Source organism: Streptomyces sp. NPDC014864 (genome assembly GCF_043081525.1).
GTDB lineage: Bacteria > Actinomycetota > Actinomycetes > Streptomycetales > Streptomycetaceae > Streptomyces.
Genome location: NZ_JBIBWT010000025.1, coordinates 1 through 57,671, shown reverse-complemented (window position 1 = coordinate 57,671; position 57,671 = coordinate 1). Strand labels below are relative to the sequence as shown.

Here is a 57,671-nt window from a genome sequence, read left to right as displayed (position 1 = left end):
CTCTAGGCGAATCCTCCGCCGGAAACATTACATGACCGAGAGGAGTGCTCGCGAACTCGTTCCGCCCCCTCCGCATCGGGTAGTCTGTGCGCAGCCCCTCACGCGGCGCTAACTGACTGAACTCCCCCAGGGCCGGAAGGCAGCAAGGGTAGGTCGGCTCTGGCGGGTGCGTGGGGGGCGCTTGCGTTCCGCGGGCCGGGACCATTGTCGGTGGGCGCCTATAACCTCGTAAGCGTGTCGTCTCTCGCGCTCTACCGCCGCTACCGCCCGGAGTCCTTTGCCGAGGTCATCGGGCAGGAGCATGTCACCGACCCGCTGCAGCAGGCGCTGCGGAACAACCGGGTCAATCACGCGTACCTGTTCAGCGGTCCGCGCGGCTGCGGCAAGACGACCAGCGCCCGCATCCTGGCCCGCTGTCTGAACTGCGAGCAGGGGCCGACCCCGACACCGTGCGGTGAGTGCCAGTCCTGCCGGGACCTGGCCAGGAACGGCCCGGGCTCCATCGACGTCATCGAGATCGACGCCGCTTCGCACGGTGGTGTGGACGACGCCCGTGAGCTGCGCGAGAAGGCGTTCTTCGGACCCGCGAGCAGCCGGTACAAGATCTACATCATCGACGAGGCCCACATGGTCACGTCGGCCGGTTTCAACGCCCTGCTGAAGGTCGTCGAGGAGCCGCCGGAGCATCTGAAGTTCATCTTCGCCACCACCGAGCCGGAAAAGGTCATCGGCACCATCCGCTCGCGGACCCATCACTACCCGTTCCGGCTCGTGCCCCCGGGGACCCTGCGGGACTACCTCGGCGAGGTGTGCGGCAAGGAGCGGATCCCGGTCGAGGACGGCGTCCTGCCGCTCGTCGTGCGCGCGGGCGCGGGTTCCGTGCGTGACTCCATGTCCGTCATGGACCAGTTGCTCGCCGGCGCGGGCGACGAGGGTGTGACGTACGCCATGGCCACCGCTCTGCTCGGCTACACGGAGGGCTCGCTGCTCGACTCCGTCGTCGAGTCGTTCGCCACCGGGGACGGCGCCGCGGCCTTCGAGGTCGTGGACCGGGTGATCGAGGGCGGCAACGATCCGCGGCGGTTCGTCGCCGACCTGCTGGAGCGGCTGCGGGACCTCGTGATCCTCGCCGCCGTCCCGGACGCGGCGGAGAAGGGGCTCATCGACGCGCCGGTTGACGTCATCGAGCGGATGCAGGCCCAGGCCGGGGTCTTCGGCGCGGCCGAGCTGAGCCGTGCCGCCGACCTCGTCAACGAGGGGCTGACCGAGATGCGCGGCGCCACCTCGCCGCGCCTCCAGCTCGAACTGATCTGCGCGCGCGTGCTGCTGCCGGCCGCGTACGGCGACGAGCGGTCGGTGATGGCCCGGATCGACCGGCTGGAGCGGGGTGTGAGCTTCGCCACGGGCCCGGGCGCGGGTATGGGCGCGCCCGCCATGGGTTACGTACCGGGACCGGAGGCGCACGGCGGCGCCGGTGGCCCCCAGGGCGCGCCCGTGCCCCCGGGCGGCGGTCCGGCGGCGGCACGCGCGGCCGTACGGGGTCCGGGTGCGCCGGGGGCTCCCGCGGCGGCGCCGGGCGCTCCGGCGGCTTCTCGCGCTCCTGGTGCTCCTGGTACTCCTGGTGCTCAGGGTGGCCCAGGCGCCTTTGCCGGTCCTGCGGGGGCCGCACCGAGCCACACCGGCCCCGTGGGCGGCCCCGGCGCGGGCTCCGGTGGACCGGCGCCCACCGGACCCTGCGGACCGGCGCACTCCGTGCCCGCCGGTGACCGTCAGGAGGAGCCACACGCGCCCGCCGCGGCGGCCGCCCCTGCCCCCGCCTCCCCGGCGGCTCCGCCCTCGGGTCCCGCCGCGCCCGGCGCCTGGCCCACCGCGGCCCCCGCGGGCGGCGGTCGGCGGCCCGGCGGCTGGCCCACGGCGACGACCCCGGGCGGCGGCGGACGGCCCCCGGCCGGTCCGGGCGCGCCGTCCCAGGGACAGCAGGCGCCGGTCCACCCCGCACCCGCGCAACCGGCGCCCCAGCACCAGGCGCCGCCCGCCTCCGCACCCGCCTCGCCCCCGCCGGGCGGCGGGATCGACCCCCGCTCGCTCTGGCCGAACATCCTCGAGGCGGTGAAGAACCGCCGCCGCTTCACCTGGATCCTGCTCAGCCAGAACGCCCAGGTCACCGGCTTCGACGGCACCACCCTCCAGATCGGCTTCGTCAACGCCGGAGCCCGGGACAATTTCGCCGGCAGCGGCAGCGAGGACGTTCTCCGGCAGGCCCTGGCCGAGCAGTTCAACGTCCATTGGAAGATCGAGGCGATCGTCGACCCGACGGGCGGCGGCTCCGCGCCCCCCGCGCCCGGCGGCTTCGGTGGTGGCGGCGGCTCCGGCTTCGGGGGCACCGGACCGGGCTTCGGCGGTTCCGGTCCCGGTGGCGGCAACGGCGGCGGTGGTGTGGCCGCGGCGCCGCGCACGGCGGCTCCCCAGGCCCACGCACAGGCTCCCGCGCCCGGCGCGGCGCCCGGCCGGCCGTCCGCCTCGGCGGGCGCGTCCACGAGGCTGGCGGAGCGGTCGCCCGCGTCCCCGTCGGCCCCGGCCGCCCCCCGGCCCTCCGCCCCCGAGCCCACCCCCGTCGCCCCCGAGGACGACATCCCCGAGGACGACGACCCCGACCTCGACGAGTCCGCCCTCTCCGGGCACGAGCTGATCGTGCGCGAGCTGGGCGCGACCGTGGTCGAGGAGTACACCACGGAGTGACGCGGCGACGGAGCGGCGGCACACGGCAGTGAGACGAGCTCCGGCACAGGCAGTGGCACGAGCGGCGGCACAAAACAGCGGTACGAACAGCGGCGCCGGGCAGCGGCTGTGAGCAGCGAACACCGGGCGCCTCCGTAGGAACGTACGAACGCCCGGTCGTCCGTTCCTCGGTGGCCCGCACAACCGGTGCCCGTCCCCTCCCGTTAGGCTGACCCCGTGAAGGTCCTTGTCATCGGTGGCGGTGCCCGCGAGCACGCCCTGTGCCGTTCCCTGTCCCTCGACCCCGACGTCACGGCGCTGCACTGCGCCCCCGGCAACGCCGGCATCGCCGAGGTCGCCGAGCTGCACAAGGTCGACGCCCTGGACGGCGCCGCCGTCGCCGCGCTGGCCACGGAGCTGGGCGCCGACCTCGTGGTCGTCGGCCCGGAGGCCCCGCTGGTCGCCGGAGTCGCCGACGCCGTGCGCGCGGCCGGCATCCCGGTCTTCGGCCCCTCCAAGGAGGCCGCGCAGCTCGAGGGCTCCAAGGCCTTCGCCAAGGACGTGATGGCCGCGGCGGGAGTCCCCACGGCCCGTTCGTACGTCTGCACCACGCCGGAGGAGGCCGCCGCGGCCCTGAACGCCTTCGGCGCCCCGTACGTCGTCAAGGACGACGGGCTCGCCGCGGGCAAGGGCGTCGTCGTCACCGGTGACCTCGACGACGCCGAGGCGCACGCGGCGGCCTGCATGGGAACGGCCTCCGCGCCGGCCGGGCGGCGGGGCAGCGTGGTCGTCGAGGAGTACCTCGACGGCCCGGAGGTGTCCCTGTTCGCCGTCACCGACGGCGAGACGGTGGTGCCGCTCCAGCCCGCGCAGGACTTCAAGCGCGCCCTGAACGGCGACGAGGGCCCGAACACCGGCGGCATGGGCGCGTACTCCCCGCTGCCCTGGGCCGACCCCAAGCTCGTGGACGACGTGCTGCACAGCGTGCTGCAGCCCACCGTCGACGAGATGCGGCGCCGGGGCACGCCGTTCTCCGGCCTGCTCTACGCCGGACTGGCGATCACCGGCCGCGGGATCCGTGTGATCGAGTTCAACGCCCGTTTCGGCGACCCCGAGACCCAGGTCGTCCTGGCCCGTCTGCGGACCCCGCTCGCCGGTGTCCTGATGGCCGCCGCCACCGGCACCCTCGCGCACCTGGAGCCGCTGCGGTGGAGCGACGACGCGGCCGTCACCGTGGTCGTGGCCTCGCACAACTACCCCGGCACCCCGCGCACCGGCGACCCGATCACCGGGCTGGACGAGGTGGCCGCCCTGGACGCCCCGCACGCGTACGTCCTGCACGCCGGCACCCGGCGCGACGGCGACACCGTCGTGAGCGCGGGCGGCCGCGTGCTGTCCGTCACCGCGACCGGCGCGGACCTGACCGAGGCCCGCGACCGCGCGTACACCGCCGTGGCCCGCATCGGCCTCGACGGTTCCCAGCACCGTACGGACATCGCGGCGAAGGCGGCGGCGGGCGCGTAGCGCCACCGCACCCCGGCGCCCCACCCGCACCCGGAACCGGACCCGCGCCGCGCCCGACGTCACATACGCACACCGCACACCGCACACCGCACACCGCACACCGCACACCGCACACCGCACACCGCACGCGCCTCGGGCCCCGGACGAAATCCGGGGCCTGACCGTTGCTTTCGGTCGCCCAGCTCTGACCAAAGCCATTCCATCGAGTGACCGATGTTCTATCCGGCTGACGTGGGCCGCAGCCCCAACTAGGGTGCGGCGCAAGCGTTCCGGCACTTGGCCCACCGGCATTGCGATGTCGGTGGCGGGTGCCACAGTGGGGGAGTGAGCAACACCAGGACAGTCGGGAGGGGGTGACGTCCGGTCGTGACCGGTACGGGTGTGGAGATCGGCGCGCAGGCCGCACGCTCGCGTGCCCTGGCCGTGCTGCGGGTCCGCAGCCGGGCGCTGGCCGTCGCCCTGCTGCCCGCCGCGGTCGCCGTGGTGCTGCTCGCGGGCGACTCCACCGGCCATTTCGTGGGCCGGGGCTGGGACCTGGCCCGCTGGGTCGTGGGCGCGGTGGCGGTCGTCGTCCTGCTCGCCGCCGCCGGCGTCGGCCTGGTGGTCGCCCGGGCCCGCCCCGCCACGACTCCGACGGTCCCGATCCCCGAGGAGGCCGCCCCGGACCTGTACCGGCTGGTGCGCGACCTCGCCGACCGCCTCGACGTCCCGGCCCCCGCCGCCATAGCGCTCACGCCGGACTGCGACAGCTGGCTGGAGGACCGTACCCACCCGGCCCACGGCCCTCCCCCGCGCGAGGCCCACGAGGAGCCGGACGGCATACGCGACCTGCCCCTCGCCCGGCCGCGCCGTACCGGCGCCCCGGTCCTGGTGATCGGCTCCCCGTTCCTGTGGTGGATGCGGGTGGGCGAGCTGCGGGCCGTGCTCGCCCCGGTCGTCGCCGGTACGGGACCCTCGGCGCATCCGGACATAGCCGCCGCCCGGCGCTTCGTCCGCGGTCTGGACGCCGCGGTGGCCGTCGCCGCCACGCCCGGCCGCTGTCGGCTGTTCCGCGGAGTGTGCGCGGCGCTCGGCCGGGTCGCCCGGCTGCTGCTGCGCAGCTGCCGGGAGCACGCCACCGAGATGGAGCGCGGGGTGGCCTCCGCCGCCGCCGAGCGCGCCCAGGCCGTGGACTACGGGCTGCGGATCGTCGCGCAGGAGCAGGTGGGCCTGGCGTACGCGGGCTGGGACCGGCTGCTGACCCGGGTCGCGCTGCCCGCCTGGCGCATGGGCCGCTGGCCCGCGCGGCTGGACGCGGGCGTGGTCGCGGCCCTCACCGAGCTGTCCCGCCGGGACCGCCTGGCCGAGGGCTTCGCCTCCCGGCTCGGTGAGCGCCCCGCCTGCGACCTGCTCGAAGAGCCGGGCGCGGTGGACGAGGCGGCCTCGCTGCTGGCCGCCCGCCTCTTCCACGGCGGCCCGGCCGAGCGCGGGCCGGACTGGTCACCGGTCGACTGGGAGGCGTATCCGGAGGAGGTCGTCGACCGCAAGTGGCGCGCCGACGCCGCCCGGCTGCACCGGGTGCTGGACAGCCTGGGAGTACGCCGTTCCCCGGTGCCCGCGGCCGCGAATCCGCACGGCCCGACCCTGGCCCGCGTCCTGGACCACCTGGCGGCCGCCCCGCACGGCCCTTACCACCCCGGGCTCGGTCCCGACGCCGACGGACTCGGCCCGGACGTTCACGGGCCCGGCCCCCGCAACCACGGCTTCGCGCACGAGGCCCACGCTCACGGCCCCGGCACCGGCCCCGACGCCCGCGGTCTCGCGGCCGGCGCTCACCGGCTCGGGCCCGCCGCCCCGTCCGACGCGGAGGCGCACCGATCCGGCGCCGGTGCCCCGGGACCCGTCGCTCCCTCCGTTGCCACGCCGGGCGCCACCCCGGCCGTCCCCTCGGGCGGCGCGTCGGGCGGCGCGTCGGGCGGCGCGTCGGGCGTCGCGCCCCCGGCGGGAACGCGCGGGACCGACGAGGAGGAGGCGGCCGAGTTCGGCAGCGAGCGGAGCGCGGCGCTCGCGGCGGGGCTCAGCGCCGAACTGGCCCGCGAGGAGGCGGACGCTCCGGCCCGGGGGGCGGCCTCGTCGGGAGCCGCAGGGCAGGGCCAGGCCCCCGACCTCACGCCCTGGGACGACGGAGCCCTGCCGCTGTTCCCGCTCCAGCCCCCACGCACCGGCCGCGACCTGCTCGCCGATCACGTCACCGCGATGGTGTGCTGCGCCGCGATGGACACCGCCGGCGCGACTCCGGGCCTCGACTGGCTGGACGGCCCCGCCCTGATGCTGGGCGGGGAGCGGGCCGCCGACCTCGGCTCCAAGGTCCTCGCCCTGGTCGAGGACGGCGATCCGGGCCCGTTGCGGACCTGGCTGAGCGATCTCGGCATACGACCGGAGAAGCCCGTCCGGCTCGGCTGAGCTGGGACGACGCGGGAGCCGACGCCCGGCCTACCGGACTCCCCGCTTCCACTTTCGGCCAATACGCAACGAATAGTGACAACGTGCGTGCGTTATGTGATGTGCTGGAACCGAACACGCGCCTGGCAAACGCGCGCGACATACGACACGCGGCATCCGCCGACAGACAGACAGTGGCAGACGCCGACACGAACCGACAGACGACGTCCGGTGCCGTCGGACGACGACCACCGACGGCCACGGACGTCGGACGACGGACGAGGGCGGGTGCGCCGCCGGGCGCCGACAGAACCGCAGGCAAGAGCCGACAGAACCGCAGGGCACGGACGGACACCGGCAGGCACCGGCAGGTACCCACCGGTACACGACGACTGACCACGGGGGCACGAGGGAGGGGACGCCATGGGGTCGGAGCACATCCGCCGCTGGGAGTCGGGAGCACTCGCGCACGCCGTGACGGACCCCTTCGGCCAGGGACCGGTCCCCTGGCTGCGCGGCAGCGAGACCTACTTCGACGACACCGGCCACGTCGTCCCCTGGTACGTCGACCCGGCCCCGCAGGCCGCGGCCGGCGCTGCGCGCGTCCCGGCGCCCCGTTCCTCCGGCGACCCCCGCTCGGCCGACGACGTGCACCGCCAGATCAAAGGTTTCACCTCCACCGGCGCCGTCGCCCCCGGCGAGGCGATCGACTTCCACGTCACGGTCGACCCGCCCCAGCAGTTCGGCGTGGACGTCTACCGCATCGGCCACTACGGCGGCGACGGCGCGGCCAAGATCACCACCAGCCCGCGTCTGTCCGGCATCGTCCAGCCTCCACCGCTGGCCGCCGACCGCACGGTCTCCTGCCACCACTGGTGGCTGTCCTGGCGCCTGCAGGTTCCGTCGTACTGGAGCGTCGGCGCGTACGTCGCCGTCCTGACCACGGCCGACGGTTACCGCTCGCACGTGCCGTTCACCGTCCGGGACGAGCGCCCGGCGGACCTGCTCCTGCTTCTGCCCGACATCACCTGGCAGGCCTACAACCTCTACCCGGAGGACGGCCGCACCGGCGCCAGCCTCTACCACGCCTGGGACGGGGACGGCCGGCTGCTCGGCGAGGCCGACGCCGCGACCACGGTCTCCTTCGACCGCCCGTACGCGGGTGCGGGCCTGCCGCTGCACGTCGGGCACGCCTACGACTTCATCCGCTGGGCCGAGCGCTACGGCTACGACCTCGCCTACGCCGACGCCCGCGACCTGCACTCCGGCCGGATCGACCCCGCCCGCTACCGCGGCCTGGTCTTCCCCGGGCACGACGAATACTGGTCGGTCGCCATGCGCCGTACCGTCGAGCGGGCCCGCGACCACGGCACGTCCCTGGTGTTCCTGTCCGCCAACACCATGTACTGGCAGGTGGAGCTGGGCCCCTCTCCGTCCGGGGTGCCGGACCGCCTGCTCACCTGCCGCAAGCGCAAGGGCCCCGGCCGGCCCGTGCTGTGGCGGGAGATCGACCGGCCCGAGCAGCAACTCGTCGGCATCCAGTACGCCGGCCGCGTCCCCGAGCCGCACCCGCTGATCGTGCGGAACGCGGACCACTGGCTGTGGGAGTCGACCGGAGCGCACGAGGGCGACGGCATCGAGGGCCTGGTCGCGGGCGAGGCCGACCGCTACTTCCCGCGCACCCCGCTTCCCGCGCACCAGGACCGCATCCTGCTCGCCCACTCCCCGTACACCGACGGCGAGGGCGTCCTGCGCCACCAGGAGACGTCCCTCTACCGGGCCCCCTCCGGCGCCCTGGTGTTCGCCTCCGGGACGTTCGCCTGGTCCCCGTCGCTGGACCGCCCCGGCCACGTCGACGCGCGGATCCAGCGGGCCACCGCCAACCTGCTGGACCGCATCTGCAAACGGGGCTGAGCGCGGCCGCCGGGTCCCGTCCGCCTCCGTCCGACCCACCCCAGCCCGAGTCCGATCCTCCCCATACGGGAGAATCGAGCCACTTGGACAGAACCACGGGGAGGAACCGTGTCCGGATTCGTCGAAAAGCCCGAGCCGATCCAGGTTCCGGGTCTGGTGCATCTGCACACCGGCAAGGTGCGCGAGCTGTACCGGAACGAGGCGGGCGACCTCGTGATGGTCGCCAGCGACCGCATGTCCGCCTACGACTGGGTGCTGCCCACCGAGATCCCCGACAAGGGCCGCATCCTCACGCAGCTCTCCCTGTGGTGGTTCGAACGGCTCACCGACCTGGTCCCGCACCACGTCCTGAGCTCGGAGCTGCCCGAGGGCGCCCCGGCCGACTGGGCGGGCCGCACCCTGGTCTGCAAGTCACTGCGGATGGTCCCCGTGGAGTGCGTGGCCCGCGGCTACCTCACCGGCTCGGGCCTGGCCGAGTACGCCGAGTCCCGCACGGTCTGCGGCCTCGCCCTGCCCGAGGGCCTGGAGGACGGCTCCGAGCTTCCCGCGCCGATCTTCACCCCGGCCACCAAGGCCGAGGTCGGCGAGCACGACGAGAACGTCTCCTACGAGGAGGTGGCCCGCCGGGTGGGCGCGGAGACCGCCGCCCAACTGCGCCAGACGACCCTCGCCGTCTACAGCCGTGCCCGGGACATCGCCCGCGACCGCGGGATCATCCTCGCGGACACCAAGTTCGAGTTCGGCTTCGACGGGGACACCCTCGTCCTCGCCGACGAGGTGCTCACCCCGGACTCCTCCCGCTTCTGGTCGGCCGACCAGTGGCAGCCGGGCCGCGCGCAGCCGTCGTACGACAAGCAGTTCGTCCGCGACTGGCTCACCTCGTCCGAGTCCGGCTGGGACCGCGCCAGCGAGCAGCCCCCGCCGCCGCTCCCGCGGCACGTCGTCGAGGCGACCCGGGCGAAGTACGTGGAGGCGTACGAGCGGCTGACCGGAATGAGCTGGTCCTAGCCGGAGCGGCGGACCGGGAACGCCGAAGGCCCCGGTCGGGATGACCGGGGCCTTCGCTGTGGAGCGGACGACGAGGCTCGAACTCGCGACCTCAACCTTGGCAAGGTTGCGCTCTACCAACTGAGCTACGTCCGCATTGCGCCGTGGCGCGAGGCCAACTATACCCAACCTCACGCACCTGCGAGCCGCATCGCCGTGTGCCGCTTCCGGGTCCTCAGTCCGGTCGGGGCCGGGGGCCCCGGTCGTCCCGCGCGGTCCGCGGTGGCAGCGTGGTCGGCGCGGCGGGTCCCGATGACGGGCGCCCGGCCGGCCAACTCCCGGACGGGGCGACGATTTTCCCGGGGAACCGCGCGCATGTTCCTGGCGAGCTGACGGACCTTGAGGGGCGCCGACGGGTGCCTCGGCCCGTCGTCCCCGCGCGCGCGAATGTGGCGACCTTCACATCGCCCTCGTCACGCTCGTGGGTACACGTGGTCTCTTGCCCGAGGGCAGCGAAATCTTCGCCGGGTCCGAATACGAAAAAGACCCCGATCTGATGGACCGGGGTCTTCTTACCGAGCGGACGACGAGGCTCGAACTCGCGACCTCAACCTTGGCAAGGTTGCGCTCTACCAACTGAGCTACGTCCGCATTGCCTCCGACCGGCTCCCACCGATCGGCGCGAGCACCAGCCTACCTGATCCACATCAGTGGTCGGGACCGGCGGTGCAGAGCGGGTGACAGGAATCGCACACTGCGCCTTCCCCCTGGAAGGGGGATGTTCTACTACTGAACTACACCCGCATGTACCCCGTGGGTTCCGGCCTTTCGGCCTCGCCCCTCGGCGTGCTCCAGACATTAGCTGATCAGCAGGGGGGTAGCGCAAGTCGGTTGACGCCAGGGCCCGCTGACGGGCCCTGAGCACGTACCGGGCGGGCACCCGGCGCCCCCCGGAGGGCGGGCGCGAGGGGCGGCTCCGTCACTGGGCCGCGGAGAACGCCTCGTAGACCCGCTTGGGAATCCGGCCGCGCGCCGGCACCTCCATCTTGTTGGCCTGGGCCCAGGCCCGGACGGCCGCGGGGTCCGGTGCGACCTCGGTCTGCCGGTAGGCCTTACCCGACTTCGACCGCTTGCGGCCGGCCTCCACGTACGGCGCGAGCGCCTTACGCAGTTTCTTGGCATTGGTTTGGTTCAGGTCGATCTCGTAGAACTTGCCGTCGAGTCCGAAGGCGATCGTTTCCGCCGCTTCCGAGCCGTCGATGTCGTCAAAGAGAGTGACCACGACACGCTGCGCCACGAATATCGGTCCCTTCGTGCGACACCTCTGCTGCCACGCGCTCCGCGATGACATGCGAAGACGTTCGGAGATGTCGGCTGTCCGCCTGTTATCGGGAAAAGTATCGGCTGTTGCCAATTCATTTGTACAGTGCCGGGCATTGCAAAGTGAAGCCCGACGAAATCTGTCCGCGTGTCCCGGGGCAATACGGCGTCCCGCCCGAAGGCCGAACTTTCCCAGAACTTTTCACGAAGTCCGCGTTCCGATGCCGGATCGTGATGGCCGTCACGTAGATTCCTACGAATCTACCCGCGTAGAAATTTTGTGCGGGTAGTCTGAAGGGACCTGCTCAGCACCACACACCGGGAGTGCCAGTGGCACGCGTCGTAGTCGACGTCATGCTCAAGCCGGAGATCCTCGACCCCCAGGGCCAGGCGGTGCAGCGCGCACTGCCGCGCCTGGGTTTCGAAGGCATCTCCGACGTCCGCCAGGGAAAGCGATTCGAACTGGAAGTTGACGGGCCGGTCGACGAGGCCGCGCTCGCCCGCATTCACGATCTTGCCGAATCCTTCCTCGCCAACACCGTGATCGAGGACTTCACCGTCAAGGTGGAGGAAGTCGCGGAGGCCGCGAAGTGACCGCTCGTATCGGCGTCGTCACTTTCCCGGGCAGCCTCGACGACCGGGACACCCAGCGCGCTATCCGTCTCGCGGGAGCCGAACCGGTCGCTCTCTGGCACAAGGACAAGGACCTCAAGCAGGTCGACGCCGTGGTCCTGCCCGGCGGTTTCTCCTACGGCGACTATCTGCGGGCCGGCGCCATCTCCCGCTTCTCGCCGGTGATGGAGACGGTCATCGAGCAGGCGAGGGCCGGGCTGCCGGTCCTCGGTATCTGCAACGGCTTCCAGGTCCTCACCGAGGCCCACCTCCTCCCGGGCGCGATGCTCGGCAACGACCACCTCCACTTCATCTGCCGCGACCAGAAGCTGCGGGTGGAGAACGCGGACACCGCCTGGACCAGCGACTACACCGTCGGCCAGGAGATCCGCATCCCGCTGAAGAACATGGACGGCCGGTACGTCGCCGACGCGTACACGCTGGACAAGCTGGAGGCCGAGGGGCTGGTGGCCTTCCGGTACGTGGTCCGCGGCGAGGCCGCCGACGGATACGGCAACCCCAACGGCAGCCTCCGGGACATCGCCGGCATCACCAACGAGGCCGGGAACGTCGTCGGCCTGATGCCGCACCCCGAGCACGCCGTCGAGCCGCTGGTCGGTACGGGCCGTACCGACGGCCTCCCGTTCTTCACCTCGATCCTCAAGAAGCTGGTCAACGCATGAGCCGGACGCCTCTGGACACGGTCGAGCACGCGGCCGCGACCCCCGACGTCGAGCTGCCCTGGGCCGAACTCGGCCTGAAGAAGGACGAGTACGAGCGGGTCGTGGAGATCCTGGGCCGCCGTCCGACCGGCGCCGAGCTCGCCATGTACTCGGTGATGTGGTCCGAGCACTGCTCGTACAAGTCCTCCAAGGTCCACCTGCGCCAGTTCGGCGAGAAGGCCCCGGAGAACGACGCCCTCCTCGTCGGCATCGGCGAGAACGCCGGCGTCGTCGACGTCGGCCAGGGCTACGCGGTCACCTTCAAGGTGGAGTCGCACAACCACCCCTCCTACGTGGAGCCCTACCAGGGCGCGGCCACCGGAGTCGGCGGCATCGTTCGCGACATCATCGCGATGGGCGCCCGCCCGGTCGCGGTCGTGGACCCGCTGCGCTTCGGCGCCGCCGACCACCCCGACACCAAGCGCGTCCTGCCGGGCGTGGTCGCGGGCATCGGCGGCTACGGCAACTGCCTCGGCCTGCCGAACATCGGCGGCGAGGTCGTCTTCGACGCCTGCTACCAGGGCAACCCGCTGGTCAACGCGGGCTGCGTCGGGGTGATGCGGCACGAGGACATCCACCTCGCCAAGGCCTCCGGCGCGGGCAACAAGGTCATCCTGTACGGGGCCCGGACCGGCGGCGACGGCATCGGCGGCGCGTCGATCCTGGCGAGCGAGACCTTCGACGACGCCAAGCCCTCCAAGCGCCCGGCCGTCCAGGTCGGTGACCCCTTCCAGGAGAAGCTCCTCATCGAGTGCACCCTGGAGGCCTTCAAGGAGAAGCTGGTCGTCGGCATCCAGGACCTCGGCGCGGCCGGTCTGTCCTGCGCCACCTCGGAGCTGGCCTCCAACGGTTCCGGCGGCATGCGCGTCACCCTGGACGACGTACCGCTGCGCGACTCCACGCTCTCGCCGGAGGAGATCCTCATGAGCGAGTCGCAGGAACGCATGTGCGCGGTCGTCGAGCCGGGCAAGGTCGACCGCTTCCTGGAGATCTGTGAGAAGTGGGACGTCATCGCCACCGTCATCGGTGAGGTGACCGACGGCGACCGCCTGGAGATCTTCTGGCACGGCGGCAAGATCGTCGACGTCGACCCGCGGACGGTAGCGCACGAGGGCCCGGTCTACGAGCGCCCCTTCGCCCGCCCGTCCTGGCAGGACGCGCTGCAGGCCGACGACGCGAACAAGCTGCCCCGGCCGGCCTCGGGCGAGGAGCTCAAGGACCAGGTCCTGAAGCTGGTGGCCTCCCCCAACCAGGCCTCCAAGAAGTGGATCACCTCGCAGTACGACCACTTCGTGCAGGGCAACACCGTCCTCGCCCAGCCCGAGGACTCCGGCATGATCCGCATCGACGAGGAGACCGGTCTCGGAGTCGCCCTGGCCACCGACGGCAACGGCCGGTACGCCAAGCTCGACCCCTACACGGGCGCGCAGCTGGCCCTCGCCGAGGCCTACCGGAACGTGGCGACGACCGGCGCCAAGCCGCTCGCCGTCTCCGACTGCCTGAACTTCGGCTCGCCCGAGGACCCGGCGGTGATGTGGCAGTTCGCGGAGGCCGTGCGCGGTCTGGCGGACGGCTGTCTGCAGCTGGGCACCCCGGTGACCGGTGGCAACGTCTCGCTCTACAACCAGACGGGCGAGGCCGCCATCCACCCGACCCCCGTGGTCGCCGTCCTCGGCGTCATCGACGACGTGGCCCGGCGTACCCCGGTCGCCTTCCAGGAGGAGGGGCAGCTGCTCTACCTCCTCGGCGACACCCGCGAGGAATTCGGCGGCTCGGCCTGGTCGCAGGTGATCCACGATCACCTCGGCGGTCTGCCGCCGAAGGTCGACCTGGAGCGGGAGCGGCTGCTCGCCGAGATCCTGATCTCCGCTTCCCGCGACGGCATGATCGACTCCGCGCACGACCTCTCCGACGGCGGCCTCGTCCAGGCCGTGGTCGAGTCGGCGCTGCTCGGCGGCAAGGGTGCGCGTCTGGTCGTACCCGACGGGCTCGACGCCTTCACCTTCCTCTTCTCCGAGTCGGCGGGGCGCGCCGTCGTCGCCGTGCCGCGCTCCGAGGAGGTCCGCTTCAACGACATGTGCGGCGCGCGCGGTCTGCCCGCCACCCGTGTCGGTGTCGTGGACGGTGACGCGATCGAGGTCCAGGGCGAGTTCGCGCTCCCCCTGGCCGCGCTGCGCGAGGCCCACGAGAACACGATCCCGGCGCTGCTCAAGTAAGGCGGTCGTACGACGGGCAGGGCCCCACCCGGTGCGCCGGGCGGGGCCCTTTCCGCAGTGCCGCCCGCTTCACCGCCGTGCCCGGCCCGGCCCCGCGCCGGGCACGGAGCCGCCACCCTCTCCGCGCCGACTAGGCTCACCGCCATGCCCCCGGCCAAGAAGCGCACCAGGACGTACGACCCCGTCAGGACGCGGGACGCGGTGTGGGCCCAGTTCGCGCGGGTGCGGGAGGCGGTGGGCGGCCTGACGGACGAGCAGCTCGCCCTGCCCACCCGGCTCGGCGACTGGACCGTACGGGAGCTGGTCGCGCACATCGGGGCCGCGCTCTCGGCGGTCGACCGGGCCCTCGACCGTCCGGAACCCGCCCGGCAGGACGTGACGCTGCTGGACTGGCCCTCCACCACCGCCGCGGACTCCGCGGCCCTCGCCGAGTACGCCCACCGGCTCGCCGAGGAGAACCCCGACCTCGACGCCTACCTCGGCGCGGTCGAGGAACGGTTGCGGGCCCGGCTCGGCGAGCACCCCGGCACCCGGCTGCTCGCCACCTCCGCGGGTGCGCTGCCGCTCACGGACTGCCTGGTCACCCGGACCGTCGAGCTCGTCGTCCACACCGACGACCTGAACGCCGCCGTGCCGGGCCTCGCCGTGCCCCACGACCGCCAGGCCCTCGCCGCCTGCACCCGGCTGCTGGCCGACACGCTCGCCGCCCGGGCACCGGGCGGGTCGACGGAGGTGCGCATCCCGCCGTACGCCGTCGTCCAGTGCGTCGAGGGCCCCCGGCACACCCGCGGCACCCCGCCCAACGTCGTCGAGACCGACCCGCTGACCTGGGTCCGGCTGGCCACCGGGCGCACGGCGTGGCGGGACGCGGTGGAGGCGGCCGAGGTCAGCGCGAGCGGGGAGCGGTCCGACCTCGGGGGACTGCTGCCGCTGATGCGCTGAGCGGCTCGGGCGGAACCGGTCGCACGCCGGGAACGACGGGCCGGGCGCAACCGGCGCGAATCGGGAGGGCCGGGGTCGGCTACCTGCCGCACACCGGGCGGGACGGACCGGGCGGAACCGGTCGCCCGTCCCTCCCGTCCCATCCGCATGGACACTCAGCGATTGACCCTCGCCGTCCTGACCGTGCTGCCCCTCGCGGTGGCCTGCGGCAGCGGGACGGGCGCCGCCCGGCCCGGCTACGACTCCGCGGCCCCCGACGCGAAGGCCGTGACCGGCGTGCACGGGAGCGTCGACGACATCACCGGTGACCGGCTCACGCTCACCACCGGGGACGGCGACCGGGTGCGCCTCACCGGGAAGCAGGACGCCCCCCTCCAGGGCACCCGCTGGAACGTCACGGCACTCGGCACGGGCCACGCGGTGGTCTCCCCGCCCCAGGGCGCCCGGGCGCACCTCGTCTTCGGCCGCGCCTCCGGCAAGGTCACCGGCAGCCTCGGCTGCAACCGCGTCACCGCCGGAGCCACGGTCCACGACGGCCGTATCGCCCTGGGGCGCGCGTCCACCACCCGAATGATGTGCGACGCCTCACTCATGGACGTCGAGAAGCGGCTGCTGCGGCTCTTCGAGTCCACCGTGAGCTGGCGCATCGATCACCGCACCCTCCCGCTGACCAGCGAAAACGGGGAGCGCGTCACGGCCGTGGCGGCCCAGTGATCCACAACGGCCGCGCATCCCCAATTCGGACCAGTGGTCGACCTCGCCTACACTCGGTGCCGTGCCACGTGGTGACGGTCGACTCAATCACGATCTGCTCCCCGGCGAGAAAGGCCCCCAGGACGCGTGTGGCGTCTTCGGTGTCTGGGCTCCGGGCGAAGAGGTCGCAAAGCTCACGTACTTCGGGCTCTACGCCCTCCAGCATCGGGGCCAGGAATCCGCAGGAATCGCGGTCAGCAACGGCTCCCAGATCCTCGTCTTCAAGGACATGGGCCTCGTGTCCCAGGTCTTCGACGAGACCTCGCTCGGTTCGCTCCAGGGTCACATCGCGGTCGGTCACGCCCGCTACTCGACCACCGGCGCCTCCGTGTGGGAGAACGCCCAGCCGACGTTCCGCGCCACCGCGCACGGTTCGATCGCGCTCGGCCACAACGGCAACCTGGTCAACACCGCTCAGCTCTCCGAGATGGTCGCCGACCTGCCGAAGGACACCAACGGGCGTTCCACCCGCGTCGCGGCCACCAACGACACCGATCTGCTGACGGCGCTGCTCGCGGCCCAGGTGGACGAGGACGGCAAGCCGCTGACCATCGAGGACGCCGCGCACACCGTCCTCCCGCAGGTCAAGGGCGCCTTCAGCCTCGTCTTCATGGACGAGCACACCCTCTACGCCGCCCGTGACCCGCAGGGCATCCGCCCGCTGGTCCTCGGCCGCCTGGAGCGTGGCTGGGTCGTCGCCTCCGAGTCCGCCGCCCTCGACATCTGCGGCGCGAGCTACGTGCGCGAGATCGAGCCGGGCGAGTTCGTGGCGATCGACGAGAACGGTCTGCGCACCTCCCGGTTCGCGGAAGCGAAGCCCAAGGGCTGCGTCTTCGAGTACGTGTATCTGGCCCGCCCGGACACCGACATCGCCGGCCGCAACGTCTACCTCTCCCGCGTCGAGATGGGCCGCCGCCTCGCCAAGGAGGCCCCCGCCGAGGTCGACCTGGTGATAGCGACCCCGGAGTCCGGCACCCCGGCCGCCATCGGCTACGCGGAGGCCAGCGGCATCCCCTTCGGCTCCGGCCTGGTGAAGAACGCCTACGTCGGGCGGACCTTCATCCAGCCCTCGCAGACCATCCGCCAGCTCGGCATCCGCCTGAAGCTGAACCCGCTGCGGGAGGTCATCAAGGGCAAGCGCCTGGTGGTCGTGGACGACTCGATCGTCCGCGGCAACACCCAGCGCGCCCTGGTCCGGATGCTCCGCGAGGCGGGCGCCGCCGAGGTCCACATCCGGATCTCCTCGCCGCCGGTGAAGTGGCCCTGCTTCTTCGGCATCGACTTCGCCACCCGCGCCGAGCTCATCGCCAACGGCATGACCATCGACGAGATCGGCACCTCGCTGGGCGCCGACTCGCTGGCGTACATCTCCATCGACGGCATGATCGAGGCGACCACCATCGCCAGGCCGAACCTGTGCCGCGCCTGCTTCGACGGCGAGTACCCGATGGAGCTCCCGGACCCCGAACTGCTGGGCAAGCAGCTGCTGGAGACCGAGCTGGCCGCCGGGCCCGCCGCCACGGCCGCCTCCGACGCGATCCGTCGCCCGTAACACCTGCCGTACGACACGAAAGTTCTCATCGTCATGTCTGAGACAACCGGTGCCAGCTACGCAGCCGCGGGCGTCGACATCGAGGCGGGCGACCGCGCCGTCGAGCTGATGAAGGAGTGGGTGAAGAAGACGCAGCGCCCCGAGGTCCTCGGCGGCCTCGGCGGTTTCGCCGGCCTCTTCGACGCCTCCGCCCTCAAGCGCTACGAGCGTCCCCTGCTCGCCTCCGCCACGGACGGCGTCGGCACCAAGGTCGACATCGCGCGACAGTTGGGCGTCTACGACACCATCGGCCACGACCTGGTCGCCATGGTCATGGACGACATCGTGGTGTGCGGTGCCGAGCCGCTGTTCATGACCGACTACATCTGCGTCGGCAAGGTCCACCCCGAGCGGGTCGCCGCCATCGTCAAGGGCATCGCGGAGGGCTGTGTGCTGGCCGGCTGCGCCCTCGTGGGCGGTGAGACGGCCGAGCACCCCGGTCTGCTCGGTGCGGACGACTTCGACGTCGCCGGAGCCGGTACGGGTGTCGTGGAGGCCGACCGGCTGCTGGGCGCCGATCGCATCCGTACGGGGGACACGGTGATCGCCATGGCGGCCTCCGGTCTTCACTCCAACGGGTACTCCCTGGTCCGGCACGTCCTGCTGGACCGCGCCGGGCTGTCGCTCGACGCGCGGATCGAGGAGTTCGGCCGCACGCTCGGCGAGGAGCTCCTGGAGCCCACCAAGATCTACTCGCTGGACTGCCTGGCGCTGACCCGCACGACCGATGTGCACGCCTTCAGCCACATCACCGGCGGAGGACTCGCCGCCAACCTGGCCCGGGTGATCCCGGACGGGCTGCACGCCGTGGTCGACCGCTCCACCTGGACCCCGGCCCCCGTCTTCGATCTCGTCGGCAGGACCGGCGAGGTCGAGCGGCTGGAGCTGGAGAAGACCCTGAACATGGGCGTCGGCATGATCGCGATCGTGCCCGAGGAGTCGGTGGATGTGGCGCTCGTCACCCTGGCCGACCGCGGGGTCGACGCCTGGGTGGCCGGTGAGATCACGGAGCGGGGCGAGCACACCACCGGGGCGGACCTGGTCGGGGACTACGCCGGCTGACCGACCGCGGACAGCACAGAACCCGGTCCGTGGAATCCCACGGACCGGGCAGTGGTCAGTGCAAAGTCAAGCGCCGCGGCGACGCTGGTGCGGGGACTGCTCGTCCTCGTCCTCATCGTCGTCGTCGTACAGGTCGGCGTACCGGCTGTACAGCTCGTCGTCCTGCTCATCGTCCTCGAACGGTTCGCCGTTCGGCGATGCGTTCGATGTCGATGCGCCCAGCTCCTCGGCCAGGCGTGAGAGATCCGTCCCACCGCTGTTGTACTTCAGCTGGCGGGCGACCTTCGTCTGCTTGGCCTTGGCCCGGCCGCGCCCCATGGCTCGACCCCCTCAACGACGGGGCTCGACGGCCCCAGAGTCTTGACACGCGTTCATGATCCGGAACGGGCTCTCCGTGGAGAGACCGGTCCGTAGGGCTTCCACGGTACCTGAGCCCGCGGCCATACGGTACGTCGCCCGCAGGACGCGCGTGTGCGCAGAACCTTCGAGGCGCCCCGTCCTCGCTGGTCAGTGGCGAGTTTAACCACTTATCGGCGGGCGACCCGCCGGGGGAAGTGAGAGTTCTCTCCAACCGCCCACCGGCAGGTACCGCTCAAACGTAGGACGTCCGGGACTTCAGGGCGCGTGTCCCGGGTGTCAGCGGGCGCCCGCGGCCCGTGCCTCCGCCATCCGCTGCTCGGCGATCCGGTCGGCCGCGGCAGCCGGCGGAATCCCGTCGTCCTTCGCACGAGCGAATATGGCCAGCGTGGTGTCGAAGATCCGCGCGGCCTTCGCCCGACACCGCTCGAAGTCGAAGCCGTGCAGCTCGTCGGCGACCTGGATGACACCGCCGGCGTTCACCACGTAGTCCGGCGCGTAGAGGATCCCGCGGTCGGCGAGGTCCTTCTCGACGCCCGGGTGGGCCAGCTGGTTGTTGGCCGCGCCGCACACCACCCTCGCGGTCAGCACCGGCACGGTGTCGTCGTTCAGGGCGCCGCCCAACGCGCAGGGGGCGTAGATGTCGAGTCCCTCGGTCCGGATCAGCGCGTCGGTGTCCGCGACCACGCGGACGGACGGGTGCTCGGCCACGATGCGTGCGACGGCCTCCTCACGCACGTCCGTGACCACGACCTCGGCGCCCTCGTCCAGCAGGTGCCGCACGAGGTGGTGCCCGACCTTGCCGACGCCGGCGATGCCGACCGTGCGGCCGCGCAGCGAGGGGTCGCCCCACAGGTGCTGGGCGGACGCCCGCATGCCCTGGTAGACGCCGAAGGCGGTGAGCACGGAGGAGTCGCCCGCGCCGCCGTTCTCCGGGGAGCGCCCGGTGGTCCAGCGGCACTCGCGGGCCACCACGTCCATGTCGGCGACGTAGGTGCCGACGTCGCAGGCGGTGACGTAGCGCCCGCCGAGCGAGGCCACCATGCGCCCGTAGGCGAGCAGCAGTTCCTCGGTCTTGTCCCGCTCCGGGTCCCCGATGATCACGGCCTTGCCGCCGCCGTGATCGAGCCCGGCCATGGCGTTCTTGTACGACATGCCGCGGGCGAGGTTCAGCGCGTCGGCGACGGCCTCCGCCTCGGACGCGTAGGGGTAGAAGCGCGTACCGCCGAGCGCGGGGCCCAGGGCGGTGGAGTGGATGGCGATGACGGCCTTCAGACCGCTGGCACGGTCCTGGCAGAGCACGACTTGCTCATGACCCCCCTGCTCCGAGCGGAACAGGGTGTGCAGTACATCAGCAGGCGCGCCGGTTACGTCGGTCACGGTGGTGACTCCCGGGTACATAGCGGCGAGTGGGGAGGGCCTCCGTAAGGGTGGCGGGGGCCGTGGCATGAGCGTAGAGCCTGACCCCGCTCGCCATGGGCGCAGTGGTCCGGATCACCCTCCCTCGGAGTACGTTCCCGTCCGGACGTGGGACGATTTGCAGTGGTTTTCCGTGTGGTCCCGTGCCGGGCCGCGACGGGTTTCGGGTCTGGTCCGATGGGGAGGGAGCAGGCGTGCCCAAGGTGTCCTCGGTGGTCGTCCCCTACGCGACCTATCTGCGCGTCTACGAGCCGCTGGCCGCCTTTCCCGAGCCGGAGCGCAGCCACTGGGCCCGCTACGCGCGCCGCCCGGACCGCCCCTCCTACCAGGACGAACTGCGCCGCTCGCTGGCGGACCTGCTGCCCACCCCGCCGGTCCCGGTGCCAGTGCACGAGAGCCCGGACGCGTTCGTGCTCGACGTCGACGGCGTGGTCTGCGTCTGCCCCTGGCGCACCCGGCTGCGTGGCTGGCAGGCGCTGGACGAGCTCGCCGAGGAGCTCCCGGCGGTGGTCCAGGACGCGGTGCTGCCCCCGGTCGTCCGGCGCCAGGCCGCCCAGGACTACGAGCGCTGGCTGGCCGGCAACCCCGACGCCCGGCCCTGGATCCGCACGGCGACCTGGCAGGTGCCGCTGAACTGGTTCGTACTGGTCTCCGACGAGGAGCGGGAGTACGTCAAGGGCACAGGCGACTCCGGGGACGAGACGCCGGCGCTGCGCTACCGGACGCCGATGGTGCAGGCCCGGCGCCGGGTGGCGCGGTCGCTTCGGACGCTCAAGGAGACCGTCGACGAGGGACTGCTGATCGACGGCCTGGTGGACGTCGGGCGATGGCTGGAGGAATTCCATCCGCGCTCGCTGGTCGAGCTCGACTACGGCGGGCTGGTGCACGTGCTGCCGGCCGGCGAGCTGGAGGGTGATCACTCGGCGGCGGACGTGGCCGAGGGCATCGAGGCCCTGCGCCGGGGTGACGAGGCCGCCGCGGGAGAGGCGTACGCGCGGCTGGTGGAGCGGTGGCGGTCGGTGCGCGACCGGCGCTCCGCGAACTGACATCACTGTAGGTGTGACGTGGATCACGGACTAAACCGTTTCGAACAGCGTACGGTCATGGGCATTTCGGGGAACTGACGGGATGTAGACCCCGATCCGGGCTTTTGTCCCCAAGGGTGACGGACGGCACTTACCCGGCCCTTGCGCCGCTTGCCTCCCCTCATGCCAAAATAGGACAAGGAGTCCGGGGAGGACTCCTTCCGTCCCGATGTGCTCCACTATGGGGCGGAATCTCAGCATTGCACGCTTTGGGGGGTCTGGTGCCTCCTGATCGTCCTGTGACTGATCGTCACAGCGGCGTGACTGTCCGCTATGGCATGGTCCATCGGCTTCCGTCGGTGATGAACACCTGGGAGGGCAATTCCATCGGTTTGGCCGACGCGGCTGGACAGATGGTGTAGTTGTAGTGCCGAGGACAAGCCGTTCGTCCTATAACCGACTCGACTCGCGTCCGCCATTTCGGGCAACGCGGGTCAAGGTGCAGAATTTAGAGGAAAGAACCGAGAAGGTTCGGTTCTCCCGAGGAGGCCGCTCATGACCGCTCGCACCCCTGATGCCGAGCCGCTGCTGACCCCGGCTGAGGTCGCCACCATGTTCCGCGTCGACCCCAAGACGGTCACGCGCTGGGCGAAGGCCGGCAAGCTCACGTCGATCCGCACGCTCGGCGGGCACCGCCGCTACCGCGAAGCCGAGGTCCGCGCTCTGCTCGCGGGCATCCCGCAGCAGCGCAGCGAGGCCTGAACAACCGAATAACCCGGGTTGTCCGGCTGGCCCCCATCCCGCCGAACCGCCCGAACCCACAGCTCCAAGCGACGCGGGTCCTGCCCCAACAGGCCCCCCGCCCAAGCCGATCAGAGCTCCACAGGCATGTGAACAAGGGTGCGTCGTCGATCGCGCTGGACTCCGCCGGGTCCAGCGCGATCTTTTTTGTGCGCTGTCCGGCGGTCCGCGACCGCTCTGTGAGCGGGCTTGTCGGAGTCTGGGGAGCGGTGTGGGATCACCTCCGGAGCGGGTCGGCGGCCGGTGCAATTGCACATATTAAATTGACCCGTTGTAGGAGAGGGGTAAGTACCGCGGTTTCAGAAACTCATGCGGTGACTCCCGTCACACCCCGGGCGGCTTGTTGCTCCCGCCCTGCGTGCGCTAAAGGGGATCGTCGCGTCCATCGTCCCATCGTGCGGCGGGAGTTCAGGACCGGACGGGCTCACGCGGTGGACGGGGCCTCGTCCTGGACCGCCTCGGCCGGGACCTCGGCGGCCGGCGGGGCGCCGTCCCACGCCTGGCGCAACAGCAGGTGGCAGACCGGGCAGTGGCGGGTGAGATGGCGGTACGACGAGGCGGCTGCGAGGTGCGCACGGAGCAACGCCCGTGTCTTGTGCCTGGCCGATGCCGCCATACGCCACCTCCGGGGGGCCGTACGGGAACGGGCCCTGCCTTCTGGGTACCGGCGGAATGTGACGCCGTCAAGACGGCGTGGGGGCGCCAGGGGGCGGCCAGGGGGAGGCCAGGGAGAAGTCGGAAGGGCGCCGGGAGGGTGTCGCGGACACGAGGAAGGCCCGCGTCCCCCCGAGGGGCGCGGGCCTTCCTTACTGCGGTCCTGACGGGATTTGAACCCGCGGCCTCCACCTTGACAGGGTGGCGAGCACTCCAAACTGCTCCACAGGACCAGGTTTCGCTGCGCTTTCTTGCGGTGCGCTGCGAGAAGGACTGTACAGGACGGCGGCCTGCCTGGTCGAACTCACCCTCCGTGCGCTCGCGGTCACGGTGCGGCGGCGTCGATCGCCTTCACGATGCGCTTGTCGGAGACGGGGTACGCCGTGCCCAGCGCGTGGGCGAAGTAGCTGACCCGCAGCTCCTCGATCATCCACCGGATGTCCCGCACCGACGAGGGCACCGGGCGGCCCTGCGGCATCTGCTCCAGCAGCCAGGCGTACTCGTCCTGCATCTCCTGGACCTTCTCCATGCGCGTGGTGTCCCGCTGGACGTTCGTGGGCATCTGCTGGAGCCGGCGGTCCGCGGCGATCAGATAGCGCATCAGGTCCGGCAGCCGGCGCAGGCCCGTCCCCGTCACGAAACCCGGCCCGACGAGCCGGTCCAGCTGTGCCCGTACGTCCGCCAGGTTCGGCAGCAGCGCGGGGCTCCGTACGGCCTTCAGGCGGCGCTCACAGGCCTGCCAGGCGGCCAGCACCTGCTGCACCTGCCCGACCGTCCGCACGGTCGCGTCGACGATCTCGGCCCGCACCTTGTCGTACAGCTTCCGGTACGACTCCTCGTCCCACACCGGTCCCCCGAAGTCCGCGATCAGCCTGTCGGCCGCGGCCGTCGCGCAGTCGTCGAACAGGGCCTGGATGGAGCCGTGCGGGTTCGCCGACAGGGCGAGCTTCTGCTGGTTGGTGAGCTTTTCGGACGCGAACTTCGCGGGGTTCACCGGGATGTTGCGCAGGATCAGCCGCCGGGTGCCCTTCCACATGGCCTCGGCCTGTTCCGCCTCTGTGTCGAAGAGGCGTACGGAGACCGTGTCGCCGTCGTCGACGAGCGCGGGGTACGCCTTCACCGGCTGGCCGGCCCGGCGGGTCTCGAAGACGCGGGTGAGCGCGCCGATGCTCCAGTCGGTCAGGCCCGTGCGCTCCAGCGACTCGCCGCCCTGCCGGACGGCCGTCGCGGCGGCGGCCTGGGAGAGGGCCTGGCGCGCCTTCGGCTTCAGGCGGAGCTTGAGGGACTCCAGATCCTTGTCCTCGGCCAGCTTGCGCCGCCGCTCGTCGACGATCCTGAAGGTGATCTTCAGATGGTCGGGGACCTTCGCCCAGTCGAAGTCGTCGGCCTCGAAGGGGACGCCGACCATGCGCTTCAGCTCGCGGGCCATGGTCGTGACGAGCGGCTCCTGAAGCGGCTCCGCCTTCTCCAGGAACGCCTTCGCGTAGTTCGGCGCGGGCACGTAGTTGCGGCGGATCGGCTTGGGCAGGGAGCGGATCAGCTCGGTGACCACCTCCTCGCGCAGACCCGGGATCTGCCAGTCGAAGCCCTCGCCGGTGACCTGGTTGAGCACCTGGAGCGGGATGTGGACGGTGACGCCGTCGGCGTCCGCGCCCGGCTCGAACTGGTACGTGACCCGGAACTTCAGGCCGCCCTGGCGCCAGGAGTCCGGGTAGTCGGCCTTGGTGACCGCCTCCGCCGACTCCCGGATGAGCATCTCCCGCTCGAAGTCCAGGAAGTCGGGCTGCTCGTGCCGCTTGCGCTTCCACCAGGAGTCGAAGTGCGCGCCGGAGACGACGTGTTCGGGAACCCGCTGGTCGTAGAAGTCGAAGAGGGTCTCGTCGTCGACCAGGATGTTCCGGCGCCGGGCGCGGTGCTCCAGCTCCTCGACCTCGGTCAGCAGCCTGCGGTTGTCGGCGAAGAACTTGTGGTGCGTGCGCCAGTCGCCCTCGACCAGGGCGTTGCGGATGAACAGCTCCCGGCTGACCTCCGGGTCGATCCGCCCGTAGTTGATCTTGCGCTGGGCGACGATCGGGACGCCGTACAGCGTGACCTTCTCGTACGCCATCACCGCGGCCTGGTCCTTCTCCCAGTGCGGCTCGCTGTAGGTCCGCTTCAGCAGGTGGCCGGCGAGCGGCTCGACCCACTCGGGCTCGATCCTCGCGTTGACCCGGGCCCACAGGCGGGAGGTCTCGACGAGTTCGGCGGACATCACGAAGCGCGGGGGCTTCTTGAACAGGGCCGAGCCGGGGAAGATCGCGAACTTGGCGTTGCGGGCGCCCACGTACTCGTTGCGGCCGCCGTCCTTGCGGCCGCCCGGGCCGGAGTCCTTGGACTCCTTCACGTCCTTCATGCCGATGTGCGAGAGCAGTCCGGCGAGAAGAGAGATGTGGACGCGGTCGTCGGGGGCGTCCTCGTCGTTGAGGTGGATGCCCATCTGCTTGGCGACCGTGCGCAGCTGCGTGTAGATGTCCTGCCACTCGCGGATGCGCAGGAAGTTGAGGAACTCCTGCTTGCACATCCGGCGGAAGGAGGAGGAGCCGCGCTCCTTCTGCTGTTCGCGGACGTACCGCCAGAGGTTGAGGAAGGCGAGGAAGTCGCTGGTCTCGTCCCGGAAGCGGGCGTGCTGCTGGTCCGCCTGGGCCTGCTTGTCGGCCGGGCGTTCGCGCGGGTCCTGGATGGACAGTGCGGCGGCGATGACCATGACCTCGCGCACGCAGCCGTTCCGGTCCGCCTCCAGGACCATGCGGGCCAGGCGCGGGTCGACGGGCAGCTGGGCGAGCTTGCGGCCGGTCTGTGTGAGCCGCTTGCGCGGATCCTTCTGGGCCGGGTCGAGGGCGCCCAGTTCCTGGAGCAGCTGGACGCCGTCGCGGATGTTGCGGTGGTCCGGCGGGTCGATGAAGGGGAACTTCTCGATGTCGCCGAGGCCGGCCGCGGTCATCTGCAGGATGACGGAGGCGAGGTTGGTGCGCAGGATCTCGGCGTCGGTGAACTCCGGCCGCGCGACGAAGTCGTCCTCGCTGTACAGGCGGATGCAGATGCCGTCGGACGTGCGGCCGCAGCGGCCCTTGCGCTGGTTGGCGCTGGCCTGCGAGATCGGCTCGATGGGCAGCCGCTGGACCTTGGTGCGGTGACTGTAGCGGGAGATGCGGGCGAAGCCGGGGTCGACGACGTACTTGATGCCGGGGACCGTGAGGGAGGTCTCGGCGACGTTGGTGGCCAGCACGATCCTGCGTCCGGTGTGCGGCTGGAAGACGCGGTGCTGTTCGGCGTGCGAGAGCCGCGCGTACAGCGGCAGGACCTCGGTGAACCTGTACTTCTTCTTCAGCAGCGCGTCCGCCGTGTCCCGGATCTCGCGCTCACCGGAGAGGAAGACCAGGATGTCGCCCTGTCCCTCGGCCATCAGCTCCTCGACGGCATCGGTGATCGCGGTGATCTGATCGCGATCGGTGTCCTCGGAGTCCTCCTCGAGCAGCGGCCGGTAGCGGACCTCGACGGGGTACGTCCGCCCGCTGACCTCGATGACCGGGGCGTCGTCGAAGTGGCGGGAGAAGCGCTCGGGATCGATGGTGGCCGAGGTGATGACGACTTTGAGGTCGGGGCGCCGGGGCAGCAGCTGGGCGAGGTAGCCGAGCAGGAAGTCGATGTTGAGGGACCGCTCGTGGGCCTCGTCGATGATGATCGTGTCGTAGGCGCGCAGCTCGCGGTCGGTCTGGATCTCCGCGAGCAGGATGCCGTCCGTCATCAGCTTCACGAAGGTGCCGTCCGGGTCCACCTGGTCGGTGAAGCGGACCTTCCAGCCGACGGCCTCGCCGAGGGGAGTGGCCAGCTCCTCGGCCACTCGCTCGGCGACGGTGCGGGCGGCGATGCGGCGCGGCTGGGTGTGCCCGATCATGCCGCGGACGCCCCGGCCGAGTTCGAGGCAGATCTTGGGGATCTGGGTCGTCTTGCCGGAGCCGGTCTCGCCCGCCACGATCACCACCTGGTGGTCGCGGATGGCGTCGGCGATGACGTCCTTGCGCCGGCTGACCGGGAGCTGCTCGGGATAGGTGACGGCGGGCACGCGGGCCCGCCGCTTGTCCATCCGCGCCTCGGCCGTGGTGATCTCGGCGTCGATCTCGGCGAGGACGGCGGCGTGGGCGTCCGGCTTGCGGATCTTGCGCGCACCTTCGAGCCTGCGGCCGAGCCGGTGCGCGTCGCGCAGCGAAAGCTCGGTCAGGCGGGGGGCGAGAGTGCCGAGGGCGGGGGCGGGATGCGTAGACATACGCCCCCCAGGATCTCATCCCGGGGAAATCGCGCGCGAATGATTTGACGCGGGCCCGTGACCAGGGCGGTCACGGGCGCACCTGCCCCCGGGACCCGTCCGGGCCGGGCCCGCGTCCGCGAGGTGACCGAGCGAGCGGCCGGACAGCTCCTACGGAGCCGTCGGCGGCTGCTCGTGGCGTGCCGCCGGGCGGTCGCCCAGGGCGATGGAGCGCGCGGTGTTGGAGATGGCCTTGATGCCGAGGTAGGCGGTGGTCATGCTGCTCACCGCGGTGAAGGCGGCGGTCAGCACGCCGACGATCACGGCGCGGTCCCCGTCGAGGCGCCACACCCCGAAGATCGCGACGCCGGCGATGGCGAGATTGCTGAGGACCACGGCCAGCAGCCCGTACCTCGCCCGGTCCTTCTCCAGCTCGACGTCCCGAATGGCTCGTGCTTCGTCTCTGCTCATGGTGCCCCCCGGCTCTCTCGGCGCGACGCCGACCAGGCAGAACGTAGCGCCGTCCGGGAACACTGCCAAGCACACCGAAGGCTCCGTCCTGCCGGACGGAGCCTTCGGGCGTCGACCGCGATGCGAGGAGTCGGCGAGGGGGCTCAGCAGTGCCGCTGTCCCTGGCGCCACCCGGCCTTGAAGCCGTCCTTGAAGCCCCGCTGGTAGTCCCAGTTCGAGTACTTCTTGCCGTGGTGGAAGCCGGGTGCCTGCCGGTGGTCGTTCCAGTTCCACTGGTCGTTCCAGTCGCAGTGCCGCCGTGCCTGGCGCCACCCGGCCTTGAAGCCGTCCCTGAAGCCCCGCTGGTAGTCCTTCTTCGAATGGGGAGCCTTGACGGTGGCACCGACGTGCGTCGCGCTCGGTGCGGCAGCGGCGGCCTGCTCGAAGCCGACCGGGGCGAGGACGACCGCCGCGGCGATGAAGGCCGAACCCAGGACGCCTGCACGCTTCCTATGAGTCATGGGCATACTTGCCCCCTCTAGGTGATGTCGTGCTTTTCCTCACTTTTCACTCTAGTCACCCGGATGGCGCCCGCAACTCTGCCAGTCATGGGCCTGTTGCGCCCCCGCAGTACCCCTGGCGGATATCGGTGCGAGTGTCCCTCGCGTACCACGCGTCGCAGCGCTGGTGCTCGCCCTGGTCGTGGCCGTTGGCGCGGGCGTTGAGGTGGACCGGATCGGGGACTCGGGCGCGAAGGCGCTCTGGCAGGGCCGGTTCTCGAAAAGCGAATCCGGCGGCAAGGAGTGACGCGGCGGCGGCTGCGTCACCGGCAGCCCGCGCGGCACAGGTGCGGCTCGACCGGCCGGACGTTCCTGCCTGGTGTCCGGCCGGTCTCGCGGCTCGACCGGGGAGTCACCGCAACTTGTTGAGTGCCTGCTGGAAGGCAGCCGCGTGCTTGGCCTCGTCGGCGGCCGTGTCGCGGAAGTAGCCCGCGACGGCGGTGTCGCCCACGGCCCTGGTCCGGTTGGCGAACCCCGGGTACAGGGTGGTGGCTTCGTTGCGTTCCCCGGTCACGGCCTTGCCCAGGTTCTTCCTGGTCGTGCCGACCAGCCCCGCCAGCACCGCTTCACCGGCGAAGTGCTCGTGCAGCTCGACCCCGGCCGTGCCCTCGAACAGCCGGGCCAGTGCGGGGTTGCCGGTCTGCCGCGCCCTGGCGGCGTAGAGCGTGTACTTGGCGTGGGCGAGCGCCTCGCCGTGCATGGCGGTGTCGAGGTTGGTCCGGGTACGGGCTGCCTTGACCTTCGGAAGGCCCGCGGGGACGGAGACCGTGGTGGCGGTCGGCGGTGCCGGGATGGTGCCACGGCCGGTGGTCACCACCGTCAGCGCTGTGCGGTAGGCGTTGCGGTGGCGGCCCTCGTCCGCGGCGATCTCGGTGAACAGCTCGGCGGCCGCGAGGTCCCCGTCCGCGCGGGCCTGGGAGGCGAAGCCGCGGTACATGACCTGGTGCTCGTACGCCTCGCCGTGGATGGCCTGGCGCAGGTTGGCCGCGTTCGTGCCGACCGTACCCGCCAGGGCGGCCGCCTGGCGCAGGTGCTCGTTCAGCTCCGTCCGAGCGGTGGTCCGGAAGAGCCCGCCGACCTCCGGTAGGAGCCGGCGGTCTGCTTCGGCGCCGAAGAGGCTGTACGAGGCGTAGGCGAACGCCTCACCCTTCATGGCGGTGGTCAGGTCGGAGAGCGTCTGTGCACGAAGGGCGCGGGTGGGGGTGTGCGTGGTCCGGTGCCGATCGGCCGGCCCGGCAAGGGCCACGGCCGTAGCCGCCTGGGACGCAGCGGTCAGGGTGCACAAGCCGACCAGAAGCGCACGCATCGAGTGGCGGACCATGATGCCTCCTTCAGGGCGCGTCGGGGGTGTGAGCGCCCCTCCTCATGTCACCCGTACACGTGCGCACCTGCCCCTTCACGTAATCCTTTCGAGTGAGTACGTACAGTGATCGCGCCTTCTGCGTCCGCCGCTGGCTCAGGGAGAAGCGGAAAGCGTTGTCGCAGCTCAGCTAGCTCTTCGGGTGAGGCCACCGCCGTCGTACTGCCGTCATTGCGCCAACGCGAAACCCCCGCCGATGATCTCGACGGGGGTTTCTGCCCTGGTAGGGCGGTTGTGGCTGGGGCCGGGGTCGAACCGGCGACCTTCCGCTTTTCAGGCGGACGCTCGTACCAACTGAGCTACCCAGCCACGAGGTTTCACGTGAAACCTCAGCGGTCCTGACGGGATTTGAACCCGCGGCCTCCACCTTGACAGGGTGGCGAGCACTCCAAACTGCTCCACAGGACCAAGCTGTTGCGCGCGAACCAACGAACGTAAGTGTCGCACACCGAACTGCGTGCCCCCAACGGGATTCGAACCCGTGCTACCGCCTTGAAAGGGCGGCGTCCTAGGCCGCTAGACGATGAGGGCTATCGGCCCGCCTGGGCGCTTCTCAGCGCGTCGGGGACGTGAGAAGCATATGGGATGGCGGGGAGGATCGCCAAAACGGTTTACGGGCCCGAGGAGGAGGGTGCTGACGGGGCCGGTGCGGTGCCCGTCGGGCCGGGTGCGGCACCCGGCCGGTTCTCCTTCGGCAGGTGGCGGCTGACCTCGGCGGTGGTCTGGCCCAGGCCGCCCAGGCGGATCTCGTCCCAGGCCTGGAGGCGGTGGCTGTCCCGGTCGAAGTAGAGGACCGACGCCTGGATCGGGTCGGGGTACTTCCCCTCCACCGCGCGCAGACCGCTGCCGCCGGTCGAGCCCTCCAGGCGCAGGCGGGTGCCGTACTTCATGATCTCCATGTCCTCGTGGTGCAGATGCCCGGCCAGGACCATCGGGACGGTGCCGTCCGTCTCGCGCGCCGCCGCCGGCTCGTGGGCGACGGCGATGTCGACCGGGGTGCCCCCGGCCCGCTGGTCGCGCAGTGCCGACGCCAGCCGGACGCCCGCCATCCGCTCGGCCGCGTCGCCGCCGGGCACGGCGGAGCGGTCGGGGGTGAACTGGGGGTCGCCGATGCCCGCGAAGCGCAGCCCGGCGACCGTCTCGGCGCGGCCGCCGTCCAGGACGTGCACATTGCGCAGACGCTCCATGTACCGCTGGGTGGTCGTGGAGTCGTGGTTGCCGCGGACCCAGACGTAGGGGGCTCCCAGGTCCTCGATCGGGTCCAGGAAGCCGTTCTCCGCCGAGGTGCCGTGGTCCATCGTGTCGCCGGAGTCGACGATCACGTTCACCTTGTACTGCTCCACCAGCGAGGCGATGATCTTCCAGCTCGCCGGGTTGAGGTGGATGTCCGAGACGTGCAGCACCCGGATGGTCGTCGGATCCGGAGCGTAGGCGGGGAGCGTGGACGTGACGTCGTAGAGCTTCGTCACGTTCGTCACCAGGCGCGCCAACTCCTTCTGGTAGACGTCGAACTCGGTGACGATGCTGCGGGCGTTGCCGACGACCGAGGGCGCCGAGGACAGCAGCCCCGAGAACTTCGGCTCCAGGACCGACTTCGGGTTCCAGGTCGCGTACGCCGTCGCCCCGCACGCCCCGAGCAGCGCGAGCGCCAGGCCGCCGGCCGCCAGGGCGCGGCGGGGGCGGCGGTAGACCACCAGGCCGAGCGCCGTCGCGCCGGAGACCACGGCCACCAAGGACCGTACGGCCAGGTCGAGAGTGCCGTCCTCGACGTCGTGGACGACCTCGTCCTGCAGGCCCGAGAGGCGTTCGGGGTGGTCGACCAGGGCCTGGGAGCGGGCCGGGTCGAGCTGGTCGACGTTGACGTCCAGGCGGACGGGGGCGACATGGCTGTCGAGCTCCAGCGCGCCCAGCGGGGAGATGTTGATCTTCGTGCCGCCGCTCAGGGACGGGCGCAGGGCCATCGTCGTGTTCATGGGCCCCACCGGCACCCGTACGTTGCCGACGACCAGCAGCCCCAGCCAGGCACCGAGGAGCACCACGGCGACCAGGCCCAGGGCGCGGAGCCGGCGATCGGGTTCAGGGGCCAGTTCGACGGCGGCACCCGGGCGGCGCGAATGGTCGCGGCGCCGGCTGAGGACGCGGGCTGCTCTCCTTCGTATGCCGTGGCGGCGGTGCGTGCGGTTCAGGTCTGCGAGGGGGGCGCGGGCCATTGGTCGCGTATGCCCAACTGCGCGACGGGATATGCGTGCACCTTCACGCCGGTCGTACGGGGCGGTCGTACCGGACAATGGCCCTGTGCTGGAGATGACGCGCGAGGAGTTCGAGGAACTGGTCGCCGAGGCCCTCGACCGGATTCCGTCCGAGCTGACGCGGCTGATGGACAACGTGGCGGTGTTCGTCGAGGACGAACCACCCGCCGAGGACCCCGAGCTGCTCGGGCTGTACGAGGGGACGCCGCTGACGGACCGCGGCGAATGGTACGCCGGTGTGCTGCCGGACCGGATCACGGTCTATCGCGGGCCGACGCTGCGCGTGTGCGAGACCCGGGAGGACGTCGTGGCGGAGACCGAGGTGACCGTGGTCCATGAGATCGCGCACCACTTCGGGATCGACGACGCGCGGCTGCACGCTCTCGGGTACGGCTGACGGGGTTCTCGGGCGTGGCGCAGGCTTGGTGGAGCCGGCCGCGTGTCCTCTTGCGGGTGGCGGGAGTTGGACAGGTTGACTCCTGCGTCTGCCCCCGGAGGTGGCTTCCCGTGCGCCGCTTGTACGTACCCGTCCGTCTCGCCGTCGCGGTGGCCGCCGTCGCCGTCACCGCCGGCTGCGTGAGCGTGGGCGACGACACCGACGGCGGGGCGAGGCCGTCGCACTCCGCCGGGCAGCGGGCCGGTGAGGCACCGGACGGGGGCACGGCCGGCTCCGGCGGCGGCGCGGGCCACGCCGGGCCGGGTGAGGGCAAGCGGGGGCACGGGGGCAAGAAGAAGGCCGGCCGGACGCCGTCCGCCTCGGTCTCGCCGTCCGCCGCGGGGAGCGCGTCCCCGGCGCCCGGGAAACCGGGGGCACCGGGTCAGCCCGGACAGCCGCCGCCCGCGGGGCAGCCCGCGCCGACGCAGGGGCAGCCCGCACCCACGGGCACGTCCACCGCGCCGGAGCCGCCGCCGCCCCCGCCGGCCTCGTCCCCGGGGACACCGGCTCCGACGTCCGCCGAGCCCTCGTCCTCGGCGCACGACAACACCGGGGCGCAACTGGCCCGGTGGGAGCCGGTCTCGAAGGCCGGGGCACCGGTGGACGTGCGGGGCTGACCTGCGGGTACGGGGCCGGTTTGCCTTCCGGGGTGGGGAGTGCGTATGGTGGTAGATCGTTTGATCCCATTTGCCCGGCGCCCACGCAGAGCGCGCCGTGTGGCGCGTACTCTCCCTTGCCGTGGCGGACCGCATCGAGGCGGTCGTAATGCGAATCACGGAGTTGACGGGCGCGTGCCGACGAGACTCCGGAAGGTTTCGCATTCGCATGTCCATTGTCAGTACTGATCACGTCGTCGTGCCCGAGAACACCGAGGACGCCGACAACGCCGAGCACACCGAGGCGCAGCAGGAGGCCGAGCAGGTCACCTTCGCGGACCTCGGCCTGCCCGAGGGCGTCGTCCGCAAGCTCGCGCAGAACGGCGTGACCACCCCCTTCCCGATCCAGGCCGCGACCATCCCGGACGCCCTGGACGGCAAGGACATCCTCGGCCGTGGCCGCACCGGCTCCGGCAAGACCCTCTCCTTCGGTCTGCCCACCCTGGCCACGCTGGCCGGTGGCCGCACCGAGAGGAAGCGGCCCCGGGCCGTGATCCTCACCCCGACGCGCGAGCTGGCGATGCAGGTCGCCGACGCGCTCCAGCCCTACGGCGACGTCCTCGGCCTGAAGATGAAGGTCGTCTGCGGCGGCACCTCCATGGGCAACCAGATCTACGCGCTGGAGAAGGGCGTCGACGTCCTCGTCGCTACTCCGGGCCGTCTGCGCGACATCATCAACCGCGGCGCCTGCTCGCTGGAGGACGTGCGGATCGCCGTCCTCGACGAGGCCGACCAGATGTCCGACCTGGGCTTCCTGCCCGAGGTCACCGAGCTGTTCGACCAGATCCCGGCGGGCGGCCAGCGGATGCTGTTCTCCGCGACCATGGAGAACGAGATCCAGACGCTCGTCGACCGCTACCTCAGCGACCCGGTCAGCCACGAGGTCGACGCGGCGCAGGGCGCGGTGACGACCATGTCGCACCACATCCTGATCGTGAAGCCCAAGGACAAGGCGCCGGTCACCGCGGCGATCGCCTCCCGCAAGGGCCGCACCATCATCTTCGTGCGCACCCAGCTCGGCGCCGACCGCGTCGCCGAGCAGCTGCGCGACGCCGGCGCGAAGGCCGACGCGCTGCACGGCGGCATGACGCAGGGCGCGCGCACCCGGACGCTGGCCGACTTCAAGGACGGCTACGTCAACGTCCTGGTCGCCACCGACGTCGCGGCCCGTGGCATCCACGTCGACGGCATCGACCTGGTGCTCAACGTCGACCCGGCCGGTGACCACAAGGACTACCTGCACCGGGCCGGCCGCACCGCCCGCGCGGGCCGCACCGGCACCGTGGTCTCCCTCTCCCTGCCGCATCAGCGGCGCCAGATCTTCCGGCTGATGGAGGACGCGGGGGTCGACGCCTCGCGCCACATCATCCAGGGCGGCGCGGCCTTCGACCCTGAGGTCGCCGACATCACCGGCGCCCGGTCGATGACCGAGGTGCAGGCCGAGTCGGCGGGCAACGCCGCCCAGCAGGCCGAGCGCGAGGTCACCCACCTCACCAAGCAGCTGGAGCGGGCGCAGCGGCGCGCCACCGAGCTGCGCGAGGAGGCCGACCGGCTGGTCGCCCGTGTCGCCCGCGAGCGGGGCGAGGACCCCGAGACCGCGGTGGCCGAGGCCCAGGCGGCGGCCGAGCAGGCGGCCGAGGTGGTGGTGCCGGAGCAGCCGGCCGCCCAGGACGTCGACCGCGCCGAGCGGACCGAGCGCGAGGAGCGCCCGGCGGGCGCGTCGTCGTACGAGCGCCGTGAGCGGCGGGACGAGCGGGGCGGTCGTTCCTACGACCGTGACCGCGGCGACCGTTCCTTCGACCGGGACCGGGACCGTGGCGGCGACCGCGGCGGCCGTTCCTTCGAGCGCCGTGACGACCGTGGCGGTTTCCGTCGCGACGACCGCCGGGACGACCGGGGTGACCGTGGCGGCTTCCGCCGTGACGACCGTGGTGGCCGCTCCTTCGACCGGGACCGTGACCGCGACCGTGGCTTCGAGCGCCGTGACGACCGTGGCGGCTTCCGCCGGGACGACCGCCGGGACGACCGCCGGGACGACCGGGGTGACCGTGGCGGCTTCCGCCGTGACGACCGTGGCGGCCGTCCCTTCGACCGGGACCGTGGCGGCGACCGCGGCGGCCGTTCCTTCGAGCGCCGTGACGACCGTGGCGGCTTCCGCCGGGACGACCGTCCCGCGCGCCGCGACGAGCGGGGCGGGCACCGCGGCAGCGACCGCCCGTTCAACCGCGACCGCCAGGGTGACCGCCCCGGCTTCCGCTCCTCCGGCCATGACCGCCCGTACGGCCGTCGTGACGACCACCGCGGTACCGGTACCGGTACCGGTTCCTTCGGCCGCCGCGAGGACAAGCCGCGCTGGAAGCGCAACGGCTGACAGGCCCGCCGACTGACAGGCTCACCGCCTGAGCAGCGCGGCGCCCGAGCGGCGCGACGCCTGAGTCACCAAGGGCCCGTACGACCGATGTCGTACGGGCCCTTCGCCGTGACTTTTGGCCACAGCACCTTTCGTGTGTCGCATGTCACGCCCTCGGTCAGGGAATCGCTGGGTGCATGACAGATGACACCAGGACGAGCGGGCCGTCGGACGAAGAGCGGCTGGCCCAGCTCGGCTACACCCAGGTCCTCGCCCGCCGGATGTCGGCGTTCGCCAACTACGCGGTCTCCTTCACGATCATCTCGGTCCTGTCCGGCTGTCTGACGCTCTACCTCTTCGGGATGAACACCGGCGGCCCCGCCGTGATCACCTGGGGCTGGGTGGCGGTCGGCCTCATGACGCTGTTCGTCGGGTTGTCGATGGCGGAGATCTGCTCGGCGTACCCGACCTCCGCGGGCCTGTACTTCTGGGCCCACCGGCTGGCGCCGCCGAGGACGGCCGCCGCCTGGGCCTGGTTCACGGGCTGGTTCAACGTGCTGGGGCAGGTGGCGGTGACGGCGGGCATCGACTTCGGCGCCGCCTCCTTCCTCGGCGCCTACCTCAACCTCCAGTTCGGCTTCCACGTCACACCCGGCCGCACGGTCCTGCTCTTCGCGGCGATCCTGCTGCTGCACGGCCTGCTCAACACCTTCGGCGTACGGATCGTCGGCCTCCTCAACAGCGTCAGCGTGTGGTGGCACGTGCTGGGCGTCGCGGTGATCGTCGGCGCGCTGGCCCTCGTGCCGGAGCGGCACCAGTCGGCGTCCTTCGTCTTCACCGAGTTCGTCAACAACACGGGCTGGGGCAGCGGCGTCTACGTCGTCCTGCTGGGCCTGCTGATGGCCCAGTACACCTTCACCGGCTACGACGCCTCCGCCCACATGACCGAGGAGACGCACGACGCGTCCACGGCCGGCCCGAAGGGCATCGTCCGCTCCATCTGGACCTCCTGGGTGGCCGGTTTCGTCCTGCTGCTCGGCTTCACCTTCGCGATCCAGTCCTACGACAAGGAGCTCGCGTCGCCGACCGGCGCGCCGCCCGCCCAGATCCTGCTGGACGCCCTCGGCGCGACCGCGGGCAAGCTGCTGCTCCTCGTGGTGATCGGGGCGCAGCTGTTCTGCGGCATGGCGTCGGTGACGGCCAACAGCCGCATGATCTACGCCTTCTCCCGCGACGGCGCGCTGCCCTTCTCCCACGTGTGGCACACCGTCAGCCCGCGGACCCGTACCCCGGTCGCGGCGGTCTGGCTGGCGGCGCTCGGAGCGCTGGCCCTGGGCCTGCCGTACCTGATCAACGTCACGGCCTACGCGGCGGTCACCTCGATCGCGGTGATCGGCCTCTACATCGCCTACGTCGTGCCGACCCTGCTCCGGGTGCGCAAAGGCGCGGCCTTCGAGCGCGGGCCCTGGCACCTGGGCCGCTGGTCGCAGGCGATCGGGGTGGTGTCGGTGGCCTGGGTCGGCGTGATCACTGTCCTGTTCATGCTGCCGCAGGTCTCCCCGGTCACCTGGGAGACGTTCAACTACGCCCCGGTCGCCGTTCTGGTGGTCCTCGGCTTCGCCGCGACCTGGTGGCTCGCCTCCGCGCGCCACTGGTTCCTGAACCCCACCCACGCACGCACCCTCGCCCGCGAGGCCGCCCGCACCGGCGCCCCCGAACCGGCCGACCCCTGACCCGAACGACCCCGCCCGCCGCCCGCACTGCCCGCCCCGACCGGCCACCCGCCGCCGCACGGCCGGCCCCCGACCGGCCACCCGCCGCCGCACGGCCGGCCCCCGACCGGCCACCCGGCACCCGCACGGCCGGCCCCCGACCGGCCACCCGGCACCCGCACGGCCGGCCCCCGACCGGCCACCCGGCACCCGCACGGCACTCTCCCGACCGGCCACCTGGACACCCTCACGGCACACTTCCGGCCCGGCACCCCCGATACCCGATCGGACAGGCGGCCTGCTCGGGCTATGCTCGGGTAGGCAACATCGCCTGGGCCCTTAGCTCAATTGGCAGAGCAGTGGACTTTTAATCCATTGGTTGTGGGTTCGAGTCCCACAGGGCCTACGAGAGAGGCCCCGCCCCGGAGGACTCCGTGGCGGGGCTTCAGGCGTTTCCGCGGCAACTTCCCTGGCGGCTCACGCAGTTCCGTTCCCGCAGAGAGAGCGCGCGCCGATGCCCCGTCCGTACGTCCTGCTGTCCGCCGCCGTCTCCCTCGACGGCTATCTGGACGACACCGGCCCCGAGCGGCTGCTGCTCTCCAGCCCCGCCGACTTCGACCGGGTGGACGAGGTGCGCGCCTCCGTCGACGCGATCCTCGTCGGCGCCGGCACCATCCGCGCCGACAATCCGCGACTGCTGGTCAACTCGCCCGAGCGGCGGGCCGCCCGGGTCGCCGCCGGGAAGCCGGAGTACCCGCTGAAGGTGACGGTCAGCGCGGCCGGCGAGCTGGACCCGGCCGCGCGGTTCTGGCACACGGGCGGCGAGAAGGCCGTCTACACGACGGACCGGGGCGCCGAACGGCTGCGCGGGGCCGGCCTCGCCGCCGACGTCGTCCCGCTGGGCGCCGAACTCGACTGGCGGCGGCTGCTGGAGCACCTGCACGACGTGCGCGGGGTACGGCGGCTGATGGTGGAGGGCGGCGGGACCGTGCACACCCAGCTGCTCCAGCAGAGCCTGGCGGACGAGCTCCAGCTCGTGCTCGCCCCGCTCCTCGTGGGCGACCCGCGGGCGCCGCGGCTGTTCGGGCCGGGCACCTACCAGGGCGGACGGCTGAGGCTCGTGGAGACGCGGGCCATCGAGGACGTCGTCCTCATGCGCTACGAGCCGACGGCTCCCGGCACCGGGGCGCTCGCCTCGCCCGCGGACCGGCACTGGCTCCGGCTGGCGTGCGACCTGGCGGCGCTCTGCCCGCCCTCGCGGAGCGCGTTCAGCGTGGGCGCGGTGGTGGTGGCCGCCGACGGCACCGAGCTCGCCCGGGGCCATTCACGGGAGGGTGACGACCCCGTCGTGCACGCGGAGGAGGCGGCGCTGGCCAAGGTGGACCCGGCGGACCCGCGGCTGGCCGGTGCCACCGTCTACAGCAGTCTGGAGCCGTGCGCCCGGCGTGCCTCCCGGCCCCGCCCGTGCGCCCGGCTGATCCTCGACGCGGGTGTACGGCGGGTGGTCACGGCCTGGCGTGAACCGGACACGTTCGTCGAGGGCGCCGACGGGTCCGGGATGCTCGAGGCCGGGGGCGCGCGGACCGTACTCGTCCCTGAGCTGGAGGAACGGGCCAAGGCGCCGAACCGGCATCTGACCGGCTGAACGGGCCCGCGCCGTCGGCCCGGTAGCGGCGCGGGGCGGTGGCCGGACTCCATGCGTGTGCATTCGGCCCCGCGGATGGGGTACAGTTGGTCTCACGACGCGGGGTGGAGCAGCTCGGTAGCTCGCTGGGCTCATAACCCAGAGGTCGCAGGTTCAAATCCTGTCCCCGCTACTGAAGACTCAGGGCCGGAATCCGATCAAGGATTCCGGCCCTGAGTGCTTTCGTCCCACCGTGTCCTCCGGCCGGCCCTCAGGTCCCTGGAGGACGCCCTCGGCGCGTATGCCCGGTCGGCGGGTGCCGCCCTTGATCATTGTCACGGCGGGTGAGCGATCCGTGCCGGAGCGCAGAGAAAGTGATGCACCGTCAGAAATCCGGTGCCGCGGAGGGCTGGTCAACTCGCCCGATTTTCGTCGCGCATGGCCCGAACGTCTGACCAAAAAGGTTTAATGATCAAGCCGGACGGCTTGGAATCAGAGGCTCGCGTCTATTAACGTTCGATAACGCAGCGCGGTCGTCCCAGCCGTCACAAGCGACGGCTCCGTGCGCGCGCGCCGAATCCCGCAAGGGAACCGGGGAACCACCAACTTGGGGTGAATCGGGCGTCAACCGCCGTGCTCGCACGTCTGGTTTACGCGTGTAGGAGACCTTCCCGCTCCGAACCCGTCAGCTAACCCGGTAGGCGAGACGGAAGGAAAGGAGCACGCCCGAGTGGCGTCCAACCGCCCCGCCCCTGAAGCCCCGTTCGTGCCGGGTCAGCGCACCGAGACCTTCGGCTACGGCAGTCACCCCACCGACGAGGGCCCCTGGGAGGAGTGGAATCCCACCGAGGAGTCCGTCCGGCCGGTCCGGGGCCGGCACCGCGTCTCCAAGCAGCGCGGCGGTGGGCTCGCCCGCAGCTCCACCGTCCTCGGTGTCGGCGTCATAGCCGCCGTCGGCGCGGGTGGCATGGCCAGCGCCCACACCGGCAAGCCGCCGGTGTCCATCTCCATGCCCGACCTGCCCTCCGTGGGCTCCCTCTTCGACGACGCGCCCGCGGCCCCCGAGGGCTCCGCGACCGCGCTCAGCACCCTCGGCACGAGCACCGCCGAGACCACCGAGAGCGCCTCCGACGCGGGCGAGGCGCTGCGCAACCGCATCATGGCGCAGGCCGAGCAACAGCAGGCCCAGGTCGAGACGAAGGCCCAGGAGGCCGCCGAGGCCGCGGCCGCCAAGCAGGCCCAGGAGGCCGCAGCCAAGGCGCAGCAGGAGGCCGAGGCGAAGGCCGCCGCCGCGAAGCAGAAGGCGGAGGAGGAGGCCAAGCGGAAGGCCGAGGCCGAGCGCCTGGCCGAGCTGGCCAAGCAGTACACGCTGCCGACCCCCTCGTACACGATCACCGGCACCTTCGGCCAGCCCGGTTCCATGTGGTCCTCCGGCTACCACACCGGCCTCGACTTCGCCGCTCCCACCGGAACCCTGATCAAGGCGATCCACAGCGGCACCATCACCGAGGCGGGCTGGGCCGGCGCCTACGGCTACCGCACCGTCCTCACCCTCGACGACGGCACCGAGCTGTGGTTCTGTCACCAGTCCTCGATCAGCGTCAAGGTCGGCCAGAAGGTGAGCACGGGCGACGTCATCGGCCGCGTGGGCGCCACCGGCAACGTCACCGGGCCGCACCTGCACCTGGAGGTCCACCCCGACGGCCAGGCCACCGGGATCGACCCGATGGCGTGGCTGCGCGACAAGGGCCTCACCCCCTGACCCCACCGGGTCTGCGCAATCTTTTCCCCACGGAGCCGCTCTGGCCGGAACGGGCGGCTCCGGCGCGTTTGTCGATGTCTTCCATCGCTCTCTTCGCACGCTCGGCTCGTCCGACCTCGAGGTCTTCCTCCTCGCCCTCGGCGGCAACGTCTTCGGCCGGACCGCCGACGAGGAGGCGTCCTTCGCCTGGCTCGCCGCCCAGCCCACGGTGATCGCGCCCATCGCCTCCGCCCCCATCCCGGGGCAGCTCGCTCCCGGCCCTGCTGAAGGTGGCGGGCCTGACCCTGACCGAGGAGGACCTCGCCAGGCTGAGGGAGGCATCGGCCCGACGGCCCGGTCCGCCGATTTCGGCAGCGGCCGGACGACCACGGCCTGTCGGCCTCGGCGTGGGTCTGACGACTACGGCCCTGCTTCGGTCTGACGACTACGCCTGCCCGGCTTCACCCGGCTCGGTTCGACCGTCGCCGGCCGCGGCTCCGCGGCCTCGCGAGGCGGCTGCTCCAGCACTTCTGCCGGGCCCGCCCCCCGGACCCGACCGAGTCTGATCGAGCCGAGCCGACCCGACCCGACCCGTCCCGACCCGGCCCGTCCCAGGGCCGGTCAGGTCCGGTACGGGTTGTAAGCGGGATAGGGGGTCGCCGGATCGTGGGTGACATGGGTCGCGGGCCGGCCGTAGACGCCGTACACCGGCCAGGGCGGCGCGACGACCGGGACCGGCGGGGCGGTTCTGCGCGCCGCGTGGTCCAGGGCCGGCTGGGCCACCTCGCGGCGCGCCCACAGCTCGCCGAGCAGCTCCCGCTCCCGGACGACGAAGTCGGCCCCGGCCCGGCCCCGGCGCCCCCGGTGCCGCAGGAACGCCAGCGAGGTCGCGTACGCCTCGTACTGGGCGACCGCCCGGCCGGCCGGCTTGCCGAGGTGGTGCCGGGCGTGTTCCCGGGCCAGCCTGCGCGCCCGCATGGAGCCGAGCGCGAACGGCTCGGCGGGGGTCAGCCACCCGGCGGCGGCGTACGCGGGCAGTTCCTCGCGCACGGTGCGCAGCTCCCGCTGCCGGGTCCAGATGACCATCCAGGTCAGCAGCCCGAACGCGGGCACCATGAAGGCCGCGTAGACGGCGAGGAAGCCGTACGTGCCGAACGTGGCGGAGCCGTTCCACAGGGCGTGCATGCTCATCGCGAGCAGCAGTCCGCTCAGGGGCAGCAGGACGCGCCGCACGCGCCGGCGGTCCGCGGCGAGCGCGGCGGCGGCGCCGAAGCCGATGCCGGTGCACACGGTGAACAGCGGGTGCGCGAACGGCGACATGATGATCCGCACGAAGAAGGTCGCCGCGGTGACGGAGGCGATGCCCCGGCCGCCGGTGAGCTGGTCGGTGCCGAAGGCGGTGCCGAGGTAGAGGATGTTCTCGGTGAACGCGAAGCCGGTGGCGGTGACCCCGGCCAGGACGACGCCGTCGACGATCCCCGTGAAGTCCCGTCTGCGGAAGAGGAAGAGCAGCAGCACGGCGGAGCCCTTCGCCGACTCCTCCACGATCGGCGCTATCACCGTCGCGCCGAGGGTGTCCGCCCGGGTCGGGTCGGCGGTCGCCGTCTCTATCCACTGGGTCGCGAAGCTGTTCGCGACGATGGCCACCAGCGCCGCCGCGCATGCGCCCCAGGCGAAGGCGAACAGCAGGTTCCGCCAGGGGCCGGGCTCGACCCGGTCCAGCCAGCGGAAGGCGGCTATGAGCAGCGGCACGGGCAGGACGGCGAGCCCCAGCCCGACCAGGAACCCCTCGGTGCCGGTCTGCTGGCGCACGAGCGCGAGGATGACGAGCCCGGACAGGGCGAGCAGCATGGCCGGCGCGCCGTACCGCACCCATCGCTTCTGCCACCAGTGCGCATGACGCGGCCGGCCGCCGGCCGGTCCGGGAACGGGTCCGCCGGGGTGGGGCGGGTACGGGGGACAGGTGGCCACGGCATTGACCCTAACGAGGGAGGACGCCGCCCGCGACGGGGCCTGGCACATTGCTTCAGGCGCGGTCGGGACGCTCGGCGGAAGGCTGCTCCGGCAGGTGGTGCGGAGGCCGGTCTCAGTGCGGTACGCGGCGGAAGAGAAGATCGTTCACCACATGACCCTTGTCCAGTCCCTGGCCCTCGAAACGGGTCAGCGGACGGAAGCCGGGGCGCGGCGCGAAACCGCCGTCTGCCTGCGTGTTCTCGAAGGCCGGGTGCGCGGTCAGCACTTCGAGCATCTGCTCCGCGTACGGCTCCCAGTCGGTCGCGCAGTGCACGATCGCCCCGGGCCCGAGCCGGGTGGCGGCCAGGGTCAGGAACTCCGGCTGGATCAGCCGCCGCTTGTGGTGCCGCTTCTTGGGCCAGGGGTCGGGGAAGTACACGCGCAGCCCGTCGAGCGCGTCGGGGCGGAGCATCTCCCGCAGCAGGATGATCGCGTCGCCGTTGCCCACCCGGACGTTGGACAGTCCGTTCTGGTCTGCCAGGTTGAGCAGGTTGCCCTGGCCCGGCGTGTGTACGTCGACGGCGAGGATGTTGGTGCCCGGGTCGGCGGCCGCCATCCGCGCGGTCGCCTCTCCCATGCCGAACCCGATCTCCAGCACGACCGGGTTCGTGTTGCCGAACAGCTCGGCGAGGTCGATCACCCGCTGCCCGTCGATGTCCAGCCCCCAGGAGGGCCACAGCCGCTGGAGCGCGTCCGCCTGCCCCGTGGTGACCCGGCTCCGCCGCGGCTGGAAGCTGCGGATCCGCCGCTCGAAGTGCGAACCGGCCGGATCGGCCTTCGGGCCGTCGGGAAAGCGCGGCTCTCCCTTGGCCCGGGTGCGCCGGAGGGACACACCGGGGGCGTGCTGCGGCAGCCCGTCGGAGGCGGGCCGGTGGGCTTCGGGGGTGTTCAGGGAGTTCGACACAGTGCCTCAATTTTACGGGGCGCACGCCACCGGCGGCCCGGCCCCCGGCCCCGGGCGCCCGACCCCCGCGGCTGCTCACGCCGACTCCAGCACGGTCAGGGCCCGGCGCGCCACCTCCCGTCCGATCGGCAGCGACGCCGTGGCCGCGGGGCTCGGCGCGTTGAGCACGTGCACGGCCCGCGCACCCTCCCGGATCAGGAAGTCGTCCACCAGTGTCCCGTCCCGGAGCACAGCCTGCGCGCGCACTCCCGCCGCGGTCGGCACCAGGTCCTCCTCGCCGACCGCCGGGAGCAGTCTGCGCACCGCCTCGGCGAACGCCTTCCGTGACACCGACCGGCGCAGCTCCCCGGCGCCGTAGCGCCAGTGCCGCCGGGCGATGCGCCAGGACCCCGGCCAGGTCAGCGTCCCCGCCAGCTCCCGGGGCCGTACGGTCCCCCATCCGTATCCCTCCCGCGCCAGGGCCGGCACCGCGTTCGGCCCGATGTGCACGTCGCCCGCGATGCCCCTGGTCAGGTGCACGCCGAGGAACGGGAACGCCGGGTCCGGCACCGGATACACCAGCCCCCGCACCAGCTCCGGCCGCGCCAGCTCGTAGTACTCCCCCCGGAAGGGGACGATCCGCACGTCCGGCTCGTCCCCGGTCAGCCGGGCGACCTCGTCGCAGTACAGCCCGGCGCAGTTGACCAGCACCCGCCCGCGCACGACGTCGCCCCGCGCCGTGCGCACGGCCACGCCCCGCTCCGGTCGCCGGTCCACCTGGACGACCCGCGCCCCGTACCGGATCTCCGCGCCCGACGCCCGCGCCAGCTGCCGGGCGACACCGGTGAAGTCGCAGATCCCCGTCGTCCCGACGTGGATCGCGGCCAGGCCGCGCACCTCCGGCTCGTACTCCGCGATCTGGGCGGCGCCCAGCTCCCGCACCGGAATGCCGTTCTCCCGGCCGCGCTGGACGAGGGCGTGCAGGCGGGGCAGCTCCTCCCGCCCGGTCGCGACGATCAGCTTGCCGGTGACGGCGTGCGCGATGCCGTACTCCGCGCAGAACTTGACCATCTCGGCGGCGCCCCGCACCGCGTACCGCGCCTTCAGGGAGCCGGGCCGGTAGTAGATCCCGGAGTGGATGACCCCGCTGTTGCGCCCTGTCTGGTGGCGTGCCGGGCCCGGCTCCTTCTCCAGGACGGTCACCCGGGTGCCCGGCGCGGCGCGCGTGATCGCGTACGCCGTCGACAGGCCGACGATCCCGCCCCCGATCACGAGCACGTCACAGTCGTGAGTGATGTCCGGCCGCACCTGCTCCACCTCCCGGCTTCGATAGTGCACTGCGCCACTGACAATGCCCTCAAACCCGGGGTCCTTCGGCTCGCCGCGCCCGGGCCGGCTCAGGCCGGAGCGACCAGCAGCGGCCGGGCGCGCTCCCGCAGCTCGACCACGCGCGGTTCGTCGCCGTACGGCTCCAGGCGGTGCAGCAGGTCCTTGACGTACTCCGTGGTGCGCGCCGACGAGATGCGCCCGGCCACCTCCACCGCCCGTACGCCCTGCTCGCAGGCCGCGTCCAGGTTGCCCGACTCCAGCTCGGCGACCGCGGACACCACCAGCCGCAGCCCGTGCGAGCGCACGAACTCCTCCGTCGGCTTCGACAGGGCCTGCTCGGTGAAGCGGCGGACCTGGCGGGGCGCCTTCAGGTCGCGGTAGCACTCGGCGGCGTCGGCGGCGAACCGGTCGTAGCCGTAGAAGCCGAGCCAGGACGGGTCGGGGTCGCCCTCGCGGGACCGCTCCAGCCAGCCCTCGGCGGCCTTCAGGGCCGCGCCTGCCGCCTGGGCGTCGCCCGCGCGCGCGTGGGCGCGGGCCTCGACGAGGCGGAAGAAGCTCATGGTGCGGGCGGTGGCCAGGCCGCGGTTGCGCTCCAGGGCGGCCTGCGCGAGGTCGACACCCTCGTCGCCGAAGCCCCGGTAGGTGGCCTGGAGGGACATGGACGCCAGCACGTACCCGCCGAGGGGGACGTCGGCGGCGGCGCGGGCCAGGCGCAGCGCCTGGATGTAGTAGCGCTGGGCGGCCTCCTGCTGGCCGGTGTCGAAGGCCATCCAGCCCGCAAGCCGGGTCAGTTCGGCGGAGGCGCCGAACAGCGCCCGGCCGACTTCGTCGGAGTACGAGCCGAGCAGCAGCGGCGCCGCCTCGACCCGCAGGCACTCCGGCACCATCGACGAACGCCAGTCGCCGCCTCCGTACTTGGAGTCCCAGCGCCTGGCGTCCTCGGCGGCCTCCCGCAGTTTCTGCACGTCGCTGTGGCCGACTTTGAGCGGTGCGCCCGAGCCCTCCGCCGGGTTGGCCTCGCGCGCCACCGAGCTGTCGGCCGGGGTTATCAGCCACCGTGAGGCGGGCGTTGCGTATGCGCTCACCGCGAACGAGCCGGCCAGCGACTGCCAGATGCCGCCGGTACCGGCCCGGCGGCCGGCGAGGTCGAGACGGTACAGCTCCGTCGCCGACCTCACCGCCTGACCGACGTCTCTGGGGAAGGACAGGCCCACTTCCGGCGCGGGGTCCGCGTCCGCCAGACCGATCTCGTGGAGCGGCACCGGGCGGCCGAGCTTCTGCCCGATGGCGGCCGCGATGAGGTGCGGCGCCGCGCCCTGCGGCACCATTCCCTTCGACACCCAGCGCGCCACCGAGGTCTTGTCGTAGCGAAGCGTCAGACCGCGTTGCGCGCCGAGGTCGTTGACGCGACGCGCGAGTCCCGCGTTGCTGATTCCCGCGAGGGCGAGAACGGCGCCGAGCTTTTCGTTCGGCCCGCGTTGCTCCCTGGACATGCGCCACCCCTCGACACAGACGGCTGCCGCGCTGGCATAACCACGCGGCATTCGTAAACCCAGCGTAGTTCGCCGCATCCCAAGCGTTAAGGGGCATTGTTCCGGTTGGCGGGATTGTGGCCCGTACCGAAGTGCGGCCCCTGCACGCTCAGTTGCGGTGTGCTCCCGGTGTGTGGCCGTGCGCCCGCCCGTGCGCTCTTCTCCGGCCAAGGGGGGAGCGGTTCCATGGTGGTCGTGGGTCGGCCCGCTGTACTGGATCCAGTGGGCTGGGGGACACCGCCGCCTCCATCCCCGCGGGCGGCGGAACGGTCCGGGAGGCGAACTCCGCCTCCCGGACTGTCTGTTGTCCGTTCGGTGCGCAGAGCATGTACGGAGCGTGTGCAAGTCCGCCCCTCCCGCGCCGATTTGGCTGAAAATAATCCCCACTTCCCGACGCCCAATACGGCCCTCACCATGGAACTTGACGGCGCGAAGGGCGTCGCGGGGAGCGCATCAGGGGGCGCATTCGCGTCGCAGTAACCCTGCCCCGTAAGGGCGTTGGGCAACCCTCGAGCAGGCGTCGGGCAGGCGCGCGGGGGCGCGTACCACACGGTGAAGGCGGCTCCGCCTCCCCTCCGGCGCGCGTCCTTCGTGGCAGCATGGTGTCCCTGTTCGTGCGGTGCACTGGTGGTCCACAGCCTGTGGAGGCGTCGATGCGGTGGTTGGTGGGATGGAGCAGCACCGCCGCGGGTTCCGCCGCGATCGGCGCCGCGGGCGCCACCGGATTCGACGGCGAGACCGTGCATCCGGTGGGTTCCCAACTCCTGTGGGGCGACCCCGATCCGCTCTGGGCGGTCGGCGACTGGCGCCCGGACGAGGTACGCCTGGTGCGGGCCGACGCCCAGACGAGGATCGCGGTGCTCGGCACCTGCGGAGCATCCGACGAGCAACTGCGGGTCGGCCTGCTCGCCGCGCGCGGCGGCGCCCTGCGGCATCTGACCGCCTGGCCGGGCAGCTACACGGCCGTCGTCCAGGTCGGCCGGCGCGTCACCGTCTGCGGCGACCTCGCCGGCGCCCGCCCGGTGTTCCACACCCCCTGGGCAGGCGGCACCGCCTACGCGACCGCCGCGCTGCCGCTGGCCGACCTCACCGAGGCCAACCTCGACTTCGGGCACCTCGCCGCGCTGCTCGCCGCCCCCGACGTGCCGGCCGCGGTGCACGACTCCACGCCGTACGCCGGGGTGCGGCGCATCCCGCCGGGACACGCGCTGATCCTGCGCGCCGGGGCCCGCGAGGTCGCCGGGTACGAACCGGTCGCCTCGCTCGCCGTGGCGGCTCCGCCGGCCGACCCGGACAGCGCGGTCGGCGCCGTGCGGGACGCGCTGGTCGAGGCCGTGCGCGCCCGGCTGTCCGCACCCCGGCACGTCCCCGACGTCGACCCCGGCCCGGTGCCGGGCATGGGCCCCGCCGAGCGGCGCGCCGCCCGCGGGATGCCGGTGCCGGGGATCGGGGCCGACCTGTCCGGGGGTTCGGCCTCCGGGACGCTCGCGCTGCTGGCGGCCGGGCTGCCGGGGATGCCGGGCACGCTCCTGGGCCACGGCACCGGCGCGGGTGAGCGGCTGCTCGCCGTCACCTTCAACGACCTCACCGTCGGCGGGCGCGAGGCCGAACTGGAGCGGGCCGGGGCGCTCGCGGCCAACCCGCGGCTGCACCACGTGGTGGTCACCGGCGGCGAGGACGTGCTCCCGTACGCCGACCTGGAGGGGCCCCTGACGGACGAGCCCGGGCCGTCACTGGTGACGGCGGCGCGACACCGGGCCCGGCTGGCCTCGGGCAGCGCCGACCACTTCACCGGGTACGGCGCCCGCCAGGTCCTGGACGCGCATCCGGCACGGCTGGCCGACCTGCTGATGGACCGCAAGCGGCGGCATCTGGTCCGCCCGGTCGCCGCGCTCGCCAAGGCCGACGGATCGGTGCTGGTCCCCGCGCGCGTGTACGGAGCCGCCCGGCGGCTGGCGCGGACGCCGTACCGGACGGGCCTGGAGGTGCTCGCCGACCGGCTGCTGCACCGCCGCTTCGACGAGCCCGGGGGCGCGGTGGCTGCGTCGCTGGCCGCGCTCACCTGGGGCAGACCGGGGCCCGCCGCGCGCTGGCTGACCGGCGAGGCGCTGGCTGAAGTATCGGTTCGTCTTCAGGGGGCGACCAGCCGGTCCGGAGTGGGGCCGGGGCAGCGGCCGGGCGACTACCGGGCGCGTGCGGCGCTGGCGCGCCACGCGGCGGACCTGCGGATCCTGGAGCAGGCCGCGGAGATCCGCTCCCAGCGGCTGCACACGCCGTTCCTCGACAACCAGGTCGTCCGCGCGTGCCGGGCCCTGCCGGAGGCGCTCCGGGTGCAGCCGGGGGCGCGGGCGGCGATCCTGCGTACGGTCCTGGAGGGCGCCGGGGTGGGAGAGCTGCCGCCCGGCTGGGGTGCGCCCTCGCACGCCTCGGCGGCGGTGGCGGCGCGGGCGGGGCTGCGGGTGGCCACGGACTCCCTGGTCGACCTGTTCGCCACGCCGCTGCTGGCGGAGGCGGGGCTGGTGGAGGCGCGGGTGGTGCGCAAGGCGTTGCGGGGAGCGGCGGCGGGGGAGCCGATGCCGTTGGACGGGCTGGCGGACCTGGTGTCGCTGGAGATGTGGCTGCGACGGCTGCTGGCGCGTCGGGGGACGTGCTGGACGGGGACGCCCGCACGGGCTCGGGCGGTGCCGGCCGGGATCGCCCCGCAGCGGGGGGCGCTGGCCTCCGGGGCGTGATGGAGGTCCGGGGGCGCGGTGGCTGTCGACCGGTCGGTGCCCGGGTGAAGGCCGAGTCGGCCCAGTCCGCCACTGCCGCGGTGCCGAAGGCGTCGTGCGGCACCACGGTCCCGCGTACGGAGCTGCGGCCGGCGAGGCTCACGTGGACCGGGACGGCCGGGGCTCCGCCGCGAGGACGCCCGGGCTCCACAGCCTGACGCCGTCCGCGTACACGGCGAAGGAGACCCTGCCCAGCCCGGCCGTCCGGTCGTCCACACCGACACGGGTGTCGTGGGCCGAGCACGCGCGGTCGAGGTCGACCGTGACGGAGGACGCGCCGTGGACCGTCACCCCGCGCGCGTACCGCTCGCCGTCCACCGACAGGCCGTAGCGCCGCCACACCCAACTGCTTCCGGCGAACCGCATCTCGGGGGCGGTGCCGTTCTCGTCCGTGGGGAACCGGCGGAGCGCCGTACCGAACTTCACCCGAACGGGGAACGCCACCCGCCGGTCGCACGGCGGGGCGGCGCTTCACCCCGCCGTGGCGTGACCCGTCCCGTAAGGAAGGAGCCCTTCCCGGCTCACGCCGGCCGCGACCGCAGTCCCTCCAGCAGGATGTCCAGGAGCCGCGCCGAGGCGGCCGCCTGCTGGGCGGCGTCCGGCAGCGAGGGGGCCGCCGTCGCAATGACCAGCAGGACGTCCGACACCGACACGTCCGGGCGCAGCTCACCCGCCGCGCGAGCCCGCTCCACCAGCCGGCCCACGACCTCGAGCAGTGCCGCCGCCCCCGCGTCGTCGCCCGAGGGGAGCGCCGCGGTCTCGTCCGGCACGAGGCGCAGTTCCCCCGAGGCCGGCTGTGTCCGCTGCTGCGGCACCCGTGGCTCGGCCGCCGGTCCCGCCGCGTCGTCCGCGACCCCTACCCGCAGCACCTGCGGCGGCAGCAGCCGCCCCGCGCCGGAGGCCACCGATGTGCGCAGGAAGCGCGCGAGCGCCGACCACGGTTCGTCCTCCTGGCCGAGCGCGGCCCGCGCCTGCTCGGTCAGCCGGGAGGTCTCCTCCTCGGCTATCCGCCGCACCAGCACGTCCTTGCTCGGGAAGCGCCGGTACACCGTGCCGACGCCGACCCGCGCGCGCCGCGCCACGTCCTCCATGGGCGCGCCGTACCCCAGCTCGCCGAAGACCTCGCGCGCCGCCCGCAGCACGTGCTCCAGATTGCGCTGTGCGTCGACGCGCAGCGGCGTCGTCCGTGACCCGCCCCCGCCCCCGCGTCCGGCGCCCGCCGCGCTCATCGCCGCGCTCATCGCCCCGCCGACGGGCGCGACGGCCTGCGCGGTGGACCAGTGAGAGTCCTGAATGTGCATAAGTGATCCCCCGGTAATGACGTCTCCCCCCGGAGACTCTCCCCGCCACTGAAATCCGGGATGCACGGAACGGGCACGGTGCCCGCACGGGCCCGCCCAAGAGATCCCCCGGTGGGACCTCGCGGACTCGTCCGGTCACATGCCCTACACCCCGTCGACACACGAACATAGTTGAGAGGGGGTCAATTCAGAAGGGGGAGGTTCCGCACAGAGCGCCCCTCGATCGGAGTACGAGCCGCATACGTCCGGATTGCGCCCCCTTCCGCACCCCGGCTCACACCCGCTGACCTGCGCGCCTTCCCCACACTCCGACGATTCGGCCAACCCTGGCCGGCTCGGCCTCCCGGTCACACAATTCGCCGGGGCTGTGGACAAACGAGAGCGCCGGGTGCGTCATGGGGTGGTGAAGGAACGTGCGCGCATTCTCGTTGTCGGCGGCGGCTACGTCGGGATGTACACGGCCCTGCGCCTGCAGCAGCGGATGAAACACGAGCTCAGGCGGGACGAGGTCGACATCACGGTCGTGACGCCCGACCCCTACATGACCTATCAGCCGTTCCTGCCCGAAGCGGCCGCCGGCGCGATCTCCCCGCGCCATGTCGTCGTACCGCTGCGCCGCGTGCTCGGCCAGTGCCACCTCGTCGTCGGCGAAGTGACGTCCATCGACCACGCTCACCGCACCGCGACGCTGAGCACCCTCGCCACGGAGGAGGGCGCGGCGGCCGAGAAACTGACGTACGACGAACTCGTCCTCGCCCCCGGCTCCGTCTCGCGCACCCTGCCCATCCCCGGTCTCGTGGACTACGGCATCGGCTTCAAGACCGTCGAGGAGGCCATCGGCCTGCGCAACCACGTCCTCGAGCAGATGGACATCGCCTCCTCCACCCGCGACCCCGCGGTCCGCGACGCCGCCCTCACCTTCGTCTTCGTCGGCGGCGGCTACGCCGGAGTGGAGGCGCTCGGCGAACTGGAGGACATGGCCCGCTACGCCGCGCGCTACTACCACAACGTCAAGCCCGGGGACATGAAGTGGATCCTCGTCGAGGCCTCGGACCGCATCCTGCCCGAGGTCGGCGAGGAGATGGGCCGCTACACGGTCTCCGAACTGCGCCGCCGCAACATCCAGGTCCTTCTCGAGACCCGCCTCGAGTCGTGCGTCGACCGCGTCGCCGTGCTCAGCGACGGGCAGCGCTTCCCCACCCGTACGGTCGTGTGGACCGCCGGCGTCAAACCGCACCCGCTGCTCGCCGCCACCGACCTCCCGCGCAACGGGCGCGGCCGGCTGAAGTGCACGGCCGAGTTGCGGATCGACGGGGTCGAACACGCCTGGGCCGCGGGCGACGCCGCCGCCGTCCCCGACGTCACCGCGGAGGACCCCGGCAGGACGACCGCCCCCAACGCCCAGCACGCGGTGCGTCAGGCCAAGCTCCTCGCCGACAACATCGCGCACACCCTGCGCGGCGAGCCCCTGGAGACGTACGCGCACTCGTACGCCGGTTCGGTCGCCTCGCTGGGGCTGCACAAGGGCGTCGCGCAGGTCTACGGGCGCAAGCTGAAGGGGTACCCTGCGTGGTTCATGCACCGCGCCTACCACCTCAGCAGGGTGCCCACCTTCAACCGCAAGGCCCGCGTGCTGGCCGAGTGGACGCTGGCGGGCCTCTTCAAGAGGGAGATCGTCTCCCTCGGTTCACTGGAACATCCCCGCGCGGAGTTCGAACTGGCGGCCGGGGGAAAGCATCCTCTCGACCCCCACATCAACCCGAAGGGGTCGTCCTGACCGGACCGAGGAACTCCTGCGGACGCCCCGGCGTCTGACGGATGTCGGTGCGGTCGGCCACACTGCCAGACTGATCCATGACCGTGGCGGTCCCACGACCGCGCGCGGTCGGCCGCCCGTCCTCGAACACCCCGACGCTTTTCCCCTGTGCCGCACCCGGGACAGCGAGAACTGCGGCCACCGCCGCACGGCCCCGACACCCCGGCCCGGCCGGAGCCGACCTGAGACGACGACACGAGGCAAGGATTCGTGAACTTCACGCGCTGGAGCGCCCGGCTCCCCGGAACGCAGCGCCGCGCCGCAGCGCGGACCGATCTCGCGGCCTCCCCGGACCGGCGGGGGGACGGCTCCGTGCCCTCCGCCCGCGCCGCACGGCGGGCGGGCGGGGTGTGCGCGCCCGCCGTCGACGAACTCCCCGCGCGCGAAGTCCTCGACCGCGTGCCCGCCCTCGTCGCCCTCGTCCACGGCCCCGACCACCGCATCGCGTACGTCAACGACGCCTACGCGGCGGCCTTCGGCGGACGGCCGCTCGGCGAGCCCGCCCGCGACGCCCTCCCCGAACTGCGCGAACTGGGCCTGCTCCCGCTGCTCGACCAGGTGCTGCGCAGCGGCAGACCCCGCACCCTGAAGTCCCGTCGCGCACCGGACGGCCGCTCGTACACCTTCACGTGCACCCCGGTCGCCGAGACCGGCCCCGTTCCGGGTCCGGAGGGCCGAGGCGGCTCCCCGGCCGAGATCCGCACCCCCGCCGCCCCGGCCCCGGAGGACGGCGGCGCCCCCGGCGCGGACGCCGCTTCCACCCACACGAGCCCGGACGGCCGTACCGGCGTGAAGGCCGACGGGCGCGGCGGTCCGGTGGCGGTGGGACGTGGCGGCCCGGGCCCGGAGGTCCGCGGTGGGGCGGACGGTCGTACCGCCGCAGCCGCCGACGGACGCGGCGGCCTCGGCGTGCTGGTCTTCGCCACCGACGTCACCGACCACGCCGAGGCCGCCGAACGCCTGCGCGCCAGCGAGCGCCGCCAGCGCGAGACCGCGGTCACCCTCCAGCGCTCGCTCCTCCCGCAGGTCCTGGAGCAGCCGGACGACCTGCGGATCGCCGCCACCTACCAGCCCGGCGGCACCGAGGCCGCGGTCGGCGGCGACTGGTACGACGTGATCACGCTCGGCGGCGGCCGCACCGCGCTGGTCATCGGCGACGTGATGGGCAGGGGCGTCCGGGCCGCCGCGGTCATGGGCCAGCTCCGTACCGCGGTCCGCGCCTACGCCCGCCTCGACCTGCCCCCGCACGAGGTGCTCCAGCTCCTCGACGGCCTCGCCGCGGAGATCGACGCCAATCAGATCGCGACCTGCGTGTACGCCGTCCACGACCCGAACGAGGGCCGGCTGGTGTACGCCTCCGCCGGGCACCTGCCCATCCTGGTCCGCGACGAGAACGGCACGGTCCTGCGCGCCGACGAACCCACCGGCCCGCCCCTCGGCACCGGCGGCTGGGTGCACGCCTCCGGCTCGGTCCCGCTCGGGCCCGGCTCCACGGCGGTCCTCTACACCGACGGCCTGGTGGAGCGCCGCGACGAGGACCTCGACGAGGGCATCGCGGCGTTGGAGCGCGCCCTCGCCGGCGCCACCGGCACCCCGCAGGTGGTCTGCGACCGCCTGGTCCGCTCGGCGGGCGTCCAGGCGGACCACTACGACGACGTGGCGGTCCTCGTCCTCCAGCACCCCGCCCGCACGGGCCCGGAGAGCGAACTGTTCCGCAACGCCGCGCTGGAACTGCTGGGCGGAGTGGAGGCGGCCCCCCGCGCGCGTGCCTTCGCCTCCGGCGTCCTGACCAGCTGGCGCTTCCCCGTGGAACTGCACGACCTCGGCGTCCTCGCGGCGAGCGAACTCGTCGCCAACTCCCTCCAGCACGGCACCCCGCCGATGCGGCTGCGCCTGCGGCGCACCGACCGCCGTCTGATCGTCGAGGTCACCGACGGCGACGACCACCTGCCGAGACGGCGCCGCGCGGAACCGGGCGACGAGTCGGGCAGGGGCATCGCGATCGTCGCCACCATCGCCTCGAACTGGGGCTCGCGCAGGACGCCGGGCGGCGGGAAGGCGGTCTGGTGCGAGTTCGCGCTGCCGCGCACGGCCGGATGACCCCCGGCTTCCGCCCCGGCCCCCGCCCCGGACCCGGCGGCGGAGGGGCGGCGGGAGGCGCACACGAGAAGGTCGCACGGGTGGGCGGGCAGCGCGGCGTCTAGGCGCGGCCGTCCAACGGTGCTAGTAGCTCACCATGGCAGACGCACCCGGATTCCAACTCAAGGGCAGCGCCCCCGAGCGCTACGAGCAGTACGTCGCGCCGATCATGGCGCCCTTCGTCACCGCACTCCTGGACGCCGTCGACCTCTACCCCGGCGCCGTGGTCCTCGACCTCGCCTGCGGTACCGGCTTCGCCGCCCGCGCGGCCGCCGCCCGGGTCGGCCCGTCCGGCCGGGTCTTCGGCGCCGACGTCAACGAGGGCATGCTCAAGGTCGCCGTGGCCCGTCATCCGCGCATGTACCCCGACATCGAGTTCACCGCGGCCCCCGCCGACCGGCTCCCCTACGCGGACGCCACCTTCGACGCGGTGGTCTGCCAGCAGGGCGCCCAGTTCTTCCCCGACCTCGACGCTGCCCTGGCGGAGGCCGCCCGCGTCACCCGTCCGGGCGGCCGTTTCGCGGCCACCGTCTGGGCGGACCGCGCCCTCTCCCCCTACTTCGACGCGCAGTACGCGGTCATCGAGCAGTACGGCGGCCCGGACGTCGCCGAGAGCTACGCCGCGGCCCTCGCCTGCACCGCCGACCGCTTCACCGCAGCCTTGCGGACCGCCGGCTTCCATGACGCCACCGCCCGCGAGACCACCTTCGGCATCACCCTGCCCCCGCTGGCCGAGTACGGCCGCGGCCAGCTCTCCGTCACCCCCTGGGGGCAGGAGATCCTCGACACCCGGGGCGAGGAGATCCTGGCCGAGGCGGGCCGTGCCCTCGCCGACCGGCTCGCCGGCCACACCGCCCCGGACGGCACGGCCACCCTGCCCTTCACCGCGACCCTCACCACGGCGGTCCGCTGACACGACCGGGTCCACGGCACACGACGGGGCGGCCGCCACCCGAAGGTGACGGCCGCCCCGGACCCCGAGGGGTCACGCCTGCGCGGTCACCGGCTCGGCAGCCGCCCCACCCCGGGCGACCACGCGGCTCCGCGCGCCCCACGGATGATCCTGTACGGCGGTGAGCCGCCGCCCGAGCCGCAGCGCGAGCACCGAGATCCCGAGCGAGAACAGCAGGAACGTCACCACGTACGGCGCGTGCAGTGAGGCCCCCATCGGGCCGCCCACCGCCGGGCCGATCGCCAGCGCGAGCTGCTTCACCAGCGCGAAGGCGGAGTTGTACTGCCCCGCCATCCCGGTCGGCGCCAGATCCGCCACCAGCGGCGCCACCGTCGGCGACAGCATGGCCTCACCCAGCCCGAACAGCGCGTACGTCGACACGAAGGCGGCCGTCGCCATCGTCCGGCTGCCGTGCCCCAGCCCCGCGTACGCCGCCGCGGCCCAGGCCACCGCCCACACCAGACCCACGACCGCGATCACCCGCGACCGGCGGCGCCGCTCGACGAACCGCAGCACCGCGAACTGGGCGACCACGATCATCAGCGTGTTCGCCGCCAGCGCCGTGCCCAGCGCGGACGTCGAGATCCCGGCGGCCTCCACGCCGTAAGCGCTCAGCCCCGACTCGAACTGGCCGTAGCAGGCGAAGAACAGCACGAAGCCCAGCACGCACAGCTGCACCATGGCGCGGTTGCCGAGCAGCTCCCGCCAGCCGCCCTTCGCCGACGCGGCCGGCGCCTCCTCGATACGCGGCGCATGCGGCATCCGCACCGTCGCCGTCACGACGACCAGCAGCAGGAACACCGCCGCCTCGAGCGAGAACAGCAGAGTGAACGAGGAGACGCGGGAGGTGTCCACGAGATGCCCGCCGATGAGACCGCCCACCCCGAGCCCGAGGTTCTGCAGGAAGAACTGCGTCGCGAACGCCCGCGACCGCGTCTCGGCCGACGAGCAGTCCACGATCATCGTCGCCAGCGCCGGCTGCATCACGGCCTGCCCGGCCCCCAGCGCCACCGCCGACAGCAGCACGGTCGCGGCACTGCTCGCCAGTCCCAGGCTCAGTGCGCCGAGCGCGGCGGTGACCAGGGCGGCGAGCAGGACCGGCAGCGGGCCGCGCCGCACGATCGCCCGTCCGGCGAACGGCAGCACCAATAGCGCGGCCACGGCGAAGGCGGCGAGGACCAGCCCTGCCGTCGTGGCTCCCAGCTCCCGCACCTGCGCCACATAGACGTACAGGTAGGGGACGGTGAAGCCGAGCCCGAACGCGCTGAGTGCGTTGCCCACGTGGATCCGGCGCATCGCTGCGCCCATCGCCCTGGTCACGTTCACCTCTCTCGAGTAGTCGCCTGAGTAGTTGGAGGCCTTCAGTAGTTACTCCTGAAGACTTCGAAGCTAAAGTTCGAAGCTAAACAGTACACCTGGAAGGACTTCAACGCCAAGCGGGCCCGTGCCATACTGCGGCCATGGGCGACACCTCCGGCAGCCTCGGCGAACCGACACTCGAAGAGCAGATCGCCGCCTACCAGCGCGAGTTCCAGGACCTCGACCCCCAGGTCGAGAAGATCGTCTCCGCGCTGTCCCGGCTGAACCGCCGGATGAACGTCGCCTACGGCCGCCAGACCTCCGCGCTCGGCATCAGCAACGCCGAGTGGGAGGTCCTCAAGGCCCTCGTCCTCTCCGGCGCTCCCTACCGCATGGGGCCGAGCGATCTGGCCAAGCGTCTGGGCCTCACGCCGGCCGCCATGACCCACCGCATCGACCGCATGGTCGGCGAGGGTCTGGTCACCCGGGAGCGCGACGAGACCAACCGGGTGCGCGTCATCGTGGAGCTGACACCCGAGGGGCGGGAGAAGTGGCTGGAGGCCATGCGGTTGGCCTCGGTCTTCGAGGAGGATCTCCTCCAGGACCTCGCCCCGGAGGAGCGCACCACCCTCGGCGATGCCCTGACCAGGCTTCTTCGCAGGGTGGAGCACGCGCAGCCGGACGCCGGCGGGCGGCTCAGCGATCTGGACTGAAAGATCTTGACAGTCGGGACTTGACAGCCCCCTGTCGGATCCGTAACGTTCTTCGGGTTGCCACCGAGCCGTAACGGTTCTCCGGCAGCACCTCCCGCCGCATATGCGGCACACAAACCACCAGCACGATCTCCCAACGGGATTGTTTTCGGCGTGCCCGAATTCAATTCGAATGGGACTCGTCGATCTTGACCGGATCCACTCAGGGTCCGATTGGGAATCGCCGGGCGGATCCGCTAAGGTTTGAGACGTCGGAACGGCCCAACGGCCGGGAAGACAAGCCCCGCTGACTGGGGGTCAGGTCGAGAAACGATCTGATAGAGTCGGAAACGCCGGAAAGGGAAACGCGGAAGCGGGAACCTGGAAAGCACCGAGGAAATCGGGTCGGAAAGATCTGATAGAGTCGGAAACGCAAGACCGAAGGGAAGCGCCCGGAGGAAAGCCCGAGAGGGTGAGTACAAAGGA

General features: G+C 72.4%; 41 protein-coding genes, 10 tRNA genes, 1 other RNA gene and 1 riboswitch (1 of these 53 running past the window's edge). Of the genes, 28 read left to right on the top strand and 24 right to left on the bottom strand.

Translation table 11 applies throughout. The features are described 5' to 3' along the window. Positions 1–17, bottom strand: a tRNA-Ser gene (locus ACF1A5_RS31175); it reaches 71 nt to the left of the window's first position. 72 nt (positions 18–89) lie between these two features. On the opposite strand from ACF1A5_RS31175, the gene ffs reads away from it, so the two are divergent. The 6 genes from ffs (at position 90) to ACF1A5_RS31145 (ending at position 9,585) form a co-directional block, all read left to right on the top strand. Then, positions 90–188: signal recognition particle sRNA small type (gene ffs / locus ACF1A5_RS31170), an RNA gene on the top strand. 46 nt (positions 189–234) lie between these two features. Then, complete coding sequence (locus ACF1A5_RS31165) at positions 235–2,739, top strand: DNA polymerase III subunit gamma and tau (RefSeq protein WP_392196217.1); 2,505 nt, start codon at positions 235–237, stop codon at positions 2,737–2,739. A 216-nt stretch (positions 2,740–2,955) separates the two neighbouring features. After that, a complete protein-coding gene (gene purD / locus ACF1A5_RS31160; protein WP_392196216.1) occupies positions 2,956–4,242 on the top strand; it encodes a phosphoribosylamine--glycine ligase in 1,287 nt (428 codons plus the stop codon). A gap of 366 nt (positions 4,243–4,608) precedes the next feature. Beyond that, a complete protein-coding gene (locus ACF1A5_RS31155; RefSeq protein ID WP_392196215.1) occupies positions 4,609–6,684 on the top strand; it encodes a hypothetical protein in 2,076 nt (691 codons plus the stop codon). Between the two features lie 402 nt (positions 6,685–7,086). Beyond that, positions 7,087–8,577, top strand: a complete 1,491-nt coding sequence (locus tag ACF1A5_RS31150; protein ID WP_392196214.1) for a N,N-dimethylformamidase beta subunit family domain-containing protein — start codon at positions 7,087–7,089, stop codon at positions 8,575–8,577. 108 nt (positions 8,578–8,685) lie between these two features. Further along, positions 8,686–9,585 carry a phosphoribosylaminoimidazolesuccinocarboxamide synthase gene (locus ACF1A5_RS31145; protein WP_392196213.1) on the top strand — a complete coding sequence of 300 codons (900 nt, stop codon included), beginning with the start codon at positions 8,686–8,688 and terminating at the stop codon, positions 9,583–9,585. Between the two features lie 59 nt (positions 9,586–9,644). Here the strand turns inward: ACF1A5_RS31145 and ACF1A5_RS31140 are convergent. The 4 genes from ACF1A5_RS31140 to ACF1A5_RS31125 form a co-directional block, all read right to left on the bottom strand. Further along, positions 9,645–9,720, bottom strand: a tRNA-Gly gene (locus ACF1A5_RS31140). Between the two features lie 422 nt (positions 9,721–10,142). Then, positions 10,143–10,215: transfer RNA gene (locus ACF1A5_RS31135), tRNA-Gly, on the bottom strand. Between the two features lie 81 nt (positions 10,216–10,296). After that, positions 10,297–10,368, bottom strand: a tRNA-Gly gene (locus ACF1A5_RS31130). Between the two features lie 175 nt (positions 10,369–10,543). Continuing rightward, positions 10,544–10,861 carry an Lsr2 family protein gene (locus ACF1A5_RS31125; RefSeq protein WP_392196212.1) on the bottom strand — a complete coding sequence of 106 codons (318 nt, stop codon included), beginning with the start codon at positions 10,859–10,861 and terminating at the stop codon, positions 10,544–10,546. Between the two features lie 353 nt (positions 10,862–11,214). Between ACF1A5_RS31125 and purS the strand changes: the two genes are divergently transcribed. From purS to purM, 7 genes are all read left to right on the top strand, one after another. Next, the gene (purS, locus tag ACF1A5_RS31120) at positions 11,215–11,478 is read left to right on the top strand and encodes a phosphoribosylformylglycinamidine synthase subunit PurS (RefSeq protein ID WP_015659417.1); all 264 of its coding nucleotides are present in this window, start codon (positions 11,215–11,217) and stop codon (positions 11,476–11,478) included. Next, positions 11,475–12,179 (top strand): phosphoribosylformylglycinamidine synthase subunit PurQ, encoded by a 705-nt coding sequence (purQ, locus tag ACF1A5_RS31115; protein ID WP_392196211.1) that lies wholly within the window; start codon positions 11,475–11,477, stop codon positions 12,177–12,179. Before purS ends, purQ begins: the two co-directional genes overlap by 4 nt. Beyond that, positions 12,176–14,434 (top strand): phosphoribosylformylglycinamidine synthase subunit PurL, encoded by a 2,259-nt coding sequence (gene purL, locus ACF1A5_RS31110; RefSeq protein ID WP_392196210.1) that lies wholly within the window; start codon positions 12,176–12,178, stop codon positions 14,432–14,434. Before purQ ends, purL begins: the two co-directional genes overlap by 4 nt. Before the next feature lie 144 nt (positions 14,435–14,578). Further along, entirely contained in the window at positions 14,579–15,376 is a 798-nt protein-coding gene (locus ACF1A5_RS31105; protein WP_392196209.1) for a sterol carrier family protein, read from the top strand. 147 nt (positions 15,377–15,523) lie between these two features. Next, positions 15,524–16,090 carry an META domain-containing protein gene (locus tag ACF1A5_RS31100; protein ID WP_392196208.1) on the top strand — a complete coding sequence of 189 codons (567 nt, stop codon included), beginning with the start codon at positions 15,524–15,526 and terminating at the stop codon, positions 16,088–16,090. A 61-nt stretch (positions 16,091–16,151) separates the two neighbouring features. After that, entirely contained in the window at positions 16,152–17,681 is a 1,530-nt protein-coding gene (purF, locus tag ACF1A5_RS31095; protein WP_392196207.1) for an amidophosphoribosyltransferase, read from the top strand. A gap of 33 nt (positions 17,682–17,714) precedes the next feature. Beyond that, positions 17,715–18,782 carry a phosphoribosylformylglycinamidine cyclo-ligase gene (gene purM, locus ACF1A5_RS31090; protein ID WP_392196206.1) on the top strand — a complete coding sequence of 356 codons (1,068 nt, stop codon included), beginning with the start codon at positions 17,715–17,717 and terminating at the stop codon, positions 18,780–18,782. A 66-nt stretch (positions 18,783–18,848) separates the two neighbouring features. Here purM and ACF1A5_RS31085 read toward each other — a convergent pair whose 3' ends face one another. Together ACF1A5_RS31085 and ACF1A5_RS31080 are read right to left on the bottom strand one after the other, a co-directional pair. Continuing rightward, the gene (locus tag ACF1A5_RS31085) at positions 18,849–19,100 is read right to left on the bottom strand and encodes a DUF3073 domain-containing protein (protein ID WP_356192239.1); all 252 of its coding nucleotides are present in this window, start codon (positions 19,098–19,100) and stop codon (positions 18,849–18,851) included. Positions 19,101–19,418: 318 nt separating this feature from the next. Then, positions 19,419–20,519, bottom strand: a complete 1,101-nt coding sequence (locus ACF1A5_RS31080) for a Leu/Phe/Val dehydrogenase (RefSeq protein WP_392196205.1) — start codon at positions 20,517–20,519, stop codon at positions 19,419–19,421. A gap of 233 nt (positions 20,520–20,752) precedes the next feature. Between ACF1A5_RS31080 and ACF1A5_RS31075 the strand changes: the two genes are divergently transcribed. Next, positions 20,753–21,604 carry a hypothetical protein gene (locus ACF1A5_RS31075; RefSeq protein ID WP_392196204.1) on the top strand — a complete coding sequence of 284 codons (852 nt, stop codon included), beginning with the start codon at positions 20,753–20,755 and terminating at the stop codon, positions 21,602–21,604. 534 nt (positions 21,605–22,138) lie between these two features. Beyond that, complete coding sequence (bldC, locus tag ACF1A5_RS31070; RefSeq protein ID WP_003949541.1) at positions 22,139–22,345, top strand: developmental transcriptional regulator BldC; 207 nt, start codon at positions 22,139–22,141, stop codon at positions 22,343–22,345. A 463-nt stretch (positions 22,346–22,808) separates the two neighbouring features. On the opposite strand, the gene ACF1A5_RS31065 is transcribed toward bldC, so the two are convergent. The 10 genes from ACF1A5_RS31065 to ACF1A5_RS31020 form a co-directional block, all read right to left on the bottom strand. Further along, complete coding sequence (locus ACF1A5_RS31065; protein ID WP_392196203.1) at positions 22,809–23,000, bottom strand: DUF6274 family protein; 192 nt, start codon at positions 22,998–23,000, stop codon at positions 22,809–22,811. A gap of 196 nt (positions 23,001–23,196) precedes the next feature. Beyond that, a tRNA-Asp gene (locus ACF1A5_RS31060) sits at positions 23,197–23,271 on the bottom strand. 92 nt (positions 23,272–23,363) lie between these two features. Continuing rightward, a complete protein-coding gene (gene hrpA, locus ACF1A5_RS31055) occupies positions 23,364–27,341 on the bottom strand; it encodes an ATP-dependent RNA helicase HrpA (protein ID WP_392196202.1) in 3,978 nt (1,325 codons plus the stop codon). A 150-nt stretch (positions 27,342–27,491) separates the two neighbouring features. Further along, positions 27,492–27,791, bottom strand: a complete 300-nt coding sequence (locus ACF1A5_RS31050; RefSeq protein WP_392196201.1) for a hypothetical protein — start codon at positions 27,789–27,791, stop codon at positions 27,492–27,494. A 143-nt stretch (positions 27,792–27,934) separates the two neighbouring features. Further along, on the bottom strand, positions 27,935–28,297 hold the full coding sequence (locus ACF1A5_RS31045) for a hypothetical protein (protein WP_392196200.1): 363 nt from the start codon (positions 28,295–28,297) through the stop codon (positions 27,935–27,937). Positions 28,298–28,682: 385 nt separating this feature from the next. Further along, positions 28,683–29,651, bottom strand: coding sequence for a ferritin family protein (locus ACF1A5_RS31040; protein ID WP_392196199.1), 969 nt, complete (start codon positions 29,649–29,651; stop codon positions 28,683–28,685). A 274-nt stretch (positions 29,652–29,925) separates the two neighbouring features. Next, positions 29,926–29,999 (bottom strand) — tRNA-Phe (locus tag ACF1A5_RS31035). A 24-nt stretch (positions 30,000–30,023) separates the two neighbouring features. Next, positions 30,024–30,098, bottom strand: a tRNA-Asp gene (locus tag ACF1A5_RS31030). Positions 30,099–30,148: 50 nt separating this feature from the next. Continuing rightward, positions 30,149–30,221: transfer RNA gene (locus ACF1A5_RS31025), tRNA-Glu, on the bottom strand. A gap of 80 nt (positions 30,222–30,301) precedes the next feature. Further along, positions 30,302–31,900, bottom strand: coding sequence for a metallophosphoesterase (locus tag ACF1A5_RS31020; RefSeq protein WP_392196198.1), 1,599 nt, complete (start codon positions 31,898–31,900; stop codon positions 30,302–30,304). Between the two features lie 85 nt (positions 31,901–31,985). On the opposite strand from ACF1A5_RS31020, the gene ACF1A5_RS31015 reads away from it, so the two are divergent. The 8 genes from ACF1A5_RS31015 to ACF1A5_RS30980 all read left to right on the top strand — a co-directional run bounded on the left by ACF1A5_RS31015 (position 31,986) and on the right by ACF1A5_RS30980 (position 40,479). Further along, the gene (locus ACF1A5_RS31015; protein WP_392196197.1) at positions 31,986–32,336 is read left to right on the top strand and encodes a metallopeptidase family protein; all 351 of its coding nucleotides are present in this window, start codon (positions 31,986–31,988) and stop codon (positions 32,334–32,336) included. Positions 32,337–32,446: 110 nt separating this feature from the next. After that, entirely contained in the window at positions 32,447–32,992 is a 546-nt protein-coding gene (locus ACF1A5_RS31010) for a hypothetical protein (RefSeq protein WP_392196196.1), read from the top strand. Between the two features lie 208 nt (positions 32,993–33,200). After that, positions 33,201–35,402: a DEAD/DEAH box helicase gene (locus tag ACF1A5_RS31005; protein ID WP_392196195.1), complete on the top strand. Its 2,202-nt coding sequence runs from the start codon at positions 33,201–33,203 to the stop codon at positions 35,400–35,402. A 176-nt stretch (positions 35,403–35,578) separates the two neighbouring features. Then, positions 35,579–37,114, top strand: coding sequence for an amino acid permease (locus ACF1A5_RS31000; protein WP_392196194.1), 1,536 nt, complete (start codon positions 35,579–35,581; stop codon positions 37,112–37,114). Between the two features lie 312 nt (positions 37,115–37,426). Further along, positions 37,427–37,499: transfer RNA gene (locus tag ACF1A5_RS30995), tRNA-Lys, on the top strand. Positions 37,500–37,607: 108 nt separating this feature from the next. Next, positions 37,608–38,738, top strand: a complete 1,131-nt coding sequence (locus ACF1A5_RS30990; protein ID WP_392196193.1) for a dihydrofolate reductase family protein — start codon at positions 37,608–37,610, stop codon at positions 38,736–38,738. Positions 38,739–38,836: 98 nt separating this feature from the next. After that, positions 38,837–38,910: transfer RNA gene (locus ACF1A5_RS30985), tRNA-Met, on the top strand. A gap of 368 nt (positions 38,911–39,278) precedes the next feature. Further along, positions 39,279–39,436, top strand: a riboswitch (cyclic di-AMP (ydaO/yuaA leader). An 11-nt stretch (positions 39,437–39,447) separates the two neighbouring features. Then, positions 39,448–40,479 (top strand): M23 family metallopeptidase, encoded by a 1,032-nt coding sequence (locus ACF1A5_RS30980; RefSeq protein ID WP_392196192.1) that lies wholly within the window; start codon positions 39,448–39,450, stop codon positions 40,477–40,479. 600 nt (positions 40,480–41,079) lie between these two features. On the opposite strand, the gene ACF1A5_RS30975 is transcribed toward ACF1A5_RS30980, so the two are convergent. The 4 genes from ACF1A5_RS30975 to ACF1A5_RS30960 all read right to left on the bottom strand — a co-directional run bounded on the left by ACF1A5_RS30975 (position 41,080) and on the right by ACF1A5_RS30960 (position 46,176). Then, complete coding sequence (locus tag ACF1A5_RS30975; RefSeq protein ID WP_392196191.1) at positions 41,080–42,429, bottom strand: PrsW family intramembrane metalloprotease; 1,350 nt, start codon at positions 42,427–42,429, stop codon at positions 41,080–41,082. Positions 42,430–42,544: 115 nt separating this feature from the next. After that, on the bottom strand, positions 42,545–43,375 hold the full coding sequence (gene trmB, locus ACF1A5_RS30970) for a tRNA (guanosine(46)-N7)-methyltransferase TrmB (RefSeq protein ID WP_392196190.1): 831 nt from the start codon (positions 43,373–43,375) through the stop codon (positions 42,545–42,547). 75 nt (positions 43,376–43,450) lie between these two features. Then, a complete protein-coding gene (lhgO, locus tag ACF1A5_RS30965; protein ID WP_392196189.1) occupies positions 43,451–44,692 on the bottom strand; it encodes an L-2-hydroxyglutarate oxidase in 1,242 nt (413 codons plus the stop codon). A 59-nt stretch (positions 44,693–44,751) separates the two neighbouring features. Beyond that, on the bottom strand, positions 44,752–46,176 hold the full coding sequence (locus tag ACF1A5_RS30960) for an MFS transporter (RefSeq protein WP_392196188.1): 1,425 nt from the start codon (positions 46,174–46,176) through the stop codon (positions 44,752–44,754). A gap of 692 nt (positions 46,177–46,868) precedes the next feature. On the opposite strand from ACF1A5_RS30960, the gene ACF1A5_RS30955 reads away from it, so the two are divergent. Continuing rightward, complete coding sequence (locus ACF1A5_RS30955; RefSeq protein WP_392196187.1) at positions 46,869–48,947, top strand: asparagine synthase-related protein; 2,079 nt, start codon at positions 46,869–46,871, stop codon at positions 48,945–48,947. A gap of 138 nt (positions 48,948–49,085) precedes the next feature. Here ACF1A5_RS30955 and ACF1A5_RS30950 read toward each other — a convergent pair whose 3' ends face one another. Together ACF1A5_RS30950 and ACF1A5_RS30945 are read right to left on the bottom strand one after the other, a co-directional pair. Next, positions 49,086–49,430, bottom strand: coding sequence for an NPCBM/NEW2 domain-containing protein (locus tag ACF1A5_RS30950; protein ID WP_392196186.1), 345 nt, complete (start codon positions 49,428–49,430; stop codon positions 49,086–49,088). 77 nt (positions 49,431–49,507) lie between these two features. After that, on the bottom strand, positions 49,508–50,287 hold the full coding sequence (locus ACF1A5_RS30945; protein WP_392196185.1) for a TetR/AcrR family transcriptional regulator: 780 nt from the start codon (positions 50,285–50,287) through the stop codon (positions 49,508–49,510). Positions 50,288–50,687: 400 nt separating this feature from the next. Here ACF1A5_RS30945 and ACF1A5_RS30940 point away from each other — a divergent pair, with 400 nt between their 5' ends. From ACF1A5_RS30940 to ACF1A5_RS30930, 3 genes are all read left to right on the top strand, one after another. Beyond that, entirely contained in the window at positions 50,688–52,064 is a 1,377-nt protein-coding gene (locus ACF1A5_RS30940) for an NAD(P)/FAD-dependent oxidoreductase (RefSeq protein ID WP_392196184.1), read from the top strand. A gap of 249 nt (positions 52,065–52,313) precedes the next feature. Then, the gene (locus ACF1A5_RS30935; protein ID WP_392196183.1) at positions 52,314–54,203 is read left to right on the top strand and encodes a SpoIIE family protein phosphatase; all 1,890 of its coding nucleotides are present in this window, start codon (positions 52,314–52,316) and stop codon (positions 54,201–54,203) included. A 136-nt stretch (positions 54,204–54,339) separates the two neighbouring features. Continuing rightward, on the top strand, positions 54,340–55,155 hold the full coding sequence (locus ACF1A5_RS30930) for a class I SAM-dependent methyltransferase (RefSeq protein ID WP_392196182.1): 816 nt from the start codon (positions 54,340–54,342) through the stop codon (positions 55,153–55,155). A gap of 72 nt (positions 55,156–55,227) precedes the next feature. Here the strand turns inward: ACF1A5_RS30930 and ACF1A5_RS30925 are convergent, their stop codons facing one another. Then, positions 55,228–56,490: an MFS transporter gene (locus ACF1A5_RS30925; RefSeq protein WP_392196237.1), complete on the bottom strand. Its 1,263-nt coding sequence runs from the start codon at positions 56,488–56,490 to the stop codon at positions 55,228–55,230. A 164-nt stretch (positions 56,491–56,654) separates the two neighbouring features. Between ACF1A5_RS30925 and ACF1A5_RS30920 the strand changes: the two genes are divergently transcribed. Then, on the top strand, positions 56,655–57,206 hold the full coding sequence (locus ACF1A5_RS30920; RefSeq protein ID WP_392196181.1) for a MarR family winged helix-turn-helix transcriptional regulator: 552 nt from the start codon (positions 56,655–56,657) through the stop codon (positions 57,204–57,206). Positions 57,207–57,671: the final 465 nt, after the last annotated feature.

Excerpts from the sequence above, each read along its gene's own strand:
- ACF1A5_RS31150 (WP_392196214.1), top strand. The coding sequence starts at position 7,087 with ATGGGGTCGGAGCACATCCGCCGCTGGGAGTCGGGAGCACTCGCGCAC.
- purL (WP_392196210.1), top strand. The coding sequence starts at position 12,176 with ATGAGCCGGACGCCTCTGGACACGGTCGAGCACGCGGCCGCGACCCCC.
- ACF1A5_RS31105 (WP_392196209.1), top strand. The coding sequence starts at position 14,579 with ATGCCCCCGGCCAAGAAGCGCACCAGGACGTACGACCCCGTCAGGACG.
- ACF1A5_RS31100 (WP_392196208.1), top strand. The coding sequence starts at position 15,524 with ATGGACACTCAGCGATTGACCCTCGCCGTCCTGACCGTGCTGCCCCTC.
- purM (WP_392196206.1), top strand. The coding sequence starts at position 17,715 with ATGTCTGAGACAACCGGTGCCAGCTACGCAGCCGCGGGCGTCGACATC.
- ACF1A5_RS31085 (WP_356192239.1), bottom strand. The coding sequence starts at position 19,100 with ATGGGGCGCGGCCGGGCCAAGGCCAAGCAGACGAAGGTCGCCCGCCAG.
- bldC (WP_003949541.1), top strand. The coding sequence starts at position 22,139 with ATGACCGCTCGCACCCCTGATGCCGAGCCGCTGCTGACCCCGGCTGAG.
- ACF1A5_RS31065 (WP_392196203.1), bottom strand. The coding sequence starts at position 23,000 with ATGGCGGCATCGGCCAGGCACAAGACACGGGCGTTGCTCCGTGCGCAC.
- hrpA (WP_392196202.1), bottom strand. The coding sequence starts at position 27,341 with ATGTCTACGCATCCCGCCCCCGCCCTCGGCACTCTCGCCCCCCGCCTG.
- ACF1A5_RS31050 (WP_392196201.1), bottom strand. The coding sequence starts at position 27,791 with ATGAGCAGAGACGAAGCACGAGCCATTCGGGACGTCGAGCTGGAGAAG.
- ACF1A5_RS31045 (WP_392196200.1), bottom strand. The coding sequence starts at position 28,297 with ATGCCCATGACTCATAGGAAGCGTGCAGGCGTCCTGGGTTCGGCCTTC.
- ACF1A5_RS31040 (WP_392196199.1), bottom strand. The coding sequence starts at position 29,651 with ATGGTCCGCCACTCGATGCGTGCGCTTCTGGTCGGCTTGTGCACCCTG.
- ACF1A5_RS31020 (WP_392196198.1), bottom strand. The coding sequence starts at position 31,900 with ATGGCCCGCGCCCCCCTCGCAGACCTGAACCGCACGCACCGCCGCCAC.
- ACF1A5_RS31005 (WP_392196195.1), top strand. The coding sequence starts at position 33,201 with ATGTCCATTGTCAGTACTGATCACGTCGTCGTGCCCGAGAACACCGAG.
- ACF1A5_RS31000 (WP_392196194.1), top strand. The coding sequence starts at position 35,579 with ATGACAGATGACACCAGGACGAGCGGGCCGTCGGACGAAGAGCGGCTG.
- ACF1A5_RS30990 (WP_392196193.1), top strand. The coding sequence starts at position 37,608 with ATGCCCCGTCCGTACGTCCTGCTGTCCGCCGCCGTCTCCCTCGACGGC.
- ACF1A5_RS30960 (WP_392196188.1), bottom strand. The coding sequence starts at position 46,176 with ATGTCCAGGGAGCAACGCGGGCCGAACGAAAAGCTCGGCGCCGTTCTC.
- ACF1A5_RS30955 (WP_392196187.1), top strand. The coding sequence starts at position 46,869 with ATGCGGTGGTTGGTGGGATGGAGCAGCACCGCCGCGGGTTCCGCCGCG.
- ACF1A5_RS30945 (WP_392196185.1), bottom strand. The coding sequence starts at position 50,287 with ATGCACATTCAGGACTCTCACTGGTCCACCGCGCAGGCCGTCGCGCCC.
- ACF1A5_RS30930 (WP_392196182.1), top strand. The coding sequence starts at position 54,340 with ATGGCAGACGCACCCGGATTCCAACTCAAGGGCAGCGCCCCCGAGCGC.
- ACF1A5_RS30925 (WP_392196237.1), bottom strand. The coding sequence starts at position 56,490 with ATGCGCCGGATCCACGTGGGCAACGCACTCAGCGCGTTCGGGCTCGGC.
- ACF1A5_RS30920 (WP_392196181.1), top strand. The coding sequence starts at position 56,655 with ATGGGCGACACCTCCGGCAGCCTCGGCGAACCGACACTCGAAGAGCAG.